Annotated in this window: 56 protein-coding genes and 3 pseudogenes (1 of these 59 running past the window's edge); 24 read left to right on the top strand and 35 right to left on the bottom strand. The window is 68.3% G+C overall.

The genetic code is table 11. The features are described from left to right. Positions 1-231: 231 nt before the first annotated feature. Positions 232-953, top strand: a pseudogene (locus tag NF4_RS11650) (zinc-binding dehydrogenase); the annotation flags it as partial. Between the two features lie 24 nt (positions 954-977). Here the strand turns inward: NF4_RS11650 and NF4_RS11645 are convergent. Continuing rightward, on the bottom strand, positions 978-1715 hold the full coding sequence (locus NF4_RS11645) for a sulfite exporter TauE/SafE family protein (RefSeq protein WP_063127411.1): 738 nt from the start codon (positions 1713-1715) through the stop codon (positions 978-980). A 332-nt stretch (positions 1716-2047) separates the two neighbouring features. Here NF4_RS11645 and NF4_RS11640 point away from each other — a divergent pair, with 332 nt between their 5' ends. Next, positions 2048-2506, top strand: coding sequence for a MaoC family dehydratase (locus tag NF4_RS11640; protein ID WP_198165302.1), 459 nt, complete (start codon positions 2048-2050; stop codon positions 2504-2506). A gap of 15 nt (positions 2507-2521) precedes the next feature. On the opposite strand, the gene NF4_RS11635 is transcribed toward NF4_RS11640, so the two are convergent. The 5 genes from NF4_RS11635 to NF4_RS11620 form a co-directional block, all read right to left on the bottom strand. Beyond that, entirely contained in the window at positions 2522-3649 is a 1128-nt protein-coding gene (locus NF4_RS11635; RefSeq protein WP_063127265.1) for an NDMA-dependent alcohol dehydrogenase, read from the bottom strand. A gap of 187 nt (positions 3650-3836) precedes the next feature. Continuing rightward, complete coding sequence (locus NF4_RS11630) at positions 3837-4658, bottom strand: mycofactocin-coupled SDR family oxidoreductase (protein WP_063127264.1); 822 nt, start codon at positions 4656-4658, stop codon at positions 3837-3839. 132 nt (positions 4659-4790) lie between these two features. Next, complete coding sequence (locus NF4_RS11625) at positions 4791-5504, bottom strand: 3'(2'),5'-bisphosphate nucleotidase CysQ (RefSeq protein ID WP_063127263.1); 714 nt, start codon at positions 5502-5504, stop codon at positions 4791-4793. 124 nt (positions 5505-5628) lie between these two features. Beyond that, positions 5629-5775 (bottom strand): DUF1059 domain-containing protein, encoded by a 147-nt coding sequence (locus tag NF4_RS36070; RefSeq protein ID WP_063814553.1) that lies wholly within the window; start codon positions 5773-5775, stop codon positions 5629-5631. 210 nt (positions 5776-5985) lie between these two features. Further along, a complete protein-coding gene (locus tag NF4_RS11620; protein ID WP_063127410.1) occupies positions 5986-6678 on the bottom strand; it encodes a YwaF family protein in 693 nt (230 codons plus the stop codon). Positions 6679-6820: 142 nt separating this feature from the next. On the opposite strand from NF4_RS11620, the pseudogene NF4_RS11615 reads away from it, so the two are divergent. Beyond that, positions 6821-7132: pseudogene (locus NF4_RS11615) on the top strand (acetyl-CoA C-acyltransferase); the annotation flags it as partial. Positions 7133-7146: 14 nt separating this feature from the next. On the opposite strand, the gene NF4_RS11610 reads toward NF4_RS11615, so the two are convergent. Next, positions 7147-8421 (bottom strand): cytochrome P450, encoded by a 1275-nt coding sequence (locus NF4_RS11610; RefSeq protein WP_063127261.1) that lies wholly within the window; start codon positions 8419-8421, stop codon positions 7147-7149. Positions 8422-8697: 276 nt separating this feature from the next. On the opposite strand from NF4_RS11610, the pseudogene NF4_RS40025 reads away from it, so the two are divergent. From NF4_RS40025 to NF4_RS11595, 3 genes and pseudogenes are all read left to right on the top strand, one after another. Further along, positions 8698-8841, top strand: a pseudogene (locus NF4_RS40025) (SAM-dependent methyltransferase); the annotation flags it as partial. A gap of 67 nt (positions 8842-8908) precedes the next feature. Then, a complete protein-coding gene (locus NF4_RS39220) occupies positions 8909-9217 on the top strand; it encodes an SAM-dependent methyltransferase (RefSeq protein WP_063127259.1) in 309 nt (102 codons plus the stop codon). A gap of 157 nt (positions 9218-9374) precedes the next feature. Continuing rightward, positions 9375-10391: an oxidoreductase gene (locus tag NF4_RS11595; protein ID WP_084533066.1), complete on the top strand. Its 1017-nt coding sequence runs from the start codon at positions 9375-9377 to the stop codon at positions 10389-10391. Positions 10392-10410: 19 nt separating this feature from the next. Here the strand turns inward: NF4_RS11595 and NF4_RS11590 are convergent, their stop codons facing one another. The 3 genes from NF4_RS11590 to NF4_RS11580 form a co-directional block, all read right to left on the bottom strand. Continuing rightward, entirely contained in the window at positions 10411-11292 is an 882-nt protein-coding gene (locus tag NF4_RS11590; RefSeq protein WP_063127409.1) for an acyl-CoA thioesterase, read from the bottom strand. 178 nt (positions 11293-11470) lie between these two features. Next, positions 11471-12232 carry an SDR family NAD(P)-dependent oxidoreductase gene (locus NF4_RS11585; RefSeq protein WP_063127258.1) on the bottom strand — a complete coding sequence of 254 codons (762 nt, stop codon included), beginning with the start codon at positions 12230-12232 and terminating at the stop codon, positions 11471-11473. A 213-nt stretch (positions 12233-12445) separates the two neighbouring features. Beyond that, positions 12446-13672 carry an oxygenase MpaB family protein gene (locus NF4_RS11580; RefSeq protein ID WP_063127257.1) on the bottom strand — a complete coding sequence of 409 codons (1227 nt, stop codon included), beginning with the start codon at positions 13670-13672 and terminating at the stop codon, positions 12446-12448. Between the two features lie 11 nt (positions 13673-13683). On the opposite strand from NF4_RS11580, the gene hpnE reads away from it, so the two are divergent. From hpnE to NF4_RS11560, 3 genes are all read left to right on the top strand, one after another. After that, a complete protein-coding gene (gene hpnE / locus NF4_RS11575) occupies positions 13684-15114 on the top strand; it encodes a hydroxysqualene dehydroxylase HpnE (RefSeq protein ID WP_369690924.1) in 1431 nt (476 codons plus the stop codon). Positions 15115-15365: 251 nt separating this feature from the next. Further along, a complete protein-coding gene (locus NF4_RS11570) occupies positions 15366-15884 on the top strand; it encodes an SRPBCC family protein (protein ID WP_369690923.1) in 519 nt (172 codons plus the stop codon). A 256-nt stretch (positions 15885-16140) separates the two neighbouring features. Beyond that, positions 16141-18357 (top strand): acyl-CoA dehydrogenase family protein, encoded by a 2217-nt coding sequence (locus tag NF4_RS11560; protein WP_063814559.1) that lies wholly within the window; start codon positions 16141-16143, stop codon positions 18355-18357. A 146-nt stretch (positions 18358-18503) separates the two neighbouring features. On the opposite strand, the gene NF4_RS37710 is transcribed toward NF4_RS11560, so the two are convergent. From NF4_RS37710 to NF4_RS11545, 3 genes are all read right to left on the bottom strand, one after another. Beyond that, complete coding sequence (locus tag NF4_RS37710) at positions 18504-19550, bottom strand: CE1 family esterase (protein ID WP_157120181.1); 1047 nt, start codon at positions 19548-19550, stop codon at positions 18504-18506. Between the two features lie 127 nt (positions 19551-19677). Next, positions 19678-21939: a glycoside hydrolase family 3 C-terminal domain-containing protein gene (locus NF4_RS11550; protein WP_063127252.1), complete on the bottom strand. Its 2262-nt coding sequence runs from the start codon at positions 21937-21939 to the stop codon at positions 19678-19680. A 136-nt stretch (positions 21940-22075) separates the two neighbouring features. Further along, complete coding sequence (locus tag NF4_RS11545; RefSeq protein ID WP_063127251.1) at positions 22076-22627, bottom strand: dihydrofolate reductase family protein; 552 nt, start codon at positions 22625-22627, stop codon at positions 22076-22078. A gap of 220 nt (positions 22628-22847) precedes the next feature. Here NF4_RS11545 and NF4_RS11540 point away from each other — a divergent pair, with 220 nt between their 5' ends. The 4 genes from NF4_RS11540 to NF4_RS11525 all read left to right on the top strand — a co-directional run bounded on the left by NF4_RS11540 (position 22848) and on the right by NF4_RS11525 (position 27148). Then, positions 22848-23915 (top strand): phage tail tip lysozyme, encoded by a 1068-nt coding sequence (locus tag NF4_RS11540; RefSeq protein ID WP_063127250.1) that lies wholly within the window; start codon positions 22848-22850, stop codon positions 23913-23915. Positions 23916-24154: 239 nt separating this feature from the next. Then, positions 24155-25189: a transglycosylase SLT domain-containing protein gene (locus NF4_RS39215; RefSeq protein WP_084533043.1), complete on the top strand. Its 1035-nt coding sequence runs from the start codon at positions 24155-24157 to the stop codon at positions 25187-25189. Positions 25190-25389: 200 nt separating this feature from the next. Further along, positions 25390-26028 (top strand): Rv0361 family membrane protein, encoded by a 639-nt coding sequence (locus NF4_RS11530; RefSeq protein WP_157120179.1) that lies wholly within the window; start codon positions 25390-25392, stop codon positions 26026-26028. Positions 26029-26821: 793 nt separating this feature from the next. Next, on the top strand, positions 26822-27148 hold the full coding sequence (locus NF4_RS11525; RefSeq protein ID WP_063127247.1) for a DUF4333 domain-containing protein: 327 nt from the start codon (positions 26822-26824) through the stop codon (positions 27146-27148). A gap of 264 nt (positions 27149-27412) precedes the next feature. Here NF4_RS11525 and NF4_RS39210 read toward each other — a convergent pair whose 3' ends face one another. Beyond that, positions 27413-27595 carry a hypothetical protein gene (locus tag NF4_RS39210; RefSeq protein ID WP_232330415.1) on the bottom strand — a complete coding sequence of 61 codons (183 nt, stop codon included), beginning with the start codon at positions 27593-27595 and terminating at the stop codon, positions 27413-27415. Positions 27596-28421: 826 nt separating this feature from the next. Then, on the bottom strand, positions 28422-29102 hold the full coding sequence (locus tag NF4_RS39205) for a DUF4254 domain-containing protein (RefSeq protein ID WP_232330414.1): 681 nt from the start codon (positions 29100-29102) through the stop codon (positions 28422-28424). A 151-nt stretch (positions 29103-29253) separates the two neighbouring features. On the opposite strand from NF4_RS39205, the gene NF4_RS11510 reads away from it, so the two are divergent. Both NF4_RS11510 and NF4_RS39200 read left to right on the top strand, forming a co-directional pair. After that, a complete protein-coding gene (locus tag NF4_RS11510) occupies positions 29254-30111 on the top strand; it encodes a GlxA family transcriptional regulator (protein WP_063127244.1) in 858 nt (285 codons plus the stop codon). After that, complete coding sequence (locus tag NF4_RS39200; RefSeq protein WP_232330413.1) at positions 30039-30230, top strand: helix-turn-helix domain-containing protein; 192 nt, start codon at positions 30039-30041, stop codon at positions 30228-30230. Before NF4_RS11510 ends, NF4_RS39200 begins: the two co-directional genes overlap by 73 nt. On the opposite strand, the gene NF4_RS40020 is transcribed toward NF4_RS39200, so the two are convergent. Then, a complete protein-coding gene (locus tag NF4_RS40020; protein ID WP_063127243.1) occupies positions 30190-30924 on the bottom strand; it encodes a TAXI family TRAP transporter solute-binding subunit in 735 nt (244 codons plus the stop codon). The two genes, NF4_RS39200 and NF4_RS40020, sit on opposite strands and share 41 nt — an antisense overlap. A 350-nt stretch (positions 30925-31274) precedes the next feature. Between NF4_RS40020 and NF4_RS11500 the strand changes: the two genes are divergently transcribed. Both NF4_RS11500 and NF4_RS11495 read left to right on the top strand, forming a co-directional pair. Then, entirely contained in the window at positions 31275-31892 is a 618-nt protein-coding gene (locus NF4_RS11500; protein ID WP_063127242.1) for a suppressor of fused domain protein, read from the top strand. Positions 31893-32256: 364 nt separating this feature from the next. Continuing rightward, complete coding sequence (locus tag NF4_RS11495) at positions 32257-32877, top strand: response regulator transcription factor (RefSeq protein ID WP_157120232.1); 621 nt, start codon at positions 32257-32259, stop codon at positions 32875-32877. Between the two features lie 23 nt (positions 32878-32900). Here NF4_RS11495 and NF4_RS11490 read toward each other — a convergent pair whose 3' ends face one another. Together NF4_RS11490 and NF4_RS40015 are read right to left on the bottom strand one after the other, a co-directional pair. Continuing rightward, the gene (locus NF4_RS11490; RefSeq protein WP_063127240.1) at positions 32901-34259 is read right to left on the bottom strand and encodes a cytochrome P450; all 1359 of its coding nucleotides are present in this window, start codon (positions 34257-34259) and stop codon (positions 32901-32903) included. 164 nt (positions 34260-34423) lie between these two features. Further along, on the bottom strand, positions 34424-34747 hold the full coding sequence (locus tag NF4_RS40015; RefSeq protein WP_369690922.1) for a cytochrome P450: 324 nt from the start codon (positions 34745-34747) through the stop codon (positions 34424-34426). Positions 34748-35396: 649 nt separating this feature from the next. Between NF4_RS40015 and NF4_RS11480 the strand changes: the two genes are divergently transcribed. Next, positions 35397-36371, top strand: a complete 975-nt coding sequence (locus NF4_RS11480; protein ID WP_063127407.1) for a GlxA family transcriptional regulator — start codon at positions 35397-35399, stop codon at positions 36369-36371. Positions 36372-36427: 56 nt separating this feature from the next. Then, positions 36428-36760, top strand: a complete 333-nt coding sequence (locus NF4_RS11475; protein ID WP_063127238.1) for a hypothetical protein — start codon at positions 36428-36430, stop codon at positions 36758-36760. Positions 36761-36811: 51 nt separating this feature from the next. On the opposite strand, the gene NF4_RS11470 is transcribed toward NF4_RS11475, so the two are convergent. The 3 genes from NF4_RS11470 to NF4_RS11460 form a co-directional block, all read right to left on the bottom strand. Beyond that, positions 36812-38158, bottom strand: coding sequence for a CoA transferase (locus NF4_RS11470; RefSeq protein ID WP_439956750.1), 1347 nt, complete (start codon positions 38156-38158; stop codon positions 36812-36814). Between the two features lie 97 nt (positions 38159-38255). After that, positions 38256-38639: a DUF2784 domain-containing protein gene (locus NF4_RS11465; protein WP_063127237.1), complete on the bottom strand. Its 384-nt coding sequence runs from the start codon at positions 38637-38639 to the stop codon at positions 38256-38258. 40 nt (positions 38640-38679) lie between these two features. Continuing rightward, positions 38680-40110, bottom strand: coding sequence for an SDR family NAD(P)-dependent oxidoreductase (locus tag NF4_RS11460; protein WP_063127236.1), 1431 nt, complete (start codon positions 40108-40110; stop codon positions 38680-38682). A gap of 230 nt (positions 40111-40340) precedes the next feature. Between NF4_RS11460 and NF4_RS11455 the strand changes: the two genes are divergently transcribed. The 3 genes from NF4_RS11455 (at position 40341) to NF4_RS11445 (ending at position 43100) form a co-directional block, all read left to right on the top strand. Beyond that, entirely contained in the window at positions 40341-41486 is a 1146-nt protein-coding gene (locus NF4_RS11455) for an acyl-CoA dehydrogenase family protein (RefSeq protein WP_063127235.1), read from the top strand. 31 nt (positions 41487-41517) lie between these two features. Further along, positions 41518-42177 carry a TetR/AcrR family transcriptional regulator gene (locus NF4_RS11450; RefSeq protein ID WP_063127405.1) on the top strand — a complete coding sequence of 220 codons (660 nt, stop codon included), beginning with the start codon at positions 41518-41520 and terminating at the stop codon, positions 42175-42177. 170 nt (positions 42178-42347) lie between these two features. Further along, positions 42348-43100: a DUF4190 domain-containing protein gene (locus tag NF4_RS11445; RefSeq protein WP_063127234.1), complete on the top strand. Its 753-nt coding sequence runs from the start codon at positions 42348-42350 to the stop codon at positions 43098-43100. 24 nt (positions 43101-43124) lie between these two features. Here NF4_RS11445 and ligD read toward each other — a convergent pair whose 3' ends face one another. From ligD to NF4_RS38565, 7 genes are all read right to left on the bottom strand, one after another. After that, positions 43125-44135 (bottom strand): non-homologous end-joining DNA ligase, encoded by a 1011-nt coding sequence (gene ligD, locus NF4_RS11440; protein ID WP_063127233.1) that lies wholly within the window; start codon positions 44133-44135, stop codon positions 43125-43127. Beyond that, positions 44132-45217 (bottom strand): ATP-dependent DNA ligase, encoded by a 1086-nt coding sequence (locus NF4_RS11435; protein ID WP_198165301.1) that lies wholly within the window; start codon positions 45215-45217, stop codon positions 44132-44134. Before NF4_RS11435 ends, ligD begins: the two co-directional genes overlap by 4 nt. 106 nt (positions 45218-45323) lie before the next feature. Continuing rightward, positions 45324-45707 carry a cold shock domain-containing protein gene (locus NF4_RS11430; RefSeq protein WP_063127403.1) on the bottom strand — a complete coding sequence of 128 codons (384 nt, stop codon included), beginning with the start codon at positions 45705-45707 and terminating at the stop codon, positions 45324-45326. A gap of 26 nt (positions 45708-45733) precedes the next feature. Next, positions 45734-46840, bottom strand: coding sequence for an SPFH domain-containing protein (locus NF4_RS11425; RefSeq protein WP_063127232.1), 1107 nt, complete (start codon positions 46838-46840; stop codon positions 45734-45736). A gap of 23 nt (positions 46841-46863) precedes the next feature. Continuing rightward, the gene (locus NF4_RS11420; RefSeq protein ID WP_063127231.1) at positions 46864-47091 is read right to left on the bottom strand and encodes an NfeD C-terminal domain-containing protein; all 228 of its coding nucleotides are present in this window, start codon (positions 47089-47091) and stop codon (positions 46864-46866) included. A 67-nt stretch (positions 47092-47158) separates the two neighbouring features. Further along, a complete protein-coding gene (locus tag NF4_RS11415; RefSeq protein ID WP_063127230.1) occupies positions 47159-47782 on the bottom strand; it encodes a TetR/AcrR family transcriptional regulator in 624 nt (207 codons plus the stop codon). Between the two features lie 72 nt (positions 47783-47854). Then, complete coding sequence (locus NF4_RS38565) at positions 47855-48175, bottom strand: DUF6191 domain-containing protein (RefSeq protein WP_063814551.1); 321 nt, start codon at positions 48173-48175, stop codon at positions 47855-47857. A gap of 93 nt (positions 48176-48268) precedes the next feature. On the opposite strand from NF4_RS38565, the gene NF4_RS36470 reads away from it, so the two are divergent. Continuing rightward, a complete protein-coding gene (locus NF4_RS36470; protein ID WP_198165300.1) occupies positions 48269-48952 on the top strand; it encodes a phosphatase PAP2 family protein in 684 nt (227 codons plus the stop codon). Between the two features lie 9 nt (positions 48953-48961). Here the strand turns inward: NF4_RS36470 and NF4_RS11400 are convergent, their stop codons facing one another. The 4 genes from NF4_RS11400 to NF4_RS11385 are packed head-to-tail and all read right to left on the bottom strand — an operon-like array spanning position 48962 to position 54343. Next, positions 48962-50281 (bottom strand): pyridoxal-phosphate dependent enzyme, encoded by a 1320-nt coding sequence (locus NF4_RS11400; RefSeq protein ID WP_157120171.1) that lies wholly within the window; start codon positions 50279-50281, stop codon positions 48962-48964. Further along, entirely contained in the window at positions 50278-51774 is a 1497-nt protein-coding gene (locus tag NF4_RS11395) for a type III PLP-dependent enzyme domain-containing protein (protein ID WP_232330410.1), read from the bottom strand. Before NF4_RS11395 ends, NF4_RS11400 begins: the two co-directional genes overlap by 4 nt. Further along, complete coding sequence (locus NF4_RS11390; protein WP_063127227.1) at positions 51771-53048, bottom strand: heavy-metal-associated domain-containing protein; 1278 nt, start codon at positions 53046-53048, stop codon at positions 51771-51773. The genes NF4_RS11395 and NF4_RS11390 overlap by 4 nt, the downstream gene beginning before the upstream one ends. Then, on the bottom strand, positions 53045-54343 hold the full coding sequence (locus NF4_RS11385) for an aminotransferase class V-fold PLP-dependent enzyme (protein WP_084533040.1): 1299 nt from the start codon (positions 54341-54343) through the stop codon (positions 53045-53047). Before NF4_RS11385 ends, NF4_RS11390 begins: the two co-directional genes overlap by 4 nt. Before the next feature lie 158 nt (positions 54344-54501). Here NF4_RS11385 and NF4_RS11380 point away from each other — a divergent pair, with 158 nt between their 5' ends. Then, positions 54502-54921, top strand: coding sequence for a pyridoxamine 5'-phosphate oxidase family protein (locus NF4_RS11380; protein ID WP_063127226.1), 420 nt, complete (start codon positions 54502-54504; stop codon positions 54919-54921). A gap of 4 nt (positions 54922-54925) precedes the next feature. Here the strand turns inward: NF4_RS11380 and NF4_RS11375 are convergent, their stop codons facing one another. From NF4_RS11375 to NF4_RS11365, 3 genes are all read right to left on the bottom strand, one after another. Continuing rightward, the gene (locus NF4_RS11375; protein ID WP_063127399.1) at positions 54926-55360 is read right to left on the bottom strand and encodes a CBS domain-containing protein; all 435 of its coding nucleotides are present in this window, start codon (positions 55358-55360) and stop codon (positions 54926-54928) included. 121 nt (positions 55361-55481) lie between these two features. Further along, positions 55482-55700, bottom strand: a complete 219-nt coding sequence (locus NF4_RS11370; RefSeq protein ID WP_232330409.1) for a hypothetical protein — start codon at positions 55698-55700, stop codon at positions 55482-55484. A gap of 291 nt (positions 55701-55991) precedes the next feature. Continuing rightward, on the bottom strand, positions 55992-56308 hold the 3' portion of the coding sequence (locus NF4_RS11365) for an SAM-dependent methyltransferase (protein ID WP_063127398.1). It continues 481 nt past the right edge of the window; the window shows 317 of its 798 coding nt (coding positions 482-798); its start codon lies beyond the right edge, outside the window; the stop codon is at positions 55992-55994.

The following is a 56308-nucleotide window of genomic DNA, read 5'->3' as shown; positions in this document are numbered from 1 at the left end:
ACGCCTGGGGGGTTGCCGGTTTGTCCTGGGAGGTCGCGGGTAGCCGCCGACGGTCGGCCCCGGCAGTCGCGCTCCCGACCGGATCGCGGCCCACTCGTCCTGCCGGGGCGGCAGTACTCGAGTCCGGAGGTGGCGCAGATGAAGGCGGTGACCTGGCAGGGTAAGCGGGACGTATCGGTCGAGGAGGTGCCGGATCCGGGGATCCGGGAGCCGGGCGACGCGGACGATACGCGCTACCTGTTCCTGTCCGACGTGCTGCCGACCGCGTGGCAGGCCGTGGAGTACGCGGGCGTTCCGGAGGGCGGGTCGGTGACGGTGCTCGGGCTGGGGCCGATCGGCGATATGGCCGCCCGGGTGGCGCATCATCGCGGGTTCCGGGTGATCGGGGTGGATCTTGTTCCCGAGCGGCTGGACCGCGTCGCCGCGCGCGGTATCGAAACCATCGATCTGCGGGCGGTCGGTGACGGACTGGCCGATGCCATCCGCGACCGCACCGAGGGCCGGTGCACCGATTCGGTGATCGAGGCGGTCGGGATGGAGGCCCATGGGTCGCCGCTGGCCGCTACGGCGCAGCGTATGGCGTCGTATCTGCCGACGCGGCTGGCGCGCCCGCGATGGACACCATGAGTGTGGACCGGCTCGCGGCGCTGCACACCGCGATCGATATCGTCCGGCGTGGGGGCACCATCTCGATCATCGGTGTCTACGGCGGGACGGTGGATCCGATGCCGATGCGCACCTTGTTCGACAAACAGATCCAGTTGCGGATGGGCCAGGCGAATGTGAAGCGCTGGGCCGACGACATCCTGCCGCTGCTCGACGACAGCGATCCGCTGGGCGTGGATTCGTTCACCACCCACCGGATGCCGTTGTCGGCGGCGCCGGAGGCCTATCGGATGTTCCAGGCCAAGCAGGACGGCGTGGTCAAAGTGGTGCTCGACCCCGCCGCGTGAGCCGGGCCCCGGCCATCGGCCCGGTCAGGTGATCGCGAGATAGCCGGCGAGCCCGAAGCCGCACAGGGCGACACCGATGCGCATGGCGGTCGGGGGCAGGCGGGCGACCAGCGGTGGCCCGTACCATCCGCCGGCGAACGCGCCCAGGCCCATGGCCAGCGCGGCGAGCCAGTGCACCGGCCCGAAGACGGCGAAACCCACGGCCGCGACCAGGTTGGCGACACCGGTCAGCACGCTCTTGAGCACACTGGCCCGCCAGATGGTCTCCGAGGTGCAGACGAGGATCAGGGCGAGGAACATGACGCCGACCCCCGCGCCGAAGTAGCCGCCGTAGAGGGCGACGACGGCGGTGGCGAGTGGGTAGAGCCGGGGGAAGGTCCGGCCGCCGGCGAGTTCACGCAGTTTGGGCTGGAGCAGCAGGCTCGCCGAGGCCATGGCGATGAGGAAGGGGACGACGGCGGCGAAGATCTCCGCCGAGGTGGTGAGCAGCAGCGCGGCGCCGCCGAGCCCGCCGAGGGCAGCGCAACCGGCGTGAACCAGTAGCGCCCGGGAATTGTCCTTGACTGCCGCGCCCGCCTTCGCGGTCGAGCCGACTCCGACGGCGACCATGGCAACGGTATTGGTCACATTGGCCGAGACCGGCGAGAGTCCGGCGGCGAGCAGGGCCGGATACGAGATCAGCGAGGCGATCCCGGTCACGTATCCCACGAGCCCGGCGAAGAATCCGGCGACCGTGACGAGGCAGAAGGTGAGCACGGTCAAGAGCGGATCTCCTCGTGGAACGCCAGGCCGGCGGGCGGCGCCGCCGAGGTCGGGGGTCGGACGGTCGGGACACCGCTCGGTGTGCCGGTCGTCGCGGCGCCGTTGCCGGATCGTGCCGGGGACGATCTGCCGCAGCATAACGGTCGTACGGGTTACCGTTGCGAGGGGCCGCGGCTGCCCGATGGCCGGGGCGTATGTGTCGCCACCACGGAATTTGCGACGAATGTAGAAAATGTCTCTTAAAGGCTTGAACTCCTGTCCGAAGTGCGGAATACCTATTAGGGGAACAGGTGATGCCGCGACGGCGCGGCACGAACCCGAGGAGACGGACAGTGCGCACATTCACCGGCAAGGATGAAGTTCTCGCCGCGGTGGGGGAGACCCTGGGCACGAGCGACTGGGTGGAGGTCACCCAGCAAATGGTCGACCAGTTCGCCGAGGCCACCGGAGATCATCAGTGGATCCATGTCGATCCCGAGCGCGCGAAGCGGGAGAGTCCGTTCGGCGGGCCCATCGCGCACGGCTACCTGACGCTGTCGTTGCTGCCGCTGCTCGGGTCGCAGATCTTCGGCTTCGCGAACGCCAAGCTGGGCATCAACTACGGCTCGAACAAGGTCCGGTTCCCGAGCCCGGTGCCGGTGGGCGCGAAGGTGCGGTCCACGGCCGTGCTGGCCGATGCGGCCGAGGTGTCCGGCGGTGCGCTGCAGCTGGTCGTTCAACACACGGTGGAGATCGAGGGTGGGTCGAAGCCGGCATTGATCGCGGAGGCGGTGAGCCGGGTCGTGTTCTGACCCGGCCTCCCCGGGTCAGCGGTCCGCGTCGGTGAAGCGGATGATTCCGCGGATATTGCGGCCCTCGAGCATATCGGTGACACCCTCGTTGATCTGCTCGAGGGTGTATTCGCGGGTGATCATATCGCCGAGTCCGAGGTCGCCCAGTTTGTAGAGCGCGAGGACCTCGGGAATGAGTAGCTGGGGGTTTCCGCCACCGAACAACGTGCCGCACAGACTCTTCTGCTGGAAGGTGAGCGCCGAGAGATTCATGCGCGGATTGGTCTCCGCGGCATCGCCGGTGGCGGCGAGGACGCAGCTGCCGGCCTTGGCGGTGATCCGCATCCATTTCGCCAGATCGTGGCCGTCGCACCGCCCGACCGCGACGATCACCGTCCGGCACATCTGGCCGCCGGTGACCTCCTCGATACCGCCGATAGCGCTGTCGATTGTCGGATAGATATGGGTGGCACCGAATTTCGCGGCCTGCGTGCGCTTCGATTCGATCGGGTCCACCGCGAAGATGCGGCGGGCGCCGGAGATGACCGCCGCCTGGATCGCCGCAGTGCCGACCGCGCCCGCGCCGACCACCGCGACATCCTCGCCGGGGCGGACCGTCGCCGTATTGACCACCGCTCCGTACCCAGTGGTGACACTGCAGCTGGCGAGGCAGGCGATATCGAAGGGGATCGACGGGTCGATCTTGACGACCGAACTCTTGTGTACAACCGCATACGGGGCGAACGCGCCGATCAGTGAGGTGGGGTGCACATTACGGTCGCGGGCGCGGATGCGGAAAGTGCCGTCGGACACCGCGCCCCGGGTGAGCAGATCCTGACCTCGGTCGCACAGATTGTGATGACCGGATAGGCAGGATTGGCATATCCCGCAGGCCGGGATGAAGGAGAACACCACGTGGTCGCCCACGGCGAGCTGCTCCACTCCGGCGCCGACCTCGACGATCACACCCGCCCCCTCGTGCCCGCCCAGGATCGGGAACTCGGCGGTGGGCACATCGCCGCTGGCCAGGCGCTGATCGAACTGGCACAACCCGGCGGTCTCGACCCGGACCTTCACCTCGCCGTACTGGGGGTCGCCGATCTCGATCTCCTCGACCGACCACGGCTGCGCGTAATCCCAGATCAATGCACCCTTGGATTTCATCGGCTTCCCTTACTGTCGTGGCGGTGTCGTGCGCCGGTTCGCGGCAGTACCCAGATTGCCCGATAATGGCGTTCTCGAAAAGTGTTATACCGAATTTTCCCGCAGGGTGTCCGCCGGGCCTGGGCCGCGGCAGCACCGCGCACGGAGGCGCGGGGACCCGGGGGCGGTGCTGCCGCGAACCGGCGGCTCAGTACTGCGCCGCGCCCAGATCGACCGAAATACTGGTAGCGGTGACGAACCGGGATTCGTCACTCGCCAGCCAGCACACCGCGTCGGAGATGTCCTCGGGCTGCGCGATACCTTCCGGCAGCAGGGGAGTGTTCATCCGCGCCAGGAGTTCGTTGGTCTCCGCGGCCCGGGTGAGCGCGCCGACCATATCCCCGGAACCCATCGGCGTGGCGACCGGGCCGGGGGCGACACTGTTGACCCGGATCGAATGCTTGCCGAGTTCGGCCGCCAGGGCGCGGGCCATCCCGGTGACGGCGTGTTTGCTGGCGGTGTAGTGGACCATGAAAGGCTGCATCGCCACACCCGAGGCGGAACTGATCAGGATGATCGAGCCACCCCGCCCACCCTCGATGATCCGGTGCGCACCGGCCACCACGGTATTCCAGGTGCCGGTGACATTGGTGTCGAGAACCGCCTGGAACGACTCCGGGGTGATGGCGTCCCACGGTTCGGGGATGCAGATCCCGGCGTTGGCGACGATCACGTCGAGTCGGCCGAACGCGGCCATCCCGGCGTCGACCGCGGCCCGCAGCGCGGCCGGGTCCCGGGTATCGGCCACGTCGGCGACGATCTTGCGGCCGGTTTCCTCGACCAGGCGGATGGTCTCGTCGAGATCGCCGGGAGTCGCGGCGTCGTAGGGGACCGCGGGCGGCAGCGGACCGCACAGGTCCACCGCGATGATATCGGCGCCTTCGGCCGCCAGCCGGACCGCGTGGGCCCGGCCCTGACCGCGCGCCGCGCCGGTGACGAAAGCTACTCTGCCGGATAGTCGACCGCTCACTTGCCGTTCTCCTGTCGTTGCGAACACATCCGACCATTGTGTGCCGCCCGGGACGCGCCGCGCACGCACCGGAATCGCGAACGGGCCAGGACCGGCGCGGAGGTGCGCGGCGGCCCGGGGCCGTCGGGTGTGCTACTCCGACAGCGCCTTCAGGGCCAGTTCGGCCAGTTCGGGGCGGCAGATCAGCAGGTCGGGGAGATAGGGATCGGGGCGGTTGTAGATCAGCGGGCTTCCGTCCAGGCGGGAGACGTGCAACCCGGCCGCGGCCGCCACCGCGACCGGCGCGCAGGAATCCCACTCGTACTGGCCGCCCGAATGGGCGTAGACATCGGCGATTCCCCGGACCACCGCCATGGCCTTGGCGCCGGCCGAGCCCATCGGAACTTCGGTCGCCCCCAGCCGGGCCACCAACCGCCGGACCTCGAAGGACGGTCGGCTGCGCGAGAGCGCCACCCGCACGGTCCCGGGCGGCGGCGGTGGTGGGAGGACCGGCGGCCGGCCGGTGTGCAGCACCAGACCCTCGGCCGGGAGCGCGACCGCTCCCGCGGCGGGCTTTCCGTCCACCGCGAGTGCCACGTGTACCGCCCAGTCCTTTCGCGCGGGCTCACCGTATTCCCGGGTCCCGTCGAGTGGGTCGACGATCCACACCCGGGACTGCCGGACGCGGTCGCCGTCGTCGGGTGATTCCTCCGAGAGCACCGCGTCCGCCGGGCGTTCGGCGGCCAGCCGCCCGAGCAGTAAGCTGTCGGACCGCCGGTCGCCGACAGCGCCACCGAGTTCCCGGATGCCGAGTAGCAGTTCCCCGGCTTCGCCGGCCAATGTCGCGGCGAGTGTGTGGTCGTCCATGAGGATCCTTCCCGGCGAGCGGTGCCGCCCAGATCCATATACCACGGTGCCTCCGGTGCACTCGTAACACGGTTCCGCGGACCGGACCGCGGATTACCGGCCCGGACGAGGCCGGTGCGCCAGGTCAGTACGCGATGAACAGGATCTCGTCGCGCGAGTAATCGTGGCCGGGGTGGTTCTCGGTGAGATGTTTGCGCACGACGTCGACCAGTTCGTCCTCGGTGGCGCCGGTCAGATGCTCACCACAGGGGCAGTTGAGCCTTGTCTTCACGGGGAATTCCTCTCTTCGCGTGGAACGATCGGGAACAGCGTACGTCTCCGGCGGCCGGCACGACGGCTATCGGAGGCCGCCTATTCATGACGAGCTCGACGGCCTACTCGACGGGCAGCACCGATTCGGGAAATTATCTGCGGCACCGAGCCAAGCGCCGGATTTCGGGCAGATGGACCTCTCGACCCGGTTCGATCGGGCGAGAGCGAACTACTGCCGCCGGTTCCGGACCCAAGGCCAGGTCATCAACGCCCACACCGCGAGCAACAGCGCGGCCACCGTGCCCAGGTACCACGGCCACGGCCCCAGAACGTCGAGCAGCGACAGTGTCGCGGGTTTCCGGTTGACGAACCCGTAGTTGGTGGCGGCCACCGAATTGAAGACGAAGGTCACCGCGACCCACACCACTGTCGCGGTCACCGCAAACCGGTAGCTGCCCCAATCCGGCCGCATACCCACACCCCAGGTCAGGTAGATCGCCGCCCAGACGACGAGCAGGTGGATCGCCCAGAACGCCAGGAACTCGTGATCCGGGAAGTCGTCGGTCTCCAACGCCGGCGATATGAGCGCCTGTGTGCTCAGGGTGAGACACCAGTAATAGGTCAGCGCGTACGCCCACCGTCGCCGCGTCACCAGCGCGTACCCGGCGACGAGGGTCGCCAGATCGGTCAACCGCAGCGGCACCGAACGATCGATCGCCGGCGGGAACATCGCGGCCAGATAGATCACCAGATACAGCCCGAGCGTCACCCAGCCGAACACCGGGCCGAAGTGGCTGGAGCCGTCCCCGGTCCGCTCCCGCCGACCGATCGCGACGACCGCGACCGCTCCCACCGCGAACACCGCCAGCACAACCCAGTGCGATACTCCGTACGCCGAGAACTCGCTCGCCAGTGGTTGCACCACGCCGACCAACCTAGCGCGAGCGTGGATCGGATCCGGCGCACCGAAAGACTCACGGTGTGTCAGCCCACCGCCCGGTTCGGTCGTAGTCCGTGGTGTTGAACCCGCTGGTCCGCGACCGTCTCCGGGATCCCGGCGGGTGGTGGCGCGGCGCGATACCGGTCTGGGTTGCGGTCGCCGTGATCGGCAAGGTGCCGCGCCGCGCCGGACCGGAACCCGGCGATATCGCGCAGTGGGAGGCCGATGAGGCCTTCGCATCGGTGCCGATCGCCGCCTGCCGCGAATACGGCGTGGATGAGGAACTGGTCAATTACTCCGGAAGTGGTTGCTGTCTCGGTCATCCGATTGCCGCGTCCGGGCCCGGATGGCCGCGACACTGCTCTACGAACTGCTGCGCCGCGGCGGGATCGGAGTGGCGGCGATGTGCGTCGGCGGCGGTCGGGGCGCGCGATGATCTTCGCGGTCTGATCAAGCGCGCCGCACCGGCATCCGTTTGATGCCGTGGACGAAATCGCTGTGGACGTACTCCGGGTCGCCGAGCACCACCTCGGGGATCCGGGGGAGCAGTTCGTGGAAGAGAAGCCGCAGTTGCATCCTGGCCAGCCACGCGCCCAGGCAGAAATGGGCCCCGCCGCCGCCGAAACCGAAATGTGGATTGGGGTCGCGGGTGAGGTCGAAGATATGGGGCGCGTCGAGTGCGGCCTCGTCGCGATTGGCCGAACAGTAGAACAGAACCAGTTTCTCGCCCGCCCGCACCCGGGTGCCCGCGACCTCGGTATCGGTCACCGCGTGCCGGGCGAAATGAACGACCGGCGTCGCCCAGCGGATGAACTCCTCGACCGCGCCGCCGAGCCGCGCCGCCGGATCCTCGAGCAGCCATTCGCGCTGCGCCGGATAATCGATCAGCGCTTTGAAGCCGTGGGAGGTGGTCTGTTTCGTGGTGTCGTTCCCCGCGGAAGCGAGCAGGACCATGAACGCGCCGATTTCCTCGTCGGTGAGGCGGTGGCCGTCCACCTCCGCGGCCACGATCGCGGACATCAGGTCGTCGCGTGGCGCGCGGCGGCGGCGCGCGGCGAGTTCGGTTGCGGCGCTGTGCAGGATGGTGAACTGGGACATGAAGAAATCGGCTCGGTCCTCGAGGCTCGCGTATTCCTCGTCGGTGGAGCCGAACATCGCCTCGGCCGCATACGCGACGGTCTCCCGGTCGGCGCGGTCGATGCCGATCATGTCCGAGACGGTACGCATGGGGAGTTTGCGGGAGAGCCTGTCCACGAGGTCCACCGGTCGCTCGCCGCGCAGGTCGGCGAGGAACTCGTCGACGATCTCGGCGGCGTTGGCGCGGATCTGTGATTCGATGCGGCGCACCTGTTTCGGGGTGAACGCGGCGCTGATGAGGCGCCGGTACCGGGTGTGCTGCGGTGGGTCCATGGTGAGGAAGAAGGTCGTCGGCCGCTGCAGTTCCACCGGCATGGGGTCCATGCTGATACCCAGGCCCGAGGTGAACAGGTCCGGGTGGCGGCTGATGTAGGCGATATCGCGCTGCCGGGTCACCGCCCAGAATCCGGGTTCGGAGTGCGGGAAGACAGCGGGCGCCGGTGCGTGCCAGGTGAGTCCGGGTTCGGCGCGCAACCGAGCGAACACTTCGTCGCGGGCCGCGAAGTCACGGGTCCAGAACGCCGGTCCGGAGATATCGAGCCGGTGGAAGCGGCGGGTGGTGGCCGGGGCGCTGTCGGCAGGGTTCATGAGCGGCTCCGAGCTCGGCAGACCATGGGTACCGCACGCGGTGCAGGCCGGGGACGAGCGCGCGCCGGTAGGAATACTGTAGTGTGCGTGCCGATTCCCGGCGGCTGCTTCCGGTGAATCGGGCGGCACCCGGCGCGCTCGCTGCGGGAGGACGTCGAGTGGCGCCTGGACGGACGCGGCCGGCGGCGCGGAGACCGCCCGGACGGTGTCCCGCCATCCGGCAGGACCGGACAAGAACGAAATCTCTCGCGCCCGGGAAGCGAAAACTTACCCTGGATGCGCCGGGTGATCCGGTATCTCGCGGGAATCGTGGGGGTGGATCAGTTCCTGGACGTGGGTGCCGGGTTGCCGGCCGTGGGCAATACCCATGAGATAGCCCAGCTGGTGAACCCGTGGGCCCGGGTCGTGTACCTGGACAACGACCCGATGTGTGTCGCGCACGGCCGGGTGCTGCTGGAGACCAACGAGGACACGGTGTACCTGTTTCGTGGCGATCACCCACTACTGGGATCCGGCCGACGGCTCGCCCGGGCACGAGCTCGCCCGGGAGGTGGAACGGCGTTTTCTGGAGCAGGGGCTGGGGAGCGGCTGGTACCGGAGCCGGGAGGAGATCGTTTCCTATTTCGACGGGCTCGAACTGGTCGATCCCGGGGTGGTCCCGGTGGACGAGTGGTGGCCCTCGGGGCCCCCGCGGTCGCCGCGGACGGCCGAGGAACGGCTGCTGCTGGGCGGTGTCGGGCGTAAGGGCGAGCGTTCGGGGCCGGACGGTCCGGCGGGTCTGCCCGGGAACGGGTGAGGCGCGGGCGCCGGCCGATCGTATCGGATTCCAGCCATGGAAATAGTATTCTCTCATCGCGAGAATAGCCTTATACTTCGGCTGGGCCGGCTGCCTCCGGCAGGTGACCATCCAGGTCGAGGGGCGGCGTGAATCGTGCTGGGACTGGATAGATGCCGTGAGCGCTTCGAACGAACCGTGGACAGTGGCCGACGCACCCGACCAGTCGGGTCGTACCGCCGTGGTGACCGGCGCGAACACCGGCATCGGACTCGAAATCGCCCGGGGCCTGGCCCGCCGGGGCGCGACGGTCGTGCTCGCCTGCCGTAACGATATCGCCGCCGCGACGGCGAAGGCCGATATCGAGGACTCGGTACCGGGCGCCGACATCCGGCCCGCGCATGTGGATATCGGTGATCTGAGCTCGGTCGCCGCCTGCGCGCGACGGTTGCACGGCGAACTTCCCGGACTAGACCTGCTGATCAACAACGCGGGTGTGGTAGCCGGTAGCTGGACGCCGACCGTCGACGGATTCGAAAGCGATTTCGGGATCAACTTTCTCGGGCATTTCGCGTTGACCGCCCAGCTGGCCGATCTGATCACCGCCGCCCCGGCGGGCCGGATCGTCAGTGTGGGCAGCCTGAGCCACGGACGCCGCAACGCGGCACTGGATTTCGAGGACCTGCAGTCCGAGCGCAGCTTCGGCCGGCTGGTGACCTACTCGCGCTCGAAAATGGCCGCTATGACGTTCATGGTCGAATTGCAGCGCCGGCTGGCGGCCGCGGGTTCGCCAGCGCTGTCGGTCGGCGCCCACCCCGGCGGGGTGCGGTCGACCATTCTGCGTGATCAGAGTCTGCTGGTCCGGATCGCCTACAGCAATGTGGTGATGACGCTGGCGCGTCCGGTCACCCAGACACCCGAGGCGGGCGCCCGGTCGGTGCTCCGGGCCGCCCTCGACCCGGCGGTACCCGGTGCCGGGTTCTACGGTCCGGTGCAGCGGTGGGGACTGGTCGGCCCGCCGGTGCGATTGCCCACGCCGACCGCAGCCGCGGACCCCGCGGCCGGTCGCCGGCTGTGGGCGATCGCCGAAGAGCTGACCGGCGTCGAGTTCGTGCTCGGATCGCCGCACCGCCCGGCCGCGGGCGAGGTCCCGGCGGTGGCCCCGCGGGCGGCTGCGGCCGGCGAGAGCGCGTAGCCGCGCGAGGGGGCCGGAGTCAGCGGGACGGACGGGGACGGATCAGTCCCTCCTGCATCGTGGTCGCGCACAAGCGGCCCGCCCGGTCCAGGATCTCGCCGTGCGCGAGCCCGCGGCCACCACCTGCCCAGCGCCCGTACTGATCGTGCAGGAACCACTCGTCGACCCGCAGCGGCGCGTGGAACCAGATCGAATGGTTGACCGTGGCCACCTGGAGTTCCCGGTCGCGCAGGGCCTCACCGTGCGGTCCGGTGGTCGCCGAGAGCAGCAGTAGATCGCTCAGATACATCAGGCACGCGGCCTGCTCCAAACCCGAATCGGGCACCGGCACCCGGGTGCGCAGCCACACCCGCTGCCGGGGACCGGAGACGACTCCGCGCATGGCGTGCGCGCGGGCGGGCGGATCGGGGAACCGGGCGTCCACCCCGAGGGCGTCGAGGAAGGTGGTGGTCCAACGCAGGGCTTCGGGATGCTCGCCGAAGGCCTCCGCGAGATCGGGCACCTCGTCGGGGCCGGGGGTGTCGAGGGCGGCGACCTGATGGGCCAGGCCGTCCTCGGGGCGATGGAACGAGGCGAGCATCGTGAAGATCACGTGACCGTTCTGGATGGCCTCGACCCGCCGGGTGGAGAACGAGCCGCCGTCCCGCACCGGCTCCACCACGAATTCGGTGGGCACGGTGGTGTCGCCCGGAAGCAGGAAATAGGTCTGTGCGGAATGGATGGGCCGGTCCGCCGGTGCGGTCAGCCCCGCCGCCAGCACCGCCTGACCCGCGACTTCGCCCCCGTAGCTGCGGCGTGCGGGTCCGTCGTGGGCGCGCCCGCGGAAGCGATGGTCTCCGACGCGTTCGAGAGCGAGCCGGTCGGCCACCGATTCCGCGGGCCGCACGCTCTCCAGGGTCATGGCCACCTCCGTGGGGCGCGATACGGCCGTGTGCCGCGGTGTCGGACAAGGTCGGATCCCATTATGGTGCCGGTGCCGGTGCCGGTGCCGGTGCCCGGCGCGGCCGGGCGCCGACTCCCCGCACGACTCCGCGGCCCGGCCGGGCCGCGCGCCCGCCCGGGCCCCGGTTCGCGGTGATTCACTTGGGCGCGAAGCGCATTCCGGCGTCCAGGCGCAGACACTGGCCATTGAGCATGCCGTTCTCGACAATCGCGGCGGCCAGCTTCGCGTACTCCTCCGGGCGTCCCATCCGCTTGGGGAAGGCATTGCCCGCGACCAGCGGGGTGACCATCTCCTCGGGCACTCCGGCGAGGATGCCGGTATCGAAGAGCGACGGCGCGATGGCCAGCACCCGGACCCCGACCGAGCCGAGGTCGCGCGCCATGGTCAACGCCATGCCGGCGATACCGGCCTTGGCGGCGGTGTAGGCGACCTGCCCGATCTGGCCCTCGAAGGCGGCAATCGAGGCGGTGTTGATGATGACCCCGCGTTCGCCGTCGGCGTTCGGTTCGCCCTGGCTCATATGCCAGGCCTGCAACCGGTTGAGGTTGAAGGTGGCGATCAGGTTCAAGTTGATGATCCGGGTGAACGATTCCAGATCGTGCGGGCCTGTTTTGGACAGGGTGCGTTTGGCGATCCCGCCGCCGGCGGTGTTGACGGCGATGTCGAGGCCGCCCAGTTCGGCCACCGCGTCGGCCAGCACGGTTTCGACTCCCGCGTGGTCGGTGACATCGGCCTCGAAGAAGGAACCACCGAGATCGGCCGCGACCTTGTTGCCCTCACCGGCGGTCCGGTCGACGATCACGACCTTCGCCCCGCGCGCGGCCAGGAGCTCGGCGCTGGCCCGGCCCATCCCGGAGGCGCCTCCGACGACGACTGCACGTGTTCCCTGAATCTCCATCGTTCCCGTCTTTCTCGGTGTGATGCCCGGTCGTCGCACGCCGAACGTATACCGGCCTACGTTATAGCGGCGAGGTGCGACCGAACCACGGTTTTCGTAGAAGTCTCGGTGATAGTGCCGGTCAAGTGCTCAGAGTCGTTCGGCCGTTGCACGCCTCCGGACCAACCGAGCCGACCCCGGGCGAACACGATGCGCGCGCGGCGCTTTCGCCGGTCACGCTCTGGCCTGAAGCTCCTGCGCGGAGAGCCCGACGGTCGCGGGTCCGGAGCCGACCAGCATCCGCTGGAATGCTTTCTGCTCCCGCATGCCCCGCTTTTCGGCACGGTCCCGCGCACCCGGGCTGATGCGGGTGGCCGCGCTGCGAACGAGGTTGACCGGCAATCGCAGCATCGGGTACCACGGCGGCATATACGGCCACAGTCCGAGCTTGCGCATGGCGCCGGGCCCCAGGTACATGGTGGCTATCGAAAGGTGCTGGGCGCGGGCGATTCTGCCGCGCAGCCACGGCAGGTTGGGATAGTTCCAGGTGAGCGGGTCGTTCGCCATCGGCAGTGCGAGTTGGCGGGTGGTCTCGTCCGGGTTGGTGATGGCGGTCATGCAGTGATACAGGATTCGCACGCTGTCGCGGAATCCGGTGGGCAGCCATTCGTCGGCCACACCCATGAGCCAGCCCACGTAGCGCGCGAGATGCGCGGCCGCTTCCCGCTCCGCGCGCGAGGGCAGGATTCCCATCGCCATCCCGCCGATGAACGGGGCGATGAGGGCGCCGACCAGCGTCGCCGCCATATCCGTCTGATTGATCGGCAGCCCCCAGGCGTCACCGTCCCAGTCCGGCATGGCGCCCACGTGCCGGCGGACCAGCGAGTGGACGAATCGCACGTGCAGCGTCGAACGGTACCCGGGGCCGAACTTCTCCATTCCGTTCTGGACGTCCAGCGCCCACTGCATGGTTTCGGCGAACCGCTGCGCTGGGCCTTTCTCCAGGGCTCCGGTGCGCAGCAGTGTCTTGTTGAAACCCGAGGCGAGATAACCGCCGAGGAAGGAGACATCCCGCGCCAGGTACAGCCCGTCGAATCCGCCGCGGCGCAGGACCTGTTCGCCGCGGCGCAGCGCCTGCTCGTCCAGCCAGACCGGCGGTGTCTCCACGGCGGTGAAGAATTCGCGCAGCGGGGCGGGGGCGCCGGGGACCGAATCGATCCCGGCGTGCAGGGCCTGTTCGAACAGCGGCCGGGTGGTGCCCATCCCCGTCGCGATCATCCAGTCGACCAGCGAATCCATCGGCTCGTCCCCGACCAGCAGGGAGGCGCCCATGGCGTCCCACTGGTCGGCGTCGGGCGCGCCGATGCCCATCAGCAGGGCGAACGGTCGTAGTCCGGGGACCCGGACCGGAGCGGCGGGGTGACGGGTGGGGATCGCGGCACCCGTGTTGTCGGAACCCATGAAACGAATGTATGGACTGCGTTACATTGTGTCAATCAGGGGTTCGCGAGGTCCGGGAGAAGCAGATGAACGATGCCCGTCGATATGTCGTGATCGGGGGCGGGCTCGCCGGCCTGGCCGCAGCGGTATGGCTGGCCGAGGCCGGCAAGCAGGTGACCCTGCTCGAGCGGCGGGCCCGGCTGGGCGGCCGCACCCAGGCGATGGAAGTTCCCGAGGTCGGCGACACCCCCGACAACGGTCAGCACGTGGTGGCCAGCGGCTACCGCAGCCTGTTCCGCTACCTCGACAGCGTGGGGACCCGCGACCATCTCGAATTCCCGGGCGTGGGTACGCTGCGTTGGCCCGGCGGACGCGCGGTCCTGTTGCACACCAAGGGATTCCGCGCGGTGCGCACATTGCTCGGTGCCCACCCCGACGCGGGGGTAATCGACCGGCTCCGGGCGCTGCGCGCGACGATCCGGCTCGGGCGCCAAGCCCTGTACCAGCCCGCGGATCTGGCCGATATCACCACCGAGCAGTGGTTCGAGCGGGTGGGCATGCCCGCGACGGCGCGGGAGGCGCTGTGGGACTGGCTGGCCCTCGGTATCGCGGCCGAACCGGTCCAGCGGGAGTCGGCGAAGGTGTTCGCCGACGTACTGGCGACCGGTATCCGCATCGGGGCGCAGGACCGTGTCGGCGTCACCATCGGCTATCCGACCGTGGACCTGGACACCCTGTACATCACCGGCGCCGAGCGGGCCTTCGCCCGATACGGTGTCGATGTCCGGTTCCGGACGGTGGCCCGCCGGATCCTGATCACCGACGGCCTGGTGACCGGGGTGCAACTGGCCGACGGCACCGAACTCCCGGCCGACGCGGTGGTGTGCGCGGTACCCAATTCGCGGATCCACGGTCTGCTCGACGAACTGCCCGAACACGCCGAGATCTATGCGGCCGCCGACAAACTGGGCGTTACCCCGATCGTCAGCACCAACCTGTATCTGGACCGCCCGCTGCGGACGAAATCCGCGATGGAGGCGCTGATCGGCGGGACCGGCGTGATCGACGAGGTCTTCGACCGGCAGCGTATGCACGGCCGGACCCCCGACGGTGCCTGGCTCTACTGCCTGACCACCAGCGGCGCCTACGAGCAGATCCACAAGAGCAACGACGAGATCGTCGAGGAGCAGCTGGCGCTGATCCGTCGCTACTATCCGGAAGCCGGGGCGGCACGGCTGGTGCACGCCCAGGTCGTGAAAATGCCGAAGGCCACCTTCTCGCAGGTGCTGGGCACCACGGGCTTGCGCCCGGACCAGCGGACCTCGGTGCCGAATCTGGTACTGGCCGGCGACTGGACCCGCACCGACTGGTCGGCCACGATGGAAAGCGCTGCCCAGAGCGCGGAGCGGGCGGTGGCGGCACTGCTCGAACAGGCCGCTGGGGCCGACCGCGAGCGGCGATGACACCGGGATCGGCGCCCTCCGATCGACCTGCAGATGGTCGCCCCGGGCGGCGCCTTCCCTGTTACCGCCCCGGGTGCCCGTGTCGACTCCGGCAGGCTGATCCGCACGCCGATTGTGCCGCCGCGGCGGACGGGGCCGGATCCGGTCGGGCGAGTCGGTGAGCTCGGGCCCCGACGATAGTCCGCCGATCCCGCGCGGCCGCCGCGGTGCCTACGATCGACGAGTAATACGGGGCCGAAGGAGTTACGACCGTGGTGAAGATTTCCCGGACCACCCAGGTGTCCGACAGCATCGTGGTGGACATCGATCCGGAGACTGCCTACGACGCAGTGACCGATGTGACACAGATGGGCAGGTGGAGTCCGGAGAACACCGGGGCCGTTGTCCCGGAGCCGGGGCGGCCCGTCCATCCCGGAATGGAGTTCGTGGGCGCCAACCGGCGCGGCGCCATGCGCTGGCACACCGGATGCACAGTGGTGGTGGCCGAGCGGCCGAGCCGGTTCGTCTTCGAGGTCCGCCGGTGGGGGGTGTGGAAGCCGTTGCTGCCGGTGGCCGTCGCCACCTGGGAGTACCGGTTCGAGGAGGTGGCCGGCGGTACCCGGATCACCGAGACCTGGTACGACGATCGCGCCGGCTGGCCGGACACGCCCGCGCTGTGGTTCGACCGGATCGCCACCGGAAAACGGGGCTTCGCCGAATTCCAGAAGGGCAATATCCGGCGGACCCTGGAACGGATGAAGGCCGAACTGGAAACTGTTCGCGAAATCTGAACCGGCCTCCACCTGCGGTGAACGGTCCGCGTGCTAATCCGTCGATGACCATCGCCGCGGTGGCCGAACGGGCCATGGGCAACCTGGTCGCCCAGGATGTGGGGTCGGTCATCCGATGGCCGCCCGGGCCCGGTACGGCCGCGCCCACCCGGGTCCGGGTTGTGCGAATCGCTCCGCCGCGAGTAGAACAGGTTCTAATCTGGATTCCCGTACCCGTTCGGGAACCGGACCGTGCCCCTCGACCGGAATGAGAACCGTGCCTGTAGCGCTGACCGCCGACCAGGCGGCACTGGCCGAAACCGTGACCGGATTCGCCGACCGTCGCGCCGGTCGCGCATACCTCCGCGAGAAGACCGAAGCCCTGAAAGCGGGTGCGCGGCCGGATTTCTGGCCCGACCTGGTGGCGCTCGGTCTGGCCGGGGTCCATTTGCCGGAATCGATCGGCGGACAGGGCGGCACACTCGACGACCTCGCGGTGGTGGTCGCCGAATCCGGGCGGGCGCTGCTGCCGGGCCCCCTGCTGCCCACCGTGGTCACGAGCGCGGTGCTCGCCGCAGCGGCGGGGGAGGACCGCGTCGATGCCCTGCTGCGGAAATTCGCCGCCGGGGTGACCGGCGCGGTCGTCGTGCCCGAGCACGCGCTCACGGTGGACGGCGCCTCCGGCGATATCGCGCGACTCGACGGCGCCACGGGACCGGTGCTGGGGGCCGCATCGGCCGAACTGTTCGTGGTGGCCGCCGCATCCGGCGCGGACACCAGGTGGTTCGTCGTGGACAGGACGGCCGCGGGACTCGAGGTCGAGGTGCAGGACGGGACCGACCTGGGCCGCGATATCGGGAAGATCCGGTTCACCTCGGTCGCCGTCGACGCACCGGTCGCGCTCGATACCGAGCGGGCCGTCGCGGTCGCCGTGGCACTGTCGGCCGTGGAGGCCGCAGGGGTGATTCGCTGGTGTTCGGACACCGCCACCGCCTACGTCACCTCACGCACCCAGTTCGGCCGGCCGATCGGCGCCTTCCAGGCGGTACAGCACCGCACCGCGCAACTGCTGATCACCAGCGAACTCGCCACCGCGGCGGCCTGGGACGCGATTCGCGGCCTGGACGACGATGCGCAGCAGCGGACGCACGCGGTCGCCGGTGCGGCGCTCACCACCCTCGGCAACGCGGTACACGCGGCCGTGGAATGTCTGGGCTTGCACGGCGCGATCGGGTTCACGTGGGAGCACGATCTGCACCTCTACTGGCGGCGCGCCATCGCGCTGGCCGCGTTGGCCGGGCCGGTGGAATCGTGGGAACTGCGGCTGGGCGCGGCAGCCCTGCACGGGCCGCGCACCTTCGCCGTACCCCTGCCCGAGACGGATTCGTCTTTCCGGGAACAGGTGTCGGCGATCCTGGACCGGGCGGCGGAACTGGACAACCCGGGTCCCTCGAAGATCGGCGACACCGATGCCGTGAACCCGGGCCCGCGCCGGACGCTGCTGGCCGACAACGGCCTGGTCTCGCCGCCGATGCCGCGGCCCTACGGGATCGAGGCCGGACCCCTCGAACAGCTGATCCTGCAGGACGAATACGACCGGCACGGGATCGCCCAGCCCTCCATGGGAATCGGCCAGTGGGTGGTGCCCATCGTGCTGCACCGCGGCACACCCGAGCAATTGGCCCGGTTGGCGGCTCCCGCACTGCGCGGCGAAGAGATCTGGTGCCAGCTGTTCAGTGAACCGGAGGCCGGCTCCGATGTCGCCTCCCTGAGCCTGCGGGCCACCCGGGTCGAGGGTGGATGGGAGTTGAACGGACAGAAGATCTGGACCACGCTCGCCCATCGCGCCGACTGGGGGTTGCTGCTGGGCCGCACCGATCCGGACGCCGAACGGCACCGCGGACTCACCATGTTCCTGGTCGATATGCACGGCGCCGGGGTGACGGTCCGCCCGATCACCCAGGCCAGCGGCGGTGCCGAGTTCAACGAGGTCTTCTTCGACAACGCTTTTGTGCCCGATTCGATGGTCCTGGGCGAGCCGGGACAGGGCTGGACGCTGACCCTGGAGACGCTGGCGCAGGAACGGCTGTTCATCGGCGGTGTCCGGGATCCCGGACACAACAAGCGGATCAAACAGATCATCGAGCGCGAGGAATACGCCGGTGGCCGGGACGACGCGCTGCGTACACTCGGCCGGATCAGTGCCCGGGGCGCGGCCGTCTCGGCGTTGAATCTGCGCGAGACGATCCGGCGGCTGGACGGTCAGCCGGTCGGTCCGGCCACGAGCGTCGCGAAGGCGGCGGCCTCCATGCTGCACACCGACGCCGCGGCGGCCGCCCTGAACCTGATCGGCCCGGCCGGAGCCCTCGGCGAAGCGGTCTCCGAACCGGTACACCACGAACTCGACATCCCGACCTGGATCATCGGCGGTGGGACGTTGGAGATCCAGCTCAATACCATCGCGACGCTGGTGCTCGGGCTGCCCCGGAAATAGCGCGCTGACCGCTCGACCCGACGTTCATCGCGACCGACGAGGCCGCGGCGGTGCCCGAGATCGGTTTCACCGCGGCCGTGGTCGACCGGCTCGCCGCGGAGTACGAGCGGGCCCGGGAACGGCTGGCCGCGCTGGGGTGAGCGATATCAGTTCAGCGCGTGTGCGCGGAAGAAGTCCCAGATGAGCGTGGTAGCGCTGATGGATTGGGTATCGGCGCCGACCAGGGCTACCGGGAAGATCTCCGAGGGGGTGCCGAACCAGAGATGACCGCCTCCTATGACCGACCACAGCTGGACCTCGGCTCCCGCCGGGCACGGATAGGCCGACCGGATCACATCGCCGGTGACCTGCTGCTCGACCGGCTCGCTCGCACATCCGTTGCGCCGGGCCCAGGCGGTGGCATTCTCCGGAACCGAGTGCGGGCCCGGCCCTCCCACATTCGGTCTCCGATGAGCGGGGTCGGCCGAACCGGAGCCGTCCGGCGAAGGAAGCAGCCGCGCGTTCGGGCCGGTGCCACCCTCGTAGGCGACGATGGGGTCCGCGGTGCCGTGCAGGGCGATCACCGGCATCGGGCGGGCCGGCGTGCACCAGGCGAAATCGGCCAGGCCCGCGACCGGCGCGATGGCGGCGATCCGGTCGGCCAGCTGGCAGCCCAGTGACGAGGTGGTGAAGCCACCCATGGACAGCCCGGTGGCGTAGATCCGGCGGGTGTCCACGCAGAGCGTGGATTCCACCTCGGCGAGCAGGTCCGCCAGATAGCCGATATCGGCCGAGCCGGGGCCGAAGTCCCAGCGGGGCAGGCCGGGGCGCAGTAGTTGCGGGGTGATGGTGACGAAGCCGTGGCTGCGTCCGTAGGTACCGAACTCGGTGCTCGTGTACTGGATGAACGCGGGTTCGAGATATCCGTGTAGGTCCAGGACCACCGGCAGGGGCCGGTCCGGGCCCGCGGGAATATCCCGGCCGTAGACACCGGAGATCCCGCGGGAGCTGAACAGTAGCGCCTCGGTGCCGGGTCGTGGCTGCGGTGCCGCACAGCCTGCCGAAGGGAGCGGAGCCGGGGTCGCGGGTTCGGCGTGGGCGGGGCTCGCCGTGAGGCCGAGGGATACGACGACCGCGAATACGGCCGGCACTGCTCGGGATCCGGCGAAGTGCCGGAGTCGCTCGCGTCCGGCGGAAATAGCATTTCTGTTCATGCTAAAGATCATGGCAACCCGGGGTAATCCGCTTGCCGCATTTCTGAATTCGCGCAGTAGGGGCCCTGGACGTGTTCGCGGCGCGCCTCCGACCGGCAGGGGCGTGCCGTGAATCCCGCCTTGTGTTTCAGCCGTTCGCGCGGGCCAGCAGCTCGTCGAGTTCCTCGGCGGTCATCAGCCCACCGAGGTTCAGCGCGATTCGCCCGATGGGGATGGACCCGATCATGCGCGCCATATCCACCCCCAGATCGGTACCCGCCGAACTACCGCGCTCACCGATCAGCGGCCCGAGTTTCGCGCCGAGTTCCGGCCCCGCCACCGGATTCGCCATGACCTCGGCGAATGCCGACTCCCGGGTGAGCGGCACCCGAACCTCGTCCCCGTCGAGCCGGACGGTCGCGCGTACCGGCAGATCCCGGCTGGAACGCCCGATGGACAGAATGTATTCGCCGCCTTCGACGATCCAGCGACCGGCGGGTTCGTGCCAGCGGGCGAATTCCCGCCGGGGTATCCGGACGGTGACCTCTGCCGCCGCATCGGGTTCCAGCTCCACCGTTGCGAAACCGCCGAGCTCCCGCGGCGGGCGCAGCATCGACGAGGTCACCGGGCTCGTATAGACCTGGACGACCTCCCGGCCCGCCCGTGCGCCGGTGTTGGTCACCCGTACCGTCACCGTGACACCGTCGGCGTCGGAGACCGCGCGCGGCTCGGCGTAGGCGAAGGTCGTATAGGTCAGTCCGTGCCCGAACGGGAAACTCACGTCGAGTTCACGTCGGTCGTACCAGCGATAGCCGACGAAAATACCTTCCCCGTACCGGACATGGCCCTGCTCACCCGGGAAATTGTCGTAGGCGGGCACATCGGTGAGCCGCAGCGGAATCGTTTCGGTCAACCGGCCCGTCGGTGCGGTGATACCGAACAGCAGATCGGCGACGGCGCCGCCGGCCGCCTGGCCCAGCAGCGCTGCGTCCAAGATCGCGTCCGCGGCCCCGACAACGGGCGCCAGCCGCAGGACACCGCCGTGCGCCAGGACCACGACGATCCGGTCCTGCACCGCGCGAACGGCGTGCAGCAACTCGAGCTGGTCCGCGGGCAGTTCGATATGGTCGCGATCGAAGCCCTCGGATTCCTGTGCGGCCGCGAGCCCCAGGAAGAGAATGGCGACATCGGCCCGTGCGGCCGCCTCGACAGCCTCCGCACGCAGATCGGCTGGTGCCGAATCGGACCCGGTATCGAATCCGCGGGCGTAGGTGACCGTCGCCGATCCGGCGTGGGCGCGGATCTCGTCCAGCGCGATATCGACCCGGGTGGCGTTGACATGAGACGATCCGCCGCCCTGGTAGCGCGGTTCGGTCGCGAATTCGCCGAGCACCGCGATATGCCCGCCGGGGGACAGAGGCAGGACGTCGTGGTCGTTCTTCAACAGCACCGCGCAGCGGCTCGCGACCGTACGGGCGAGGGCGTGGTGCTCATCGGCGTTCCAGCCGGTCGCCGGATCGGCGCTGCCGGCGGCGTGGACGGCCAGGGCGGCGATACGACGCGCGGAAGCTTCCAGGACCTCCGGGGCCAGCGAGCCGTCGGCGACCGCGGCGACCACGCGCCGATCACCGGCCTCGTCGGCGCCGGGCATCGTCAGATCCAGTCCGGCGGCGACCGCGGCGACCCGATCGTCGACCGCGCCCCAGTCGCTCACCACCACACCCGAGAAACCCCACTCCTCGCGGAGGACCTCGGTGAGCAGCCAGTGGTTCTGCGCTGCGTACACGCCGTTGATCTTGTTGTACGAACACATCACCGTCCAGGGAGCGGCCTCCCGTACCACGTGCCCGAACGCGTGCAGATAGATCTCGCGCAGCGGGCGCGGATCGACATCCGAACTCGACGTCATCCGTTCGTGTTCGGTGTTGTTCGCCGCGAAGTGCTTCAACGACGCGCCCACACCGTGTTCCTGGAGTCCGCGGACCCAGCCGGTGGCGAGCGCGGCGGTCAGCCGGGGATCCTCGGAGTAGTACTCGAAGTTGCGGCCGCAGCGCGGATCCCGCTTGATGTTGATCCCGGGCCCCAGCACGATGTGCACCCCCGCGGCCCGGGCCTCCCGGCCGATCGCCGCCCCCACCCGCGCCGCGAGCTCCGGGTCCCAGCTCTGCCCCAGACCCACCGCGGGCGGAAAACAGGTGGCCGGAATACTCGGGCCGATACCCAGCGCGTCACCGGCGTGGGCCGGATCCTGATAGCGCAGGCCGTGCGGGCCGTCGGAAACGGTGATCGACGGGATATCCCCGATCGGCTCGGTCGACCAGAAGTCGCGGCCACTGCCCAGCCGGGCGCGCTGCTCGACCGACAGCGGGGTGACGAGGTCGTCCGGGATGGACGCGATCGGGTCCGGCATACGACTCCTCCTGATGGTTCGGCACTGCTGTCGAACCTAGCCGCTGGGAGCGGTGCGGTGGCGGATACGACCAGCGTTGCGCGACAGTCGGCAGCATCGCCGGTACCGGCCCGCCGGACCGGTACCGGCCGCCGCGTCAGGACCCGGCCGGTCCGTAGTCCAGGTGCACCACGCCGTTGGCGTATACGTCGTGGCCTTTGAGAACGAACTTCGTGGTGTCGGCCCCGTCGGTGAACAGTTTCTCCCCTGTGCCGAGGGCGATCGGATACACGAACAGGTGCAGATCGTCGACCAGGCCCTCGGCGAGCAACGCCCGGACCAGGGTGCCGCTACCGCTGATATAGATGGTCCCGTCGATCTCGTCCTTCAGCGTGCGGATCTTATCGGGATCGTAGGCGCCCAGGGAGGTGCTGTTGGCCCATTCGGCCTGCGGCTGCTGCGCGCCCACCACGTATTTGGCAGTGTCGTTGAAGAACGGTGCGCCCGGATCGTCCTCGACGGTACGGGTGGACCATGCCGGTGCGAACATCTCGAAAGTGTTGCGACCGAGCAGGATCGCCTTCGCCTCAGCGGTGATTGCGGCGAGGGTTTCGCCCATCTGCGGATCGAACCCGAACTCGAAGGTGAACGACGGGTCCTCGTACGACCCGTCGAGGGAGACGAATTCGTGCACGGCGATGATTCCCATGATGATGTCCTTTCTGGCAGCGGCTCGGATGTGGCACCGGTCTGCGGTGAGCCGCCGGGGCTTGTCGGTCTCGTTCGGGTAGACGTGACAGGAGGGGCTTTCTCATCGGTGCCCCACCGATCTCGCCCCGGCGTGCATTCTCAGCAGCGGGAGGGCGACTCCGGGTCGCGGGATGGAATTCTGTTATGCAGGTGGCGGTACGGGTTGAGGAAGGTGGACGATGGCTCCGACGAAGGAATGGGCGCTACATCGTCCGGACAACGCTCCGATCCTCAATCCCTATATCACCTACATCGAAAGAGTGCTCAAAGCGCTGGAAGAGGGACTGGGAGACAAGAACGCGCAAACGCTGAACGCGGGGAAGCTGGTGAAGAAGGCCGCCGAGCGTCCCGGCGAAAGCGCCTTGCGGCAACAGTACGACCTCAACATGAAGCAGGTCGATGGCTATCAGGAGGACTGGGAGTCTCTCGACGACCAGATCGGTTACATCGCCGGCTTCGCGGCCGAAGACGCCAACACGGTGAGCCGGGAGTTCGAAGACCTTCGCGACAGCGCCGTCGAGATCACCGCGGTGGTGCCGGACAACCCCTCTCCGGCCCGTCAGCTCGACGCCGTGAACGCGCTGGACAACGCGGTCGGCGTGGCCTATGAAGCGATCCTGCGCGCCAACGCGAAGCTGGTAGGTAAGTCCACCGAGGTCCCCGCACAGAACTGGTCGGGCAACGGTGGGGCCGCGCCGTACGTTCCCGGCCTCACCAACACCGGCAGTGCCTATAGCGGGGCCTCAGCGCAGCCGATCGGCGAGGGCGTGAAGGCGAAGCTCGAGGATATGTACAAGTACCTGCTCGAGAAGGGCTTCTCCCCGGCTCAGGCGGCCGGTATTCTCGGCAACTTCCAGGTGGAGGCCCCCGGCTTCAACACCGGTGCGTACAACCCGGGCGAGGGCGCAATCGGCCTGGCGCAGTGGCACAGCGGTCGCCGGGCGAACCTGGAGGCATTCGCGGCAGCGCAGGGCAAGCCGGTGACGGATTGGAAGACACAGATCGACTTCATGGTGCACGAAATGCGGGGAACCCCGGGGATCACGGGAATGGGTGCCCGCAGCGAATCGGCGGCGTACAACAGCCTGATGGGGGCGGGTAGCGCCACCGCCGCGGCGGCGGTCTTCGACGGAAACTATGAACGAAGCTCCGGCGAACACCGCGGGCAGCGGGTTGCCAATGCCGAGAGCATTGCGAACAGTATGAGGAACGTCAGTGCTTCCACCGACTCCTCGGTGCCGGCGTAATTCGGCGAGAATGCGGTCCGGTGGGTCGAGTCGGCTTCTGTACAGGACGATAGGGAACAGAACTTCCGGTGCCGACTCGTTCTTCCCGCGCCATATTCTCGCCGGTGGCTCCGGACAGGTCTCGCTGCGGCACCGCCGAGGGAATGGCGGAAGCTTCTCACCAGCGGGGATGTTCGGCAACGCGCCGGATGGAACTCTGTTGAGAAAGTGGTGGTGTACTGGGCGCGGGACGGAGGGCGATGGTCGTCGCAAAGAGCTGGACACTCCGTCGTCCGTTGAACGCTCCGCTCCTGAACCCGTATATCAACTATGCCGAGAAGGTCTTGAAAGCGCTGGAAGACGGCCTGGGCGACCGTACCGCGACGAGCCTCACCGCCCAGCAGTTCGCCCGCCTGGCCGGCGAGCGCCCCGGCGACGGTGATCTCGCGGACCAGTACGAGCTGCTGGATCAGCAGGTCGCGACCTACATCGAGGACTGGAACACCCTCGACAACCAGATCGCCGAACTCGCCGCCCTGGCCGCCGACGACGCCAACGGTGTCACCGGGCATTTCGAGGATCTGCGCGCCGCGGTCGTCGAGATCACCAACGGCGTCCCGGACAATCCCACCTCGCGGCAGCAGTTCGACGCGGTCGTCGCGATCGACAACGCCATCGGCGCCACCGTCGGCAAGGTGCAGTCCGCCCACAACGAACTGGAGAACAAGTCCCTGCAGGTGCCGCAGGACCGGTCGGGCGCTGCCGGCGGCGCCCCGGCGAGTAGCGGCCCCCCGGCAAATAGCGCCTCCCCGGTGAGTCCCCTCATGGGCGGGCGCTCCTCCGGTGGTGATGGAGACGCCTCTGGTTCGGATGACGATTCCGGGTCCGGCGGCGAGATCACCGGTACCTCCGGCACACCGACCAAGATGCCCACCGGCGACGTGGCGCAGTGGATCGACCAGGCGATCGAGGTGCTCCGCGAGAACGGCTATGACGTCAAGGACTCCGACGCGGCCATTATCGCCACGATGATCGAGAAGGAATCCAGTGGCAACCCGCACGCGATCAACCTGTGGGACGAGAACGCCACGGAGAGGGGCACACCGTCGAAAGGCCTCATGCAGACCATCGACCCGACGTTCAACGCTTACGCCCTGCCCGGTCACACCGATATCTGGAACCCGGTCGACAACATCTGCGCGGGCACCGCATACGCCATCGAGCGGTACGGGTCGCTCGAAAATGTGCCGGGAATCGTCAATATGTCCCAGGGTGCGGGATACGTGGGATATTGACCATCTGTTGACATTTCCGGGCGTCGTACACACGGGGCGGTCCGCCCGATTCAATGTTAACGTCAGGTCGCCCCGGGGGAATAAGTACGAGGATGCGGCATCACACTCGTTGCCGCGCATGAACGCAAGGGAAACAGGACTGTCGAATGGGTCACCCGCAATCGCCCGATCCGCACCACCACCACCAGCCCGGACAGCCGATGTCTCCGGGCGGGTCCTACCCGGGGCAGCCTTATGCGGGCCAGCCATATGCGGGGCAGCCATTTGCGGGGCAGCCCCAGTACGGTCAGCCCTATCCGCCCGGACAACCGCAGTACGGGGCCCCCGGTGGTTATGGTGCCCCGCCTCGTCCGTCCGGTCGCAACGGAGGAAAGATCGCGGCTGTCGTCGGCGGCGTCGCCGTCGTCTTGATCGCCGTCGGCGTGGGTGCCTTCTTCTTGCTCAGTGATGGCGGCGGCTCGGTCGTCGGCGGCAAATACGATGATCCGCAGGACGCGGCGCAGGCATGGGTCGACCAGGATTACGAACCCGAGGAATTGGTGTGCTCGGCGGATATGGACGAGCTGTCGAAGTATCAGCAGCAGAACCCGACCAAGCCGACGGGCGTGCCCGATTCCGATCTCCCGGAGGCGAAAACGACGCTGAAGAGCGTCGACGTCGCGTCCGGTAGTAGTGAGGGGACGTTCACCATCGAGACGACCATGGAGCTGATGGGTAGTGAGACCACTTCGACCATGACCTACGACCTGGTCGAGGAGGATGGCGGCTGGAAGGTATGCGGCATCCTCGATCCCGATATCGAGATGGACGATTCGGGCTTCGGCCTGGGTGGCCGGTAGTCCGGGCTCCCGCGCTCGCCGCCGGGACTTCGGATTCCGGTCGGCCGCGGCACCGACGTCCTCTGTCGATGCGGGGTGGGTACCTCCCGGTCGTGAACCGTCTCGCCGCCGGCCGGACCCACCTCGTTTGCGTTGCACGTGCCACATGATTCCTGTACACGATTGGCCGGTACAGACCGCGACATCTCGACTGATCACCGCAATCGGGGAGACGTCGTTGCGGCGGAAAGTCAGTGGTTCCGGCAGCCCGGCCCCGGCCCCGGCGCCGGATCAGCCGGTCGGCTGTCCATCGCCCTGAGATCCAACCGGTCGCCGGTTCGCTGCGTCGGTCGAGGGGGCGCCGTCGTTGCCGAAGCGCGCGATCGCGCGGCGCCACCCCGCTCGACCGGCACGAACCATCACCCCCGTCGACACTGTAGCCGCACTCGCACACGGGGTCGGCCTGTCCGCGACCGGCCAGGCGAAGGAAACATCGGCCGTCGATCGGCACGGTGAGAGGCGATCCGCCGCGGGTTTCCCGGGCCCGGAGCCGTCGGGTTACCGGTGTCTGCGACATTGTGGAACGTAATTCCCGCCGCTGAGTCGCGTGGGCGGACCGACGAGCGGAGCTGGAATATCCCGGTCCGCAAGCCATCGAATTCTTCGGGCCGATTCAATCGATCAGGCGGCCTGCAAAGGAACAATTAAGCGAGTACCAAGTGCGAGCGGTCATTCTGCGTTCATTACCTTCCCGTGTGCTCCGGGCTCCGCTCGGAAACATCACGGGAAATCCGCCTTTTCGCAAGGAGTTCTCGTGCGCATCATCGCACTCCCGGTGCTACTGGCCGTCGGCTGTGCGCTGTCGCTCGGCGCCTGTGTGTGCTCGATGAGTCCGACCGCCCATTGCTTCGGACGAACAGATCTGGAGCGCACGGTCGAACATCTGCTCCAGCAAGAGGGCGATATGGAGATTGTTGCGGTCGATTGCCCGAGCCCGCTACAGATCGAGGCACACGCACTGACCCGCTGCATATTGCGGCGGGGCGACGGAACGGTTATCGGAGCCACTGTCGTGGTTACCGAGGCCACCGGAGACCGAGGTCGGATCGACGTGTCAGTGGACGCCGAACAGCCGAGTTGATCCGGCCGGAAGAGACCAAGATCTTGCTGGACCGGGTGGTCCGCATTTCGCGGACTACGAGATCACCGGCCTCGGTGTAGGAATCAGCGACTCGGCTCACAGTCTGCGCGGCTCGTGCGGAGACCTCGTCGCTGCCGACGGGCCCGGATCGCAGGAGAGGAGCTTCGTCGCGCAGCGGGTGCACCGACGATCGGCGAGTGCGTCGAGGTCAGGGCGGCGGTCCGAGCCTGGTCAGGATCATCTTCCATAGCGTCCTTGCCGGGTTCACAGAGTGAGTGCTTTGTCGGGCGGAGGCCTGTCGAGCGCTGGTCCCGATGTGCTGTCGGCGGCGCCGATCACCGGCGGAGTGGCTGTCTGGAAATCGCCCACGACTGCGTTGCCGTGCTGTCCGGTGATCAATTGCCCTTGCAGGGAATTAGTTGTCGATTCACCGGCTCCGCGTGCCATTGCCCCGGCGGTTCCACCGGGAGGCATGAATCCCGGCCCACTGTTTCGCATCGGCGACGCGGCCGGGGAAACCGCCGTGGACGTGGCCGCAGAAGACGGTGTGGAACCGGTACCGGCGGGCACGGAGGCGCCGGTCCAGGGGGCGAGCGGCCGTGCCGGGGCAGCGGGGGTTCGCCGCCGGGACCCATCGGACCTCCGCTGCCCGGGCCCCCGGTCGGCTCGCGGCGCCCGCGTCGGGGACTGATCTGCGTGGTGCGAGTCGAAAGTCCGTGGGCGCGGGCAGTTGCGATCCTGCGATGCTTCCGGCCGACGCCTGGACTCCTGTGGTGGCGGCATCGACGACGCTGGGCGCCATCTGCATCACCTGCGAGAGGATCGGCACCGAAAATCTACATCGAATGTCGGCGAACGTGTCGCTGGGCGTACGCACACAAGTTCCCGAGGAGTGCCCTCACGAGCTTGGTACGGCCGGGACCGCGCAGTGGCCGGGCAGGTTCTCCCGGGCCGGGTGGCAAGGCGGTGACAAGAATTGCCGTACGGTGGTCGGATTGCTCGTTCTCGTGTGAATCCGGCCAGAGCAGGGCGGCGAACACGATGCCGATATCGGCACAGACGACCACGGCGGCCGCAATCTGTAAACCGGTCATCGAACCAACCTGCGCCTTCCGTATCCATGGGTCGAGCGGAGGGAGATCTCGGCGCGATCGCGCCCGCCCGGGGCCCGGGTGTGGCCGGGCCTGCCGCAAAGGTGGACCGAGCGTACCGGTGGCGACTGCCGGGTGCCGAGTGCCGGATGCGACAAAAATGGGGTCGCTTCGGCCACGGATCAGCCTTCGCCCGACTCCGTCCACACAGCGACGTGCGGTAGGTAGCGGCGGCCGCTGCGAAGATCGCCGAGCAGGTCCGCGTAGTCGAGTTCGAGCTCGGCGAGCCTGGTCCACGCGGCGTGCATCCGGTCGCCGGTGACGTCATCGGTCATCAGGAGATGGAATGCGGATGCTGCTGCGGTAGCGAGGCGATCGATGAGTTGCCCGAGGCTCTCGGGGTGGGGCCGCGCGCCGGGTCGTGGCGGTGGTAGCCGGCGAGCCCAGTGATCGATACCCAGGATGAGGGCGATCCTGCGTGTGCGGAAGGGCTCCGTCCGTTCCGCCGTCTTCGCGACGCTGCGGTGGAGCTCGACGAGTGCGTGGGCAGATCGGCACAGGTCGCATTCCGGAGGCCGGCCGGCGAGTGCGCAGATCAGAGCGTCGGCGTTGGGAAGATCCGCCGGATCGAGAGGATGTTCGGCACCCGGGTCGGTATCGGCGGGTACTCGGTCCGGAACGGGAAGCGTCTGTGCCGTCCACCCGATGGTATGCGCTGGAACGGGCGCCCGGGCCACTTCGGTGCCCGGGTGCTCAGGGCAGGGCTGGGCACCTCCGGCGGGTAGGTGGTATTCCGTGGTGTTCGCCGTGCGTGCCCGTTCTCTTCGGGTGTTCGCGGAGTCTCCGCGTGCGGTAGCAAGCATGTCTGTCCCAGGTCCGGGGCGGGTCGGTTCGCTACCCGGAGAGTCGCCACGATGACTCGGTCGGGTGTCCGCCGTTGATGGGCCTCGAGATTACGGGCGATGTGTGGGGTTGGACACTGCCGGACGCGACACATTCAATACGATTCCCGACATGCGGTTGGCGGTTTTCGTCGTGGACGGTGTGGCAGATTTCGGCCTGAGCGCGGTACTGGAGGCGTTCGATATGGCAGACGCGCTACGCACCGAGATGGAACGACCCCCGGCGGAGTGGACGATCCACACCGTTTCGCTCGGCTCGAGTGTGCACTCGGCACGCGGCCATATCATCCCCACGACGCCGCTGTCCGAATTATCCGGGCAGCCAATTGATACCATGATTATTCCCGCGGTGAACGTTCTGGGGGCGGAGGCACTGGTCGATCTGGTATCCGACGCGGCGAACGCGCCGGTGCTCGATCAGCTGCGTGGCGCCCGGCTCGGCGGGGTGCATCTGGCCGCCGCCTGCACCGGAACATATTTTCTCGCCGAAGCCGGCGTGCTGGACGGATCGCCGGCCACCACGAGCTGGTGGCTCGGCCCGAGCTTCCGCCGGCGGTACCCACGTGTGCAACTGGACGAGAGCCGCATCCTGTGCCACGGCAACCAGGTCACCACCGCGGGCGCCGTCCTCTCGCATCTCGACTTGGCATTGTCGCTGATCCATCGGGCCAGTCCCGACCTGGCGGAACGTGCGTCGCGGTTCCTCACCATGGGCAACCGGACGACTCAGTCGCAGTTCATCGTCCCCGAGGTCATGGCCCGGGGAAATCCACTGATCGCGGCATTCGAACGGTGGGTGCGCGAACATATCTCCGACCAGTTCCTCATCGCCACGGCCGCCCGCGAACTGGGTGTCACCAACGCAGCCTGCAGCGCGCGGTGCGGGCGGACCTGGCGATGTCACCGAAGGACTTCGCCGACGATATCCGGCTGGAGCGGGCGGTGTACCTGTTGCGTGCCACCACGCTGACAGTCGACGCTATCGCTTCGGAGGTCGGCTACCTCAGTGGCGGGGCGCTCAGGGCGCTGATCCGCCGCCGCCGCGGTCTCAGCGTCGCCGAGATCCGGGGTGTGCGCGCTGCTCGGTGATCCGTGTTGTGCCGCGCGGTAGTCCGATGACGACCACGGCCGACCGAATCACGGAATGTGTGCCGGGCCCTCGGTTTTGTCTCGCGTGGATCGGCGACCTGGCGTGGGAGGAATTCGCCAGTAAAACTGCCCCCGACTGCATAACGAGTGGCTGGACACTCCGCGCGTCAGCCCACTGAGTGACGCGATGGCCGTTGCCCGCGAGACGGGGCCATCCGATGGCGTCGTCGAGGCATCGGCGGTTGTTTGCCGCCCCGGACCCGGCCACGCCTACATCCACCCGGGTACCCCGCAGATCACCTATGTGCCGGACGGGGCTGTCGACGTGCACGGCCAAATGGATGTAACTCTCGTAGAGCCGTCCTACCGCCAGTCCCCGGCTGTTGGTGGCCGCGGCGGTATCGGCGAGTGTGAGCGCCGCGTCGACGGCACCGCTTTCGAGCAGTTCCAGATTCTTCACCGATCCGGCGGTGGGTACCGGAGTGATCCGGACAGTCGGCGAGCGCTCGGCAGCCGCGGCCAGTGTGTTCCCGAATTCGTGGAACAGCCCGCCTGCGAGCCCGGAGCCGAGCCGGATCCGGTGTCGCGCGTTGTCGCCGCAGGCTGCTGCCACGGTAAAAGCCAAGGTTGCTGTTGCCAGGTGGAGTATTCTGCGCCGATCGAGGAGGGTCACGCGGGCAGCGCTGCCGAACATGGGTCGCCGCGCTCCTCGATATCTTCGAACCGTCCTGCCAGCACAACGCGGGACAACCCGCGTCACGAACAGTCCGAGATCAGCGCACCTTCGACGGCCCGCCTATCGATTGCCGAGAACCGCCGCGGTGCCCTCGGCGGCTGTTCCGAAACTACGAACAAAGTCCGCATCGGTTGCGGTGTGACCGGCGCGTCCGGGGTGTTCGAACCGCTCGGAGATAGTCGCGTAGAGGGGGCGTCGAGACCGTTTCATCGCGACGGCATGTGGCCATCTGCGGGGGTCGGCGAATTTACAAACAACTGACCCGAGATACGTTCGGATGGCCCGAGTGGTCGAGTACCGTTCTGCCGGTGAGTGACTCGCAGGGTTGGGATGCCATCGACCGAGCGCTGTCCGGCTTGTACGGACACGATGCGCCATTTCATCTGGGGACGCAGCACCCGTGGCGGCTCGGCGGTCCCGACCCGCTCGATGGAATCAGCATTTACCCTCGGGAATCGCCTACACCGCACTGGCACTATATCGGTTACGGGATGTCGGAGCTGTACGAAAAAGAGTCCGCGAATTCGGAGGTATCGGGCTGGGGTTTCGAGTTCACTGTTCGCGCCGCCCTGGTCGCGGACGGCTCTGCGCCGCCACTGTGGCCGGCAGAACTGCTGCAGAGCCTCGGTCGTTATGTCTTCGATTCGGGTAAATGGTTCGCGCCGGGACATACGATGAAGGTGAGCGCCGGGATCGACCCCGATCGCCCGGAGAGCGCCGTACGCGGTCTCGTATTCATCGAGGACCCCGAGCTCGCGACGATTGATACACCGCACGGAGAACTGAAGTTCTTGCAGGTGGTCGGGATTACCGCGGATGAATTCGCCGCTGCCCAGGGCGGCCGCGCGGCGGCATTACTGGAGCGGATCGCGCCATGTCTTCCGCTGTGGGTCACCGATACCGCCCGTGCCAGTCTGATCGCCTGACCTCTGGTACTCCCGCTATGAGGATGTCAACTGCCCGTAAACTCTGGACGAGGTCCCGAAACGAGGACACACTGAGGCGTTCCAGGGTGCAGACTGATGGCTCGTCCTCGGTCGCGAACCGATGGATCCACATGTCGTGCCCTCCGCGGCCCACCGTAGGTACGGCCGCTGGGATGGACGGGATCGGCCGGTTTCCGGGTAACTCGTATCGGAGAATATGGGCGCAGTGCATTCGATCGGTTCGACGGCGATCTGCCCTGGCCTGAAGGAGAAGGTGTTCGTGACCGGAGACGCGGCAGGCAGGCCGAACAGCGCGATGACGGCCGAATCGGTGGCGGATAGGGAGACGCCGGAAGGCCGGAGGATCCGGTTCGGTGTGGTCGAGGACGATGACGATGTCGGCGACGCGCTGGTCGAGGTTCTCGAGGAATACGGCTACCGCGCGGAGCGCAAGAGCCGCGGTGCGGACCTACTTCTCGGGCATCGCAATTACGACGCCGTGGTCCTGGACCTCGGTTTACCCGACGGTGATGGGCTGGATGTGCTGCGCAAACTGCGCGAGGTGAGCACCGTCCCGGTGGTCATCCTGACCGCGCGCGACGACGAACGCAGTGTGGTGCGCGGGCTGCGTATCGGCGCCGACGACTACCTGGTGAAGCCACCGAGAGTCGCCGAACTGATCGCCCGGCTCGAGGCGGTGGTCCGGCGAGCCAACCCGGTCGACCATGCCGGGGCCGATCGGGTTGTCGTCACCGGCGACGTTCGAGTGGATCTGGGGGCGCGTGAGGTCACTGTCGGTGATGCCCGAGTCGATCTCACCCAGAAGGAATTCGAACTCGTGGAGGTAATCGGGCATCGAGGCCGGGATACGTGCGGCATAGACGTCGTATGCGCTCGAGCGCCCGGTGGGGGCACTTCGGCCGGGTGCGCGCCACGCACTGCCGGACCCGTCGGGCAATTGCGGCTGCTCGTGCCGAACGGATAGCGCATGGTGGAGTGCCCGCCCGCTCATCGTTCCCGGAGTGCCAGTGGCAACCCTCCCTTGGGCTGACAGGTGACCACGTACCGTGGGATCACCTCGAAACCCTCCGCTATCGTGAACTCGAAGTGACGAACCAGGGCGGTGACCACCATCTGCGTAATGGTGACCGCCAGACGTTCCCCGATACATACCCGGCTACCTTTGCCGAAAGGGTAATAGGCGTGCCGAAGGGCGGGGCCGAAGCGCTCGGGAGCGAACCGGTCGGGGTCGAACGTTTCGGGATCCTCCCAGAAACGCGGATCACGGTGGGTGATGTGCGGATTGAGAATTATCCTCGCGTTTTTCGGCAACCGATACGGTCCGAGAGTGTCGGCGTCGACAGCGGTACGGAACCAGATCGGGAATGCTGGATGGAGCCGGAAGGCTTCGTCGATCACGCGGCGCTGGTACTCGAGCTCGGGAAGCTCGGCGAAGGCAGGCAGCCCCCGCACACCGACCCGGTCGAGTTCGCTGACTATGGCGTCGGCGATTTCGGGGTGGCGGGCGAGTTCGTAGGAGATCCACGTTATCCCGGTAGCGGTGGTTTCATAGCCGGACATGAACAGGGTGAAGACCTCGTCCCGCAACTGAAGATCACTCATCCGCTCACCGGTCTCGGCGTCCTCGGCGTCCAGCAGCAGGCCCAGGAGGTCTCGGGGCCGGCTCTCGGCGGCCCGTCGTTCGGCGATGAGCCGGTAGACCTCGGCGTCGAGGTCGGCCACGGCGCGTTGATAGGCGGTCGCACCCGGCAACGGAAGCCAGCCCGGGAGGAAGAAGGTCCACACCTTCGACGCCAGCCCGGCGAATACTTGGGAGGTGAGTGCTCGCAGCCGCTCGGCGCGTTCGGCGTCGAGCGAGGTACTGAACAGGGCGCCGAGCACTATTTCGACGTTGAGCCGGGTCCCTTCTTCCATGATGTCTAGCGGTGTGCCCTGTGCGGCAGTGCGACGCCAGCGTTCGACCGCGCGCTCGACACATGCGGTGATGTGGGATTCCATGGCCCGCAACTGCTCACTGTGGAACGCGGGCTGCATGAGCCGTCGCTGCCGCTTCCAGTAATCGCCTTCGCTGGTGACCAGGCCGTTGCCCAATGCGGTGCGGAACGGAGCCATCATCGAGCCCTTCGGATAGTTGGCCGCATTCGTGACCAGGATCCGCCGGACGAAATCGGGATGGCTGACGACATAGACGTGCAGGAGGCCCGGGTCGACCCGGACCAGGCCCTCATGCCGGGCGGCGGCATCCATGAGGTAGCGGAAGGGATCACGGAACAAACCCGTGCGCAGACCCGCGGCGGGCGGCTTGTGGACAGCAGGGGCTGAGGTGACTTCGGTGGAGCTGCTCATACCGGTTCTTTCTCGGGGTTCAGGGGGGTGGCCGAGGCGTTTTTCGAGTGTGACCTACGCCACTTGGCCGACCTGCTCAGTGACGGGAATGATCCGGGCGGAGAGGGGTGTGGACGGGTAGGTGAGGTGTACGCGGCAGCACACCTTCTCCGGTACGGGGACCATCAGGTCCGCCGGTCGATCGGCCGGCAGGTGTCCGTAGACGCCGACGATGAGTCGGCGAGAGAACTCCCCCGCCGGCATCGGAAAGCCCCGGTGCCGAGCTGTGTCGTGCGCGGCGATTGCCGGTCACTGAATCGCTCCGGCCGGTATTGCTCAGGTTCGGGCCAGCGGTGTGGATCCCGGTTGAGCAGCTCGGGGAACGCGCCGACCATCGTATTCTCCGGAATGTAATGCCCCAGGCGGCAGCCGGCGCGAACCAGCGGTGATTCCTCATGTCCGTACTCCTGCTGTGACCGATCCGGCGCCGAACGCGCGACCCGGGTCAACGGTAAGCCTGTGGTAGTGCAGAAGCGGCCGCCGCGGAGCAGTCCTTACAGCTCGTTGATGTGGTGAGCATCGGAACATGGCGATCGGTACCCGGTGCGTGCGTGGCCGGGCATCCCGGCTGATCGCAAGCGATACGAGAACCCCGGCTCTGCCGTCACCCGCTGGTTCGGTGGGCTGAACCCGCTGTGTCCGAACGTAAAGCTGCGACGCACCCCTCGGCGCCGCAACCATGCCTTCGCACAGCGGGTATGGACAGGCCTTACACTGTCTCGCCCAGGAGGTGAGCCCCGTGCGGCCTGAAAGCGGCAGTCTCCGGTCAGGCGCGGTTGCCGGTGGATTCCTCGGGAATGTGTGAGCCCCGCGGGAAGCGGTGGCCCACGGCGAGTATGCGGACCACACCGGTCGAAAGTTGCGTAGTGGTCATGGCCGGCCGTTCATCCTGTGGTCTCCGAGTACTCACACGATAGTCGGTACGGCCGCTGGGGTACGACCGAACCGCTGCTCGTCACGCTACGGGTGGTGCTGCGCCCGGCCGAGGGGCGGAAGCGACAGGAAACGATGCGTTTGCGACATCTTTTCCCTCGGCTTGCCGGAGTCGAACAGACCGACCGGTTTCGTGACGTCGCGATTGCGCCGTATCCTGCGCGCGTGGAAGTGGGCATTTTCGTGGTGGACGGTGTGGGCGAACTCGGGCTCGGCGCTCTACTCGGTGTGTTCAGCACAGCCAACGCCCTGCGCGGAGAACTGGAGCATCCGCCTGCCGCATGGAAGGTTCGTACCGTGTCCTCGGGTCCGACGGTGCGATCGGGAAGCGGGAACCTGGTGCCGACCACCCCGCTGAGTGAAATCTCCGAACCCTTCGACGCGGTCGCTGTCGCCGCGGTGAATGTACTGGAACCCGGCCCGCTGGTCGAACTGGTCTCCGCGCCCGGCAACGCATGGCTGGTAGACCACATCCGCGGCGCGCGTGCCCGTGGGGTACATCTCTCCGCGGCGTGCACCGGAACATTCTTCTTGGCCGAGGCGGGAGCGCTCGAGGGTATATCGGCGACCACCAGCTGGTGGCTCGGCGCCAGCTTCCGCAAACGCTATCCAGGAGTCGATCTGGACGAGCGGAGCATTGTCTGCCACGACGACGGAGTGACGACCGCCGGTGCGTCCCTGTCCCATATGGATATGGCGCTATCGCTGGTGTATCGCACCAGCCCGGAACTGGCGGAGCGGACGAGACGGTACCTCGCGGTCGATGATCGGACCAGTCAGGCCCCCTATGCCATCCCGGAAGTCGTCGCCCGGGGCAACCCGCTGATCGTCGGTTACGAACGCTGGGTGCGTGAGCACATCTCGGAACAGTTCCTGATCTCCACCGCTGCGCGTGAACTGGGTGTCACCGAACGCAGCCTGCAACGCGCCACCCGATCCGCGCTCGGTATGTCGCCCAAGGATTTCGCTGACGATATCCGATTGGATCGTGCCGGCCGGTTGCTCAGGACGACCGGTCTGACCGTAGAGGCCGTCGCCCGCGAAGTCGGCTATGTCAACGCGAGCGCACTGCGCGCGCTCGCCCGTCGGCGCCGCGGCCTGTCCCTGGCCGAGATCCGTGCTCACCGAATCCCCTGGTGAGGGTGATTCGTCCGATTCCGGTGGGCGATGAGCAGTGCGCTCCTTACACTGTCGGCATGTCTGCTCGACGGTCGACCGCCGCCTTCCTGCTCGTTGCCGCCTTGTCGCTGGGGGTATCCGCCTGTACCGCAACGGGACCGGGGGCGCGCAGCGAATGCGAGGTCAGCGGGTGCACCGTGACTTTCGAACGCGGTGTGGAAGCCAAGATCAGCGTGCTGGGAGTGGATACCGAACTCACCGCCGTGGAAGGCAATGTCGTGACCCTGGCGGTGGGGGGCCAGCCGGTCACGGTGCCCGTGGGAGAGACAGGTTCGGTCCAGGGCATGAACTTGACGGTGCAGGAGATCACCCAGGACAAGGTCGTGGTACGGCTCGCGACCGGTCTCTGAGAGCCCGTACGGCGGTCGGCCCGCCCGGCGGCTCCGGTTGGCCTGTGAAATTCAGTGGTGCTCGGGTACCGGCTTGTCCGCCCAGCGGGGCTCGGCACGACCGTAGCCCGGCGCCGGGAAGGGGTAATCCGGAAACTCGGCCAACACCGGTGCCGCGCTGACAACCTGGCCGTGGACCACGGTGTTACCCGGGCCGGGTACCGCCGGCGCCGCATGACCGGGGGTACGGCCTCGTTCGGAGAGCAACCAGGTCGCGGTCCGGGCCAGCGACACCCGCACATCACGGCCGCGGCCGTCGCCTGTGCGGGCGGCGAGCGCGTCGACGATTCCGGCCGCGAGCAAGTAGCCGGAGGCGTGATCGAGCGCCTGCGCGGGCAGCGCGCCGGGCACCGCGGACGCCCCCTCGATCACCGCGATTCCGGTCGCCGCCTGCACGATGCTGTCGAAACCGCGTCGGCCCGCCCACGGCCCCGTGAAACCCCAGGCGCTCACCCGGGCGTGTACGAGCCCCGGCCGCCCGGTGAGGCCCAGCCTTTCCAGCGCGCCCGGGCGATATCCGGTGACCAGCACATCGGCGGAGTCCAGTAGCGCCTCCCAGACCGCGGAGGCCGATCGCAGGTCCAGCAGGGTCGAGTATTTGCCCTGGCAGGTATCGGTGTACTGCCAGGAGATCTCCGGCAGCCGAGGCGGGTCCACCCGCAGGACCTCGGCGCCGAGCAGTGCCAGTGCGCGGGTAGCTACCGGCCCGGCGATCACCCGGGTCAGATCCAGTACCCGCACGCCCTGCAGTGGCTGGTACGGGGTCCCCGATACGGGCAGCGTGTATCGGCGCCGGTCGTTGCGTTCCACCAGTGCGACCAGCGGGCCCGCTCCGGCCGCCCCGGCCTGTGGCCCGGCCCGCCACTGCGCTTCGTCGCGGACCCGGACCACGATCGCGCCCCGGGCCGCGGCCAGCTCTTCCAGATCGGCGGCGCGGATCATCGCCATCTGGGCCTCGGCCAGTCCGCGCGCCGCGTCTGCGGGGAGTTCGAGGGCGTCCAGCAGCCGGGCGCGGTGATGTGGATAGTTGGCGTGGGTGCGCACCCAGCCGTCGAACGTGGGGAAGAATCCGGACAGGTCGGCAAATCCCTCGACGGGGGCGCCGTCGATCCGTAGTAACCGGTCACTCGAGAAGGATGCCGCGATACGTTCGGGGTTCAGCCGGTGCCGGATCGGTGTGGTGCCGGTGGCCTGCCGGTACCGATCGGCGGCCGCTGCGAACGCCTGGACCGATCCCGCGGCCAGCCCCCACACCGGCAGGGTGGCGGCGAGGTACTGCCCGGGGTCGGGCCAGTCCACCGGTTTCGACTCGGCGACGCCTGCCCCGTCTTCGTAATCACGGACCAGCCGTGCGCCCACGTCCACCGCACCGAGAGTACTGGGCCGTGGGCACGGCGAACGGACGGTCATCCGATGGCACAGCGATTTTCATCACACCGTCACCGGCGGGCACCGATCAGCCCGCGACCCGCGCGCTCGCGCCCTGCGGGTGGCGGGCGCGCCACCACAGTCCGGCCCACGACACCAGGACACAGGCCGCCACCAGCAGCTGCACTCCCGCGAGCATGCTCTCCGGATAGATCACTCCGGTCAGGTAGTGGTCGATGAAGCCCTCCGGCGGCAACCCCGAGACCCCGGCGCGGTGCCGGGCCCAGTTCTCCGCGTAGGTGAGCGGGCAGTCGTAGCCGACCAGCACCGTGCCGAAACCCCAGGCCGCGGCGGCCCCGTGCAACCAGATGGTGCGCGGGAAACGCCACGCCAGAAAGCCGCCCGCCACCACGTAGCCGATGAACAGCACATGCAGGGCGGCGACCATATCCGCGATCAGCCGGTACCACACCCTTCCAGGGTATGTCCTCGGATGTGTCAGGGCACCGGGTTTACCACGGGGAGGGGCGGTAGTCCTTCAAGAAACAGCCGTAGAGGTCCTCGCCGGCTTCTCCCCGCACGATCGGGTCGTAGACCCGGGCCGCGCCGTCTACCAGGTCCAGTGGGGCATGGAAACCCTCGTCGGCGAGCCTGATCTTGGTGTAGTGCGGTCGTTCGTCGGTGATCCAGCCGGTGTCCACCGCGGTCATCAGGATGCCGTCGGTTTCCAGCATTTCCTTCGCACTGGTCCGGGTCAGCATGTTCAGCGCCGCCTTGGCCATATTGGTGTGCGGATGCCCCGGCCCCTTGTAGCCGCGAGAGAACTGGCCTTCCATCGCCGAAACGTTCACCACGTATTTACGGCGCGCGGGCGCCGCGGCCAGCGCGGGCCGCAACCGGGAGACCAGGATGAACGGGGCGACCGAATTGCACAGCTGGACTTCGAGTAGTTCGGTCGGGTCCACTTCGCCCACGGTGTGCACCCAACTGTTGGTGTGCGCGAGGTCGGGCACCAGGCCACCGGCGTCGATCGCCACCCCGCGGGCGATGCGTTCGGGTGTGGCAGACCCCGCCACCAAGGCCAGTTCCGCCACGTCGGCGCCGGCCAAGGTGGGGGTCAGCGAGGCGGTCAGCGCGGTCGGATGGGCGCGGGTGGTCTGCCCGAAGGTCACCTTCTCGGGCAACTGGCCGGAGGGCAGCGGCCCGTCCTCGGCGGCGGCCAGGGCGCTGTAGGCGCCGGGGGAGCGGCGTACGGTCTGCGCGGCGTTGTTGATGAGGATATCGAGCGGTCCCTGAGCTGCGACATCGTCGGCGAGTGCTACCACCTGGGCGGGATCCCGGAGGTCGATACCGACGATGCGCAGCCGGTGCAACCAGTCGGCACTGTCGGGCTGGGCGGCGAAGCGGCGGATCGCGTCGTTGGGAAAGCGGGTGGTGATGGTCGTGTGCGCGCCGTCGCGCAGCAGCCGCAATGCGATGTACATCCCGATCTTGGCGCGCCCGCCGGTGAGCAGCGCGCGACGGCCGGTCAGGTCGGTGCGGGCCTCGCGGCGGCCGTGGCTCATGGCCGCGCAGTCCGGGCACAGCTGGTGGTAGAACGCGTCGACGCGGGTGTACTTCTCCTTGCAGATGTAGCAGCCGCGGGGGCGCAGGAGCGTGCCGGCCGACGCGCCGGAGGTGCTGGAACTGATCGGGATACCGGCGGTCTCGTCATCGATCCGGTTCGGTGAACCGGTGGCCGTGGCGGCGACCACCGCGCGGTCCGCGGCGAGTTTCGCCTGCCGGGCGGCGACGCGCCGCTGTCGTTTGAGCTCTTTGAACATCCGGCCGACCGCGCGCTGCACGGTGGTCGAATCCGGATGACCGGGGTCCAGCTGTCCTGCCTGTTCGAGAACGCGCAAACAGGTGGCGAGGTCGTTCGGGTCGATACTGGGCGCGGCCATCGGTGCGGAAGAAGTCCTTCGTGAGCTGGGAAAGCGTGCGCACCATTGTGGCAAAACCGCCGCAGCGCGACCGGAGCCGGGCCACCGGGACCGCCGGGCACGGGCTCCGGCTGCGTCGCCACAAGTGGGAACGCGCTCGTTGACATCACGCCAATAGTGCGGGAAAGTCGGTGCCGGACGATCCGGTGCGTCGGCGCCGGGCTGGGTGATCACGAACAGAGGACGCGGATATGGCACGCCCCGCATGGAGCGACGACGAGGTCGAGGCGGTACGGGAACTCGCGCGCAACTACTTCGAGAAGGAGGTGGTCCCGCACGAGGAGAAGTTCATCGAGCAGGGCCATCCGGACAAGGCGCTCTACCGGCGTGCCGGGGAACTCGGCCTGCTGTGCCCGGCGGTCCCGGAGGAGTTCGGCGGCGGGGGCGGCAGCTTCGCTCACGAGGCCGCGATCATCGAGGAACAGGTGCGCGCCGGTGACGGGGCCCTCGGGATCCCGGTGCACAGTTCGATCATCGCGCCCTATCTGGCCGAATTCGGGTCCGAGGAGCTGAAGAAGCGGATTCTGCCCAAGGCGAGCAGCGGCGAGATGGTGCTGTCCATCGGGATGACCGAGCCGGGCACCGGATCGGACCTGCAGGCGATCAAGACCCGGGCCGTCCTCGAAGGCGACGAGTACGTGATCACCGGTTCGAAGATCTTCATCTCCAACGGCTGGCTCTGCGACGGCATCATCATCGCCGCGAAAACCGACCCGGAGAAGGGCGCCGCCGGTGTCTCGCTGCTCTTCGCCGAGGTCGGCGACGACACCCCCGGCTTCACCCGCGGCCGCATCCTGTCCAAGATCGGCGGCAAGGGCCAGGACACCGCCGAACTGTTCTTCGACGGACTGCGGGTGCCCGCGGCGAACCTGCTCGGTGGCGCCGAGGGCCAGGGCTTCTATCAGATGATGCAACTGCTGGCCCAGGAGCGGCTGGTCACCGCCATCATGGCGGTGGCGATGATGGAACGCGCGGTCGAACTGACCGTCGAATACACCAAGGGCCGCGAGGCCTTCGGTAAACCGCTGTTCGCCATGCAGAACACCAAGTTCGAACTGGCCGAATGCGCGACCATCGCCCGGACCAACCGGGTCTTCCTCGACGACTGCATCGGCCGGCACCTGCGCGGAGAACTCGATATCCAGTCGGCCGCCATGTCGAAGTACTGGTCCACCGATCAGCTCGGCGTCGTCGTGGACCGCTGCCTGCAGCTCTTCGGCGGCTACGGGTATATGACCGAGTACCCCATCTCCCAGCTGTACACGGGAGCCCGGGTGCTGCGCATTCTCGCGGGCAGCAACGAGGTGATGAAGGATCTCATCGCGCGTGGGCTCTGACCTGGAACCTCTACCCGCCCCCGGCACCGACATTCGCGCCGACCCCGGCTCGTCCGGGGTCGGCGGGAACGGCACGGACGAGCAGCCGCGGCGCCGCCGGTTGGAACCGGACGAGCGCCGCGCCCAGATCCTCGCCCAGGCCATCGAGATGTTCGGCGAACGTCCGTACGCGGCGGTGTCCACGGCCGAACTGGCGCAGCGTGCCGGTGTGGCGCGCGGTCTGATCAACCACTACTTCGGCAATAAGCGCGACCTCTATCTCGCGGTGGTCCGCCGGATGGTGACCCTGCCGCGCGCCGACGAGTTGGCCGTGCCCACGGGTACCACCCGGGAACGGGTCGAGGCCAGTGTGCGCTGGTTGCTGGACACGATCTCCGAGCACGGCAGCACCTGGGTCAAAGTGACCAGTCATGAGGGGGTCGGCGACGACCCGGAGGTGCAGCAGATCCTCGACGCGGCCGACGACGCGGCCGCGCAGCGGCTGCTGGTGATGATCGGTCTTGCCGACGGTGCGGCGTCGGAGGAGCCGCGGCGAGCGATGGTCCGCGCCTACGGTGGCCTGGTGAAGGTCGCCGGCCGGGAGTGGCTCACCCGCGGCACCATGACCCGCGATCAGGTCCACGCGCTGCTGGTGGACATGCTGAACACTCTGGTCACCGAATCGCTGCCGCGGGTGCGTCGCGGGAACTGAACCGCTGTGGCCCGCCACAGCGGACAGACCGGGGGTTTCGGGTGGTGACCAGCCGTACCCCGGCCAGGGGGATTTACCGGAACAGCCGGCCGGTCGCGGCTTATTCTTTCCGATGCCGGGCACAGTCCACGGCTCCAGGATGCGCCGACGGCGGCTCGAAGGGATCGGTCATGGCATATACACAGCGCTGGGCGGGTGAGCGCTGGCCGGAAGTTCCACCGGACCGGGACGAGGAACCGCCGCGCACCGGTCGGCGGCGCGACGAATACGACGATTGGCCCGAGGAGCCCTCTCTCCACGGCGAACGTCCGATCGTCAATCCCTACGCGATCGTCGCACTGGTGGCCGCGCTCATCCTGGTCTTCCCGGTGGCGATCGTTTTCGGGCTGATCGCGTTCGGGCATCCCCGCGGCCGTTTCATGGCCGCTACCGCAATACTGCTCGGCGTCGGCGAGGTGGCATTGCTGGCGGCGCTGGTCCTGTTGCCGCGGGATACGCCCGGTGGGGTGTTCTCCCGGTTCGATGACGCGGTGGGCGAGGTCACCGGCGGACAGCGTACGGCCGAGCCCCCCGCCTCGTCCGCCGCCGGTACCTCCGCGAGCGCGCAGACCTCGTCACCCGGCCGGAGCGCGCCGGCCCAACCCTCGGTGCCCGCGAGCGGGGCTGCCGCGGCCCCACCGGCCGCCGAGGTCGACACCGCCTGTCCCGAACCGGCACTGCTCGGTATCGCCGCCGACGGCGGCACCCTGCTGTGTCTCACCGATTCGGCGTCGGTCACCGGTTATCAGTGGTCGGGCCCCTACCGGGTGGCCGAGACCGTCCGAGCCGAAGACACGAGCTGTACGGGCACGGCCACCGCCCGCACCGCCGCGGGATACGCCCTGGTCTGCGAAAACGGGATCTGGGCGCTCTGGAGCTCCTGAGCCGGATCGGCAGTCGGTGGGTGATCAGCCTTCCGGTGCGGGTTTGCGGGCTCGGCTGGGCTGCACCCGCGGCGGTTCGTTCGGCATCTTCGGATACTGCGGCGGCCACGGCGCGTCCATGAGACCCGAGGCGAGATCGCGTTCGGACATCCGCAGCAGCGGCTCGATACTCTGCGGTGTGCGGTGCTCCCAGGGATCGCCGTACTCGGCGAGACGGGCCGGTACCGTCGCGATCGTCAGGTCCTCGGGGACCACGGTATCGAGTTCGTCCCAGGTCAGCGGGGTGGACACCTGCGCGCCGACCTTCGGGCGTACGCACCAGGCACCGAACACGGTCTTGTGCGGAGCGTTCTGGTTGTAGTCCACGAAGACCCGCCGGCCGCGTTCCTCTTTCCACCAGTGCGCCGTGATGTCGTCGGGGTGCCGGCGTTCCAGTTCGCGCGCCAAGGCCACGGCCGCGGCGCGGACCTCGTACCCGTCCCAGTGCGGTGCCAACGCGATATAGAGGTGCAGGCCACGCGAACCGGAGGTTTTCACCCACGTCTCGATACCGAGCTCATCACACAGCTCCCGGGTCCGCCGGGCCGCCGTCCGCAGTTCGCCGAAGCCGATACCGGGCGAGGGATCGAGGTCGATCCGGAGCTGATCGGCGATCCGCAGATCCGGCACGGTATTGGGCCAGACGTGGAAGCCGAGGCAACCCTGGTTCACCGCCCACAGCACATGCGCCAGATCGTGTGCCACCAGTGCGTCGCTGGTGGTTCCGTTCGGCGTGGTGACCTCCACGGTGTGCAACCAGTCCGGGGCGGATTTCGGCACCCGCTTCTGGAACCAGGACTTACCGGACGCGCCGTCCGGGTATCGCTCCAGCAGCAGCGGCCGCCCACCGTTGACCCGGAAGAACGGTTCGGCGACGCTCTCGTAATAGCGCACCAGATCCAATTTGGTTTCGCCCCGGCGGGAGAAGTACACCTTCGCGGGGTTGGTGATGGTGAGCACCCGGCCGGCGGCCTCGATCTCCACCGATTCGCTCATTTCGCCACCGCCGTCCCGAAGATTTCGCGCAACTCGGCGGGTGCGGCCTCCTCGAGCTGGGCGTAGGTGCACGACTCGGGGGTGCGGTCGGCGCGGAACCGGACCAGCCGTCCACCGTGCCGGAACCGGCCGGACTGGAGATGCTCGTATCTCACCTCGGCCACCAGTTCGGCCCGCAGCGCCTCCCAGGACAGATCCTTACCGCCGCTCCAGCGACTGACCCCGCCGGGCATGGAGCCGCCGGACTCGGCCTGGGCCACGGCATCGGCCCATTCCCGCCACGGATGGTCCACCAGGGCGTTCTCCCGGTAGGGGGCGAGTTCGCCGATCAACTCGGTGCGTCGCGCGGCGGTGAAACTGCTCGCCACGCCCACATGGTGCAGCCGGCCCTCGTCGTCGTACAGGCCGAGCAGCAGGGAACCCACGCCCTGACCGTCCTTGTGCCGGCGGAAACCCGCCACCACACAGTCGGCGGTGCGCTCGTGCTTGACCTTGAGCATCACGCGCTTGTTCTGCTGATACGGCTGGTCGTCGGCCTTGACCATCACTCCGTCGAAGCCCGCGCCCTCGAATCGGGTGAACCAGTCGCGGGCGACCGCCGGATCCCCGGTGAGCGGGGTCAGCTGGACCCGGCCGGGTTCGGTCCGCAGGATGGTTTCGAGCAACCGGCGGCGTTCGGCGAACGGCGCCTCGGTCAGATCGCGGTCGCCGAGGGCGAGCAGGTCGAAGGCCACGAAACTCGCCGGCGTCTCCGCGGACAGTTTGGCCACCCGTGATGCCGCCGGATGCAGCCGCTGCTGCAGGACATCGAAGTCGAGTCCGTGTTCGGTGACCACGACGATTTCCCCGTCGACGACGCACCGATCCGGCAGCGCGGCGCGCAGCAGTTCGGCGACCTCGGGAAAGTACCTGGTGAGGGGCCGATCGTTACGGGACCCCAGTTCCACCTCCGCGCCGTCGCGGAACACCACGCAGCGGAACCCGTCCCATTTGGGCTCGTAGCTCAGACCGGGCCCCGCGGGTATGTCGGGGGCGGACTTGGCCAGCATGGGCCGGACGGGTGGCATCACCGGTAGATCCACACGATCCTCCTCGGGTCGATCCTCACCCGTATCGACGCCGCGACCGGCGCCGAATCATCGCCCCCGATGATAGGAGTTCGAACCGACAGATCGCCGGATCCGGCCGTCAGCGGTCGATCCAGCCCTGTTCGACCGCGAAATCGGTGAGCCGCTCCCGGATGGCCACGATCTCCCCGGCGGTCAGGGCCGGGGAGGCGTCCAGCAGAAGTTCGGTGACCAGCCGGGTATGTTCTTCGGCGGTCAGCCGGGCACCGTCGGCGACCGGTTTGGGTCGCGTGTGCGGGCCGCGCGGGGACCGGAGGTTGATCGCCTTGGGGCCCCGATCCCCCTCGGTGACGTCGAACTCGAACACCCGGCCCTGCCGGAGTTCGTCCTCGCCCAGGCCGATATCGTTGACGTGCACGAACACGTCGGGTCCACCGTCCTCGGGCCGGATGAAACCGAAACCCCGCGATCCGTCGAACGACACCAATTTCCCGCTGGCCACCACACCGCTCCTCGCCGCAGTTCTGCCGGTCACTCTATATCCGGTTTTTCCGCATCGGTGGTCGAAAGCGCCTTTTGCAGCGAGTTGAACACGGTGAGCCCCTGCCCGACCATGCCGTTGAGCAGTTCACCCACCCCGTCCGGCCCGTTGAGAACGGTCAGATTGGCGTTGGACAGCCCGCGCGCCGCCTGCTCCACGATGAGGGGCAACTGCTCGATCAGCATCTGATCGAGCGCGATGCGGTTGTGGGAGGCCGCCGCCTCGGCCTGGATCCGGGTGCGGTCGGCCTCGGCCTCGGCGAGGATCCGCACCCGCTCGGCCTCGGCCTGCGCCGGTTTCACCACCTCGGCCTGCAACTGCTGTTCACGCAGTTCGGCTTCCTTGCGGGCCTGGGCGGCCTGGGCGCCGAGCACTTCCTGCTGGGCGAGCGCGGCGGCGAGCGGTCCGGCCGCCGCGGCCTCGGCCTGGGCCTTGTCGATATCGCGCTGGTAACCGGCCTTGAGGATCGCCGTCTCGCGGGCGTACTCGGCCTGTTTGCGCAGGGATTCCTGTTCGGCCTCGGCGGAGCGCTGCGCGGCCTGCGATTCGGCGATCTGCGCGTCCCGGTGTACCGCGGCGTTGTGCGGCGCGGCCAGGGCGGTGATATAGCCGAGATTGCCGTCGTCGATGGACTGGATCTGGAACGAGTCGACCCACAGGCCGATATTGCTCATCTCCACTTTCGACGCGACGAGGACCTCGTCGGCCAGCCGCTGGCGCTCCCGAATGATCTCCTCCACCGTCATGGAGCCGACGATGGACCGCAGATGACCGGAGAAGATCCGGCCGGTCAGCACCGACATCTCCTGCTCCTGTTCGGAGAGGAATCGCTGGGCCGCGTTCACGATCGACGCTGTGTCGTTGGCGACCTTGAAAGCGATGACCGCCCGCACCTGCAGCACGATGGCCTGTTTGGTGACGCAGCGTTCGCTGATCTCGGCCTCGAACATCGCCAGCGACAGGTACCGGACCTTGCGGAAGAACGGCATCACCCACGTACCGCGGCCGATGATCACCCGGAAGGGGGTGGCGTCGCTGCTCTTGGCGCCGCTGACCAGCATCGCCTCGTCGGGATCGGGCACGTGGTAACCCAGCACGTATGACTCCTCGCGTCGTGTTGCTACGGCGCCGGGTCCGGTGTGAGGGGTATCCAGGGCACCACGTCGGCGATACGACCGGAGTCGACAGCGATGACCAGCACGGTGCTCCCGGCCGGGATCGCTTCGGCGGCGCGCGCGATATACCCTTCGTTCCCCCCACGTACGGCGACCAGGACCTCTCCCAGCGTCCCAGGGCCTCGGATCGGCGAGATCAGCTTACCGGTCGATCCGACAACTTCGTCGTGCAATTCTCTCGAACCTCCTTGCCCGGCGGTGATTTTCCGGGGATCGACCGTTTCGCCGCCGGACCCCGGTCTACCTATAGAGCCGGCGGTAGGCGCCCAGCATGGCGACGAGGTGATCGACGATCTCCGCCCGGGTGGCACGTAGCGACCCGTTCAGCCAGGCCGAGAACATTCCCGCGTTCCCGCTCGCCATGGTGACGGCCGCGAGGCGGCGCCGGACCGGATCGTCGATCTGGGAAAAGAGATGGTCCTGGATGAGCCGCGTGAAGGCGGGCATGACGGCGATGGTGGTCTGGCCGAGACCGGTGCTGGAGTACGGCTCCACCAGGAACAGGCGCGATTTGCGGGGGTCCTCGAGAACCTTGTCCACCAGCGCTTCGGACAGGGCCCGGTCACGCGAGGCGTCGTCGGCGACCGCGAAGGCGGTCATCGGATCGAGGAAGTCGTCGGCGATCTGCCGGTACAGGACATCGAGCAGTTCGTCCCGGCTGGCGAAACTCTCGTAGAAATATCGATCGGTGAGATTGGCCCGGCGGCACACCGCCCGCATGGTGACGCCGGCGGCACCGGATTCACCGATCAGATCCAGTGCGGCCTCGAGCAGCGCGTTGCGCCGTGCCTGCTTCCGCTCGGAAAGCGTGGTACCACCCCAGATCCGGGGCCCGCTGTCGTCCGATCGCTGATCTGAATGCACCCGTCCACAGTAGTGGGCCGGCGCCGTGGGCTGTGCCGGGTGGTCACGGCGCCGCATCGTGGGTGCCGCGGGTCAGCTCCGGGCGTCGCGGTGTGGCGGGCGGGCCATGAGCACCGCCCGGCCGGCGGCGAGATCGATCCGGTCCCGCGGCGGCGCCCCGTCGGATTCCTCGTCGCGCAACATGGTTTGCGCGGCGCGATGGTCCAGCTGGTCGCGTTTGCTCCCGTACCAGAAGGCGGTGAGCTCCTCCACCCCCGCGGCCGCGAGCCGCGTGGAGGTGCGGTCGCCGGCCGGGTGTCCGGTCTTCGGGAAGCGGGTGTACACCCACCGCAGCGCGGCGGCGGCCCCCAGCAGCAACATGACTATAGGCGCGCCGAGGAAGAGGACGTCCATGGATCTCAGGGTAGCGGCGGGCGGGCGACGCCCGCCCGTTCCCGGCCACGCCGGGCCGGGGCCGGCAACCGGTGGGCGACTAGGCTGAAACGCGTGCCTGTGCTCGCTGTGCTGCTGTTCGCCGTGGTCGCCGCGACGACCGGTTACGTCGTCGCGGGCGATGCCACGCCCGAGGTGGACTGCCCGCTGCGCGAGTGGGTGCTGACCCTGCGCACCGATCCACTGACCACGGCCGCCACGGTGATCACTCATCTCGGCGGGTCGGTGGCCATGTGGACACTGGCGCTGGTGGTCTGCGCGGTGCTGTTGCGGCGCGGCGCGTACGCGGATCTGCTGCTGGTGGCCGGGGTGGGCGCGGCCGCGGCGGTTTTGGTGCCCGTATCGAAACAGCTGATCGGCCGCTCGCGGCCGCCGGTGGCCGGGCAGCTGGTGGAGGTGAGCAATCCGGCCTTCCCCTCGGGGCACAGTGTCGGTTCCGCCGCGGTGGTGGGCGTCCTCGCCGCACTGTTCTGCATGCGGACCGCGCATCGCGTCGCCGGGGTGATCGTCGCGGCCGTGGCGGCCGTTTTCGTGCTGTTGGTGGGGCTTTCGCGGATCTACCTGGGGGTGCACTGGCCCACGGATGTACTCGCCGGCTGGGCACTCGGTGGCCTGCTGGTCGCGGTCGGGGTGGTGGTGCGGACCCGGGCCGAGGACACGTCGGCGGGCCCGGGCCGTCCCGGAACCACCGCCGGTTCCGTGACCGCGGACCCGGCGGGTTGGAACACTCGCCGCTGACCGGGTCGTTCAGGAGCCCCGTTCCAGATCCAGGCCCGCGGCCCGCCAGCCCGCGATACCACCGTCCAGGCTGTAGGCGGTGTGGCCGGTGCGGCGTGCGGTCGCGGCGAACTGCCGGGAGATATCGCCGGTGGGACAGGTGAAGATCACCGGTTCGGCCCGGGAGAACGGTGTCCCGTGCGCGAACAGGTCGGTGAGCCGGTCGTCGGGGATATTGATCGCACCCGGGATATGGGCGACCCGGTACGCCATGGCTCCCCGGGTGTCGACGATCACCGGTCGCGCCGAGCGGAGCAGTTCGGCCATGTCGGTGGGGCTGAGCCGTGGCGCGGCGGCGATCTCGGCGGGGTCCGGTGGACGTGGGCCGGCGTCGCGGCCGAACAGTTCCGGCCGGCGCTGCTCGATATAGGACAGGTACGGCTCGAGCCGGTCGCAGACGATGATCACCCCGACGGTGCGCGCGCCGCCGCGGTCGCCGCGTCCGAGAACCTCGCGCGCGGCGGCGTAGGCGGCGCCGCTGGTGGGTCCGGCCAGGACCCCGTATCCGGTGGCGAGTTCGAGCGTGGCCTCGATCGCCGGGCCCGATCCCACGGTCCGGATCTCGTCGTAGAAATCGGGCTGGAACAGGCCCACCTCCCACATCTCCCGTTCCGACCGGATCCCGGGAATGAAGTCCTCGCGTTCGGAGACCACCGCGACCGTCCGCAACTCCGGATGGAACTTCCGCAGGTAGCTGCCTGCTCCCCGGCTCGACCCGGTGGTGCCCAGTCCACCGAACAGATAGTCGATCCGCTCGATCCCGGCCGCGGTGAGATCCTCGTGGATCTCCCGGCCGGTGCCGTCGTGATGGGCGGCGATGTTCTTCTCGCTGGTGTACTGGGACAGATGCCGGAATCTGCCGGGCTCGGCGGCCATGGCCGCGTCGATCGCCGAGTACACATCGTTGGGCGTGGTGGGGTCCGGGCATTCGGACAGGCCGGGGAGCTCGACGATCTCGGTGCCGATCAACCGGAGCAGATCGCGGACCTCGCCCACCTTGATCCGGTTGGTCATGGCCCGCAACCCGATACCGTGGATCGCGCCGAGGATGCGCAGCGCCTTGGCGGTGTTGCCGCTGGATGCCTCGATCAGCGTCTGCCGTTGTGCGCGCAGCGTATCGAGTTCGTCGCGCAGCATCGCCCAGGCGACCCGGTCCTTGACCGAACCGAACGGATTGTGCGATTCGAGTTTGGCGTACAGGTCCACCCCGTCGAGGCCGTGCACGGCCGGGTCCAGGCGGAGCAGGGGCGTGTCACCGATCAACTCGGTGATGTGCTGGTGGATCGTCACGGAACCTCGGGTGCGTCGGAGTCGGTGTCGGGGGAGGCCGGTGGCCGGTAGTCCACGTCGGGTGTCGCCAGGAAGCGCCCGCCGTGACCGACCACCGCCACTTTCTCGGCCGGGGGATGCATGGCGGCCGCGGCCGCCGACAGATCCATGTGATATCCCGCCGTATTGGGGAAAACGATCAGGTCTCCCGGCCGCGGCAGCCACGGGAGCCAGACCGTATGTGTGGTGACGAGATCTCGTTCGAGGCAGAGCCGGCCGGCCAGGAAGACACCGACCGGATGTCCGGCCGGTTCGGCCCCGTCACCCGGCAGCAGCAGGGGATCGGCCATCATCTCCTGGTCGGCCGGTGTCACGGTGTCCCGGCTGATGTCCAGGTGGACGAGCAGGCTGCCGTCGGCGGCCTCTTTCACGAATTCGACCCCGGCCACGGTGATTCCGGCGTGGTCGGCGAGCGCTTTACCCGGTTCCAGCCAGATGTCGAGGAGGTTGTCGGCGGCCACCCGGGCCACACTGCGGCCGCCGTGGCGGGTGAGCGGGGCGGCCAGGAAACCGGCCAGCATCTGGGCGGCGGTCACGGTGTTCGCATACTTGTGGAACACGGGTGTCCCGCGTACCGTGCCGCCGTCGACCTGATAACCGAAGGTGTTGTTGCCCCAGCTCATCGCGGCGCCGTGACCGGCGAGCGCGGTGCGCAACCGGTGCACGTAATCGTCGAACCGGGCGCCGTCGGCGGTGAATACCTGGCGCAGTCCGCCGCCGATGTCGAGGACCGACGGTGCGAGTCCGGCGGAGTACGCCTGTTCCAGTAGCGCGAAACAGGTGTCGGCGGCGCGTACCCGTTCGGCGATATCGCCGGTGTCCAGGTGAAATGCCGTACCGCGGAACAGGAGCCGATCCCGGTGCCGCGCCAGCAACTCGAGTGCGCGCTGCACCCGGGGCACCGGGATCCCGAAGCGGCTCACCTGCGAACCCGGAAAACCGCTGACCCGGAGCAGCACCGGGACCGGGGCGGACGGGTCGGCGAGGTCGGCGAGGGTGTTCAGTTCCCATTCGTTGTCGACGTTCACAGTAACCCCGGTGCGCACCAGTTCCCGGAGGAACGCTTCGCCTTTGGGACCGGTCACCTCGATTCGGCCGGCGTCGAATCCGGCCGTCAGCGCCGATTCCAGTTCACCGGCCGAAGCCACATCGACGCTGATCCCGTGCACCGCGGCGGTGCGTACGAAGGCCCGGGACCGGTTCACCTTGTGCGCATAGCAGATGCGATAGCCGGTGTGCGCCTCGTCGAGTACTGCGGTGAGCAGGTCGATATTGCGCGCGAACACCTGCGGGAACAGCAGATGCAGCGGTGTCCCGAAGCGGTGCAGTACCTCGTCGAACGCGCGGCGATCGGCGAGGAACGCCGCGACCTGTCGATCCCAGTGCGCCGGTAAGGCGGGTGGCCCGGTGTGCCCGAGGGGGTCCGGACGGTCGGCGCGCATCCGCACGGTCATCCGAGGCTTCCCGGGCGTAGCGGTTCGGGCCGCTCGCCGACCGGGTTGTAGCCACCGTCGCGCAACGCCTCGAAGGCGCGGGCCCGGTTGCGTGGGCTGCGGAATTCCGCGACGACCCGCTTGCTGTCGAGGTCGATGTCCACGACCCGGATGTCCATCGACTCGAGCACCCCGCCGATCGTGCGGACACAGTGTTTGCACGTCATATCGGGCACGTAGAAGATCCGGTCCTCCTCCGCCGCCGGGCCGGTGCCGTGGTCCTCCCGGGCCGGCACCGCTACCGGTTCGCAGCGCCGGGCGAAATCGGTGAACACCTCGACGAAGCGGTGCACCACCTCGGTCAGCACGCTGGAGTTCGCACCCCTGTCGCGGTGTACGACCGCGGCCGGGCAGGAGGGCTGTTCCCCGCGCGGTAGCAGGGCGTACTGCCGGGAGATGAGATCCAGATCGTCGTGGTACCGGGCAATCGCCGCGGGTACGGTCAGCCCCTCCTCGGTGGTCGCCCGGTCCATCACCCGGTGCGCGTCGGCGATGGTCGCGTCCTTCATCGCCCGCAGCATGGCGATCGACTCGGCGGTGTACCGCACCGATCCGCCGGGCTCGGCGCGCAGGCTCACCGGAATCATGCCCCGTCGATAGGTCGATGCCTGCAGTTCCCAGAACCACCGGGTGGCGACCGCGGTGAAAATTCCGGAATCGCGCAGTCCGCGGGCGAATTCACCGGGGGTCCGGTACGGCGTCTGCCGCGCGATGAGCGCGTGCTGGGCCAGCGCCCGGCCCGCGGACTCGACCCCCACCCGGAAGATATCGATGGGTTCGTGATCGGTGGTGGTTCCGGCCAGCACCGCGAGCGCCGCCGCATCCAGACGCGCTATCCGCTCAGCGAGACCGGCGTTGTCGTCGATCGAGCGCCAGAGCGCGAGCACGGCTTCCCGGGTGGCGATCGGCACGAGCGGACCCGGCCCGTCGGCCCGGTAGAACCCGGTATTGGGTATTCCGGCGCTGTCGGTCCAGGTCATCCGGTGGGTGGCGGAGGTGACCGCGTCGGCGGGGCAGGGGCGCATGAACCGTTCCAGGTACAGCCGTTGCGAGAAGGTGAGATGGCTGCCGGGTTCGGGACGCAGCTCGGTCGCGGTGTACTCGAATCGGACCGCTCCCGCCGGCTGATGGGCGGCGAACAGTCCCGGCCGGGCGAGCTCGGCCAGGATCCGCGCGGTGGCCCGCCGGTCGTACTGGGTGGCGGTATCGGTGGATGCGCTGATCTCTGTGCTCATGGCAGCTCCTCGGCGAGGGTCCGGACGCAGTCGACGAAGCGGTCGATATCGTCGAGGCAGGTGTAGACGTGGGTGCTGACCCGCACCGATTCGGGGTCGCCCCCGGTGTCGGGCATACAGTGGGCGCCGGTGCGGACGAGGAAGCCGTATTCGGCGAGGACGAAACCGAGGTCGGCCGCCGAAATACCGTCGAGGGTGAACGAGACGATGCCGTACCCGCTGCCGTCCCGGGCGTGGGCGGGCCCCGGCAGGAACGTCAATCCCGGCACCGCCCGCAATCCGCTGATCAACCGCCGGGTCAGCGCTCGATTGTGCGCCGCGACGGCGGGCATACCGTATGCCTCGAGAACCTCCAGTGCGGTGCCCAGCGAGAGGATGCCGGGAATGTTGGCGGTACCGCCCTCCAGCAGGCCCGGCATGACGCCGGTGCCGAACCCCTCGGCGGTCAGCACCGCGTCGGTACCGCCGCCCGGCAGGAACGGCCGCAGTTGCGCGTGTGTCCGGTGCCGGCAGTACAGGATTCCGGTGCCCGGCGCCGCGAACATCTTGTGGGCCGCGAAGGCCGCGAAATCGGCCCCGAGCGCGGTGACGTCCACCGGGAGGTGGCCGCCGCTCTGGCTGCAGTCGAAGCACAGGCGCACCCGTGGGGGAATCCGGTCGCGCAGTTCGGCGAGGGTGGTGCAGGCGCCGAATACATGATGCAGGTGGGCCACGGTGAGCAGCCGGGTACGCGGGCTCAGTTTCGCGGCGATATCGGCGGTATCGGCCTGCCCTGCCGCGGTGACCCGGTAGGGCACGAGTTCGATCCGGCGGCCGAAGCGCGCGAGGGTGTCTCGCAGCAGAAACCAGGGCGAGATATTGGCGGCGTGGTCGCGCGGGCTGTAGAGGATCTCGTCCCCGTCCGCGAGCGCCGTGAGACCCCAGGAGAGTGCGACGGCATTGAGCGCCGCGGTCGCGCCACCGGTGAAGACGATCTCGTCGGGCCGGGCGGCGCCCACGAAGCGGGCGGTCGTGGCCCGGACCGCGGCGATGCGCTGAGTGAGCGCCGTGGCCCAGGGGTATGTGCCGCGGGCGGCGTTGGCGGTAGCGGTCGCATGGTAGTCGCGGACGGTGTCGATCACCGCCTGCGGCTTCTGCGTCGTGGCGGCACTGTCCAGATAGGTCTCCCGGCTGTCGGCCAGGGCCGGGAAGGATGCGCGGATCCCCGGCGGGAGCAGTCCGGTGGCCGGGCGCACCGGTGCGGGAGCTCCGTCCGAGAGGGGCGGACGATCCGGTCGGCGCAGGGGTGATCCCATGTGATCGCTCCTTCCGCCGATCCGCCCGGACTGCGAACAACGATACTCATTGTCGGAAAGTTCGCCCAGTGCGCTTGGTGCGCATACGGTTTCGCCGGCGCAGAGCGCCGGGTGACGAGGTCACCGGAGATGTCGGTGTCCGACGATATGGTGCCGGTATGCCACTCACACTCGACGAACGTCAGGCGTTTCTGGCCGAGCCGCATATCGGCGCGCTCTCGGTATCGGCGGGTCCGGAGCGGGGCCCCCTCACCGTGCCCATCTGGTACCAGTACGAGCCGGGCGGTGATCTCTGGGTGCTCACCGGCCCGGAATCGGAGAAGATGCGCCGGATCCGGGCCGCGGGACGGTTCAGCCTGCTGGCCGAGCGGGTCGAGCCGACCGTCCGCTATGTCAGCGTGGAGGGTCCGGTGACCGGCGTCGAGCCGTTGACCGACGAGCGGCATCGCGAAATGGTGGCGCGCTACCTGCCGCCCGAGCGAGTGGAGGACTACCTGTCCTTCGCCGCAGCCGAGCTGGGTGAGCACGTGGTCGTGTTCATGCGCCCGCAACGATGGTTGTCCGCCGATCTCGGCTGAGCGGTCAGTAGCCGCCCTGCAGATATTCGACGAGCTGCTCTCGTTCGGTGGCGAGTTCGGAAATGGCGCTCTTGACCACGTCGCCGATGCTCACGATGCCGACCAGTTCACCGCTGGACACCACCGGCAGATGCCGGATCCGGTGGTCGGTCATGATCCGGCGCAGACCCTCGATGTGGTCCTCGGGGGCGCAGGTCCGGACCTCGGTGGACATGATCCGTGAGACCGGGGAATCCAGTAGTGCCGCGCCGTGCCGGTACAGAGCACGGACGATATCGCGTTCGGAGACGATTCCGGCGATCCGCCGGCCGTCGGGCGAGACGACGACGGCTCCGATGTTGTGTTCGGCCAGCAGAGCGAGCAGCGCGCGGATATCCAGATCCGGACGCGCGGTCGTCACGGCGCTGCCCTTGTTGCGCAGTATCTCGGCGATTCGCATGGTCACCATCCACTCGAGCGCGGGATTCCAGAATCTCGCGCTCGACCCGTCGACGCCAGCACGAATCGGCATCGACGGCCTTTTTTTTCGGAGTCCTGCGGTGAGCGGAGCCGCCGATCGGCTATTCGTCGTCGAGGCCCGCGGAGAGATAGGCGGCGGCGGCCAGCCACTGGCGGCACTGCGGACCGTGCACATCGTGGATGTGCAGGATCTCGCGCGCCTGCCGATAGGTGAGTACCGGCGGTTCGGAATTGCAGTCGGTACCGGCTTCTGGGGCCGCGTAGCGGCGTAGCGGTTCGGGGTGGTGCCCGAGCGAATGGCCGCCGCCGGCGGTGCCCATGGCGCTCCGATGGGGACTTCGGAATGGTTGGATCATTCGGTTGCCCCTCACATGCGACGTTGCGGGGCGACACCTCCGGCCGGCGAATCAGCCGAGGAAAATGCTGTGTATCGCCCCTCTTGTGCGCCTGAGTCTAAGCCGCTGTCGCTTACAAATGCAAGTACATCTGCAAACAACAGACGAAATCGCACGAACCTGATTGCCGGTGTTTTCCGCGAGCGACCGGCGCTGTGGCACTGCCCCTTCCGTGACACCGGGCGCACCGCCTCGCCAGGGCGGGCGGCCCGGGTTCTACGGTGTGCGGCCCACGCCTCCGTACGCGGAGATCGCCGGCCGGGGTTCGCCGCCGGGGGTGTCCGGGCGCCACCGGTCGATCGGGACGACGCCCGGTTCCACCAGTGTCAATCCGTCGAATACGGCCCGGATCTCCGAGTGGGGGCGGGGGGTATAGGGCACGCCCCCGGTATCGGTGTAGTTCCGGCACAGCGTCACATACGCCGCACTGTCGTCCGTACCGTCCCACAGGACCAGATAGCTGCCGGACGGGGTGGCTTCGAGCACGGTGTGCACGATCCGCCGCATCTCCGCGAAGGATTCCGCGTGGCCGA

The sequence above is a fragment of the Nocardia fusca NBRC 14340 genome (assembly GCF_001618425.1).
Lineage (GTDB): Bacteria > Actinomycetota > Actinomycetes > Mycobacteriales > Mycobacteriaceae > Nocardia > Nocardia fusca.
This window is presented reverse-complemented; position numbering and strand designations above follow the sequence as displayed.

Bases quoted from the DNA above. Each gene is read 5' to 3' on its own strand.
- NF4_RS11370 (WP_232330409.1), bottom strand. From the start codon at position 55,700: ATGGGCACCGCCGGCGGCGGCCATTCGCTCGGGCACCACCCCGAACCG.
- NF4_RS11390 (WP_063127227.1), bottom strand. From the start codon at position 53,048: ATGAGCACAGAGATCAGCGCATCCACCGATACCGCCACCCAGTACGAC.
- NF4_RS11610 (WP_063127261.1), bottom strand. From the start codon at position 8,421: ATGAACCCTGCCGACAGCGCCCCGGCCACCACCCGCCGCTTCCACCGG.
- ligD (WP_063127233.1), bottom strand. From the start codon at position 44,135: ATGAGCGAATCGGTGGAGATCGAGGCCGCCGGCCGGGTGCTCACCATC.
- NF4_RS11635 (WP_063127265.1), bottom strand. From the start codon at position 3,649: ATGAAATCCAAGGGTGCATTGATCTGGGATTACGCGCAGCCGTGGTCG.
- NF4_RS11580 (WP_063127257.1), bottom strand. From the start codon at position 13,672: ATGGGTTCCGACAACACGGGTGCCGCGATCCCCACCCGTCACCCCGCC.
- hpnE (WP_369690924.1), top strand. From the start codon at position 13,684: ATGGACTGCGTTACATTGTGTCAATCAGGGGTTCGCGAGGTCCGGGAG.
- NF4_RS11460 (WP_063127236.1), bottom strand. From the start codon at position 40,110: ATGGCCGCGCCCAGTATCGACCCGAACGACCTCGCCACCTGTTTGCGC.
- NF4_RS11590 (WP_063127409.1), bottom strand. From the start codon at position 11,292: ATGACCCTGGAGAGCGTGCGGCCCGCGGAATCGGTGGCCGACCGGCTC.
- NF4_RS39200 (WP_232330413.1), top strand. From the start codon at position 30,039: ATGTCACCGAAGGACTTCGCCGACGATATCCGGCTGGAGCGGGCGGTG.
- NF4_RS11540 (WP_063127250.1), top strand. From the start codon at position 22,848: ATGGCTCCGACGAAGGAATGGGCGCTACATCGTCCGGACAACGCTCCG.
- NF4_RS11510 (WP_063127244.1), top strand. From the start codon at position 29,254: ATGCGGTTGGCGGTTTTCGTCGTGGACGGTGTGGCAGATTTCGGCCTG.
- NF4_RS11445 (WP_063127234.1), top strand. From the start codon at position 42,348: ATGGCATATACACAGCGCTGGGCGGGTGAGCGCTGGCCGGAAGTTCCA.
- NF4_RS11455 (WP_063127235.1), top strand. From the start codon at position 40,341: ATGGCACGCCCCGCATGGAGCGACGACGAGGTCGAGGCGGTACGGGAA.
- NF4_RS11530 (WP_157120179.1), top strand. From the start codon at position 25,390: ATGTCTCCGGGCGGGTCCTACCCGGGGCAGCCTTATGCGGGCCAGCCA.
- NF4_RS11550 (WP_063127252.1), bottom strand. From the start codon at position 21,939: ATGCCGGACCCGATCGCGTCCATCCCGGACGACCTCGTCACCCCGCTG.
- NF4_RS11625 (WP_063127263.1), bottom strand. From the start codon at position 5,504: ATGGACGACCACACACTCGCCGCGACATTGGCCGGCGAAGCCGGGGAA.
- NF4_RS39215 (WP_084533043.1), top strand. From the start codon at position 24,155: ATGGTCGTCGCAAAGAGCTGGACACTCCGTCGTCCGTTGAACGCTCCG.
- NF4_RS40020 (WP_063127243.1), bottom strand. From the start codon at position 30,924: ATGTTCGGCAGCGCTGCCCGCGTGACCCTCCTCGATCGGCGCAGAATA.
- NF4_RS39210 (WP_232330415.1), bottom strand. From the start codon at position 27,595: ATGGCACGCGGAGCCGGTGAATCGACAACTAATTCCCTGCAAGGGCAA.
- NF4_RS11395 (WP_232330410.1), bottom strand. From the start codon at position 51,774: ATGACCGTGCGGATGCGCGCCGACCGTCCGGACCCCCTCGGGCACACC.
- NF4_RS39205 (WP_232330414.1), bottom strand. From the start codon at position 29,102: ATGCTTGCTACCGCACGCGGAGACTCCGCGAACACCCGAAGAGAACGG.
- NF4_RS11545 (WP_063127251.1), bottom strand. From the start codon at position 22,627: ATGGGAATCATCGCCGTGCACGAATTCGTCTCCCTCGACGGGTCGTAC.
- NF4_RS11490 (WP_063127240.1), bottom strand. From the start codon at position 34,259: ATGAGCAGCTCCACCGAAGTCACCTCAGCCCCTGCTGTCCACAAGCCG.
- NF4_RS11375 (WP_063127399.1), bottom strand. From the start codon at position 55,360: ATGCGAATCGCCGAGATACTGCGCAACAAGGGCAGCGCCGTGACGACC.
- NF4_RS11475 (WP_063127238.1), top strand. From the start codon at position 36,428: ATGTCTGCTCGACGGTCGACCGCCGCCTTCCTGCTCGTTGCCGCCTTG.
- NF4_RS37710 (WP_157120181.1), bottom strand. From the start codon at position 19,550: ATGAACAGAAATGCTATTTCCGCCGGACGCGAGCGACTCCGGCACTTC.
- NF4_RS11585 (WP_063127258.1), bottom strand. From the start codon at position 12,232: ATGGAGATTCAGGGAACACGTGCAGTCGTCGTCGGAGGCGCCTCCGGG.
- NF4_RS11380 (WP_063127226.1), top strand. From the start codon at position 54,502: ATGCCACTCACACTCGACGAACGTCAGGCGTTTCTGGCCGAGCCGCAT.
- NF4_RS38565 (WP_063814551.1), bottom strand. From the start codon at position 48,175: ATGGACGTCCTCTTCCTCGGCGCGCCTATAGTCATGTTGCTGCTGGGG.
- NF4_RS11385 (WP_084533040.1), bottom strand. From the start codon at position 54,343: ATGGGATCACCCCTGCGCCGACCGGATCGTCCGCCCCTCTCGGACGGA.